At 68.8% G+C, this 40,641-nt stretch carries 35 protein-coding genes and 2 pseudogenes (1 of these 37 running past the window's edge); 10 read left to right on the top strand and 27 right to left on the bottom strand.

Annotated features, from left to right (window positions below; all coding sequences use genetic code 11):
* The 5 genes from ACFYPJ_RS24020 to ACFYPJ_RS24000 form a co-directional block, all read right to left on the bottom strand.
* On the bottom strand, positions 1 to 3,475 hold a 3,475-nt coding region (locus ACFYPJ_RS24020; RefSeq protein ID WP_389020664.1), incomplete at its 3' end, for an amino acid adenylation domain-containing protein.
* Positions 3,476 to 4,264: 789 nt separating this feature from the next.
* Entirely contained in the window at positions 4,265 to 5,485 is a 1,221-nt protein-coding gene (locus tag ACFYPJ_RS24015) for an ABC transporter permease (RefSeq protein ID WP_389020661.1), read from the bottom strand.
* Positions 5,482 to 6,243, bottom strand: a complete 762-nt coding sequence (locus ACFYPJ_RS24010) for an ABC transporter ATP-binding protein (RefSeq protein ID WP_389020695.1) — start codon at positions 6,241 to 6,243, stop codon at positions 5,482 to 5,484. The genes ACFYPJ_RS24015 and ACFYPJ_RS24010 overlap by 4 nt, the downstream gene beginning before the upstream one ends.
* Before the next feature lie 164 nt (positions 6,244 to 6,407).
* Positions 6,408 to 7,589: a hypothetical protein gene (locus ACFYPJ_RS24005; protein WP_389020658.1), complete on the bottom strand. Its 1,182-nt coding sequence runs from the start codon at positions 7,587 to 7,589 to the stop codon at positions 6,408 to 6,410.
* The gene (locus tag ACFYPJ_RS24000; RefSeq protein ID WP_389020656.1) at positions 7,573 to 8,277 is read right to left on the bottom strand and encodes a hypothetical protein; all 705 of its coding nucleotides are present in this window, start codon (positions 8,275 to 8,277) and stop codon (positions 7,573 to 7,575) included. The genes ACFYPJ_RS24005 and ACFYPJ_RS24000 overlap by 17 nt, the downstream gene beginning before the upstream one ends.
* Before the next feature lie 113 nt (positions 8,278 to 8,390).
* Between ACFYPJ_RS24000 and ACFYPJ_RS23995 the strand changes: the two genes are divergently transcribed.
* The 3 genes from ACFYPJ_RS23995 (at position 8,391) to ACFYPJ_RS23985 (ending at position 12,682) form a co-directional block, all read left to right on the top strand.
* Complete coding sequence (locus tag ACFYPJ_RS23995; protein ID WP_389020654.1) at positions 8,391 to 9,167, top strand: response regulator transcription factor; 777 nt, start codon at positions 8,391 to 8,393, stop codon at positions 9,165 to 9,167.
* Positions 9,157 to 11,028, top strand: a complete 1,872-nt coding sequence (locus tag ACFYPJ_RS23990) for a sensor histidine kinase (RefSeq protein ID WP_389020651.1) — start codon at positions 9,157 to 9,159, stop codon at positions 11,026 to 11,028. The genes ACFYPJ_RS23995 and ACFYPJ_RS23990 overlap by 11 nt, the downstream gene beginning before the upstream one ends.
* A gap of 376 nt (positions 11,029 to 11,404) precedes the next feature.
* The gene (locus tag ACFYPJ_RS23985) at positions 11,405 to 12,682 is read left to right on the top strand and encodes an IS701 family transposase (RefSeq protein WP_389020649.1); all 1,278 of its coding nucleotides are present in this window, start codon (positions 11,405 to 11,407) and stop codon (positions 12,680 to 12,682) included.
* 369 nt (positions 12,683 to 13,051) lie between these two features.
* Here the strand turns inward: ACFYPJ_RS23985 and ACFYPJ_RS23980 are convergent, their stop codons facing one another.
* A complete protein-coding gene (locus tag ACFYPJ_RS23980) occupies positions 13,052 to 14,323 on the bottom strand; it encodes an MFS transporter (protein ID WP_389020646.1) in 1,272 nt (423 codons plus the stop codon).
* 313 nt (positions 14,324 to 14,636) lie between these two features.
* Entirely contained in the window at positions 14,637 to 16,613 is a 1,977-nt protein-coding gene (locus ACFYPJ_RS23975) for a protein-arginine deiminase family protein (RefSeq protein WP_389020644.1), read from the bottom strand.
* A 382-nt stretch (positions 16,614 to 16,995) separates the two neighbouring features.
* On the opposite strand from ACFYPJ_RS23975, the gene ACFYPJ_RS23970 reads away from it, so the two are divergent.
* Positions 16,996 to 17,133, top strand: coding sequence for a hypothetical protein (locus tag ACFYPJ_RS23970; protein WP_389020641.1), 138 nt, complete (start codon positions 16,996 to 16,998; stop codon positions 17,131 to 17,133).
* A gap of 194 nt (positions 17,134 to 17,327) precedes the next feature.
* Here the strand turns inward: ACFYPJ_RS23970 and ACFYPJ_RS23965 are convergent, their stop codons facing one another.
* Both ACFYPJ_RS23965 and ACFYPJ_RS23960 read right to left on the bottom strand, forming a co-directional pair.
* Positions 17,328 to 17,648 carry a hypothetical protein gene (locus ACFYPJ_RS23965; protein ID WP_389020638.1) on the bottom strand — a complete coding sequence of 107 codons (321 nt, stop codon included), beginning with the start codon at positions 17,646 to 17,648 and terminating at the stop codon, positions 17,328 to 17,330.
* A 218-nt stretch (positions 17,649 to 17,866) separates the two neighbouring features.
* Positions 17,867 to 18,310 (bottom strand): TIGR03618 family F420-dependent PPOX class oxidoreductase, encoded by a 444-nt coding sequence (locus ACFYPJ_RS23960; protein ID WP_389020635.1) that lies wholly within the window; start codon positions 18,308 to 18,310, stop codon positions 17,867 to 17,869.
* Between the two features lie 269 nt (positions 18,311 to 18,579).
* Here ACFYPJ_RS23960 and ACFYPJ_RS23955 point away from each other — a divergent pair, with 269 nt between their 5' ends.
* Positions 18,580 to 19,113, top strand: a complete 534-nt coding sequence (locus tag ACFYPJ_RS23955) for a GNAT family N-acetyltransferase (protein WP_389020632.1) — start codon at positions 18,580 to 18,582, stop codon at positions 19,111 to 19,113.
* A 231-nt stretch (positions 19,114 to 19,344) separates the two neighbouring features.
* Here ACFYPJ_RS23955 and ACFYPJ_RS23950 read toward each other — a convergent pair whose 3' ends face one another.
* Together ACFYPJ_RS23950 and ACFYPJ_RS23945 are read right to left on the bottom strand one after the other, a co-directional pair.
* Positions 19,345 to 19,629 (bottom strand): hypothetical protein, encoded by a 285-nt coding sequence (locus ACFYPJ_RS23950; RefSeq protein ID WP_389020629.1) that lies wholly within the window; start codon positions 19,627 to 19,629, stop codon positions 19,345 to 19,347.
* A gap of 117 nt (positions 19,630 to 19,746) precedes the next feature.
* A complete protein-coding gene (locus tag ACFYPJ_RS23945) occupies positions 19,747 to 20,307 on the bottom strand; it encodes a TetR/AcrR family transcriptional regulator C-terminal domain-containing protein (protein ID WP_389020692.1) in 561 nt (186 codons plus the stop codon).
* A gap of 79 nt (positions 20,308 to 20,386) precedes the next feature.
* Between ACFYPJ_RS23945 and ACFYPJ_RS23940 the strand changes: the two genes are divergently transcribed.
* Positions 20,387 to 21,625 (top strand): FAD-dependent monooxygenase, encoded by a 1,239-nt coding sequence (locus ACFYPJ_RS23940; protein ID WP_389020626.1) that lies wholly within the window; start codon positions 20,387 to 20,389, stop codon positions 21,623 to 21,625.
* Between the two features lie 151 nt (positions 21,626 to 21,776).
* Here the strand turns inward: ACFYPJ_RS23940 and ACFYPJ_RS23935 are convergent, their stop codons facing one another.
* Positions 21,777 to 22,661 (bottom strand): MBL fold metallo-hydrolase, encoded by an 885-nt coding sequence (locus tag ACFYPJ_RS23935; protein ID WP_389020623.1) that lies wholly within the window; start codon positions 22,659 to 22,661, stop codon positions 21,777 to 21,779.
* A gap of 142 nt (positions 22,662 to 22,803) precedes the next feature.
* On the opposite strand from ACFYPJ_RS23935, the gene ACFYPJ_RS23930 reads away from it, so the two are divergent.
* Complete coding sequence (locus ACFYPJ_RS23930; protein ID WP_389020620.1) at positions 22,804 to 23,493, top strand: TetR/AcrR family transcriptional regulator; 690 nt, start codon at positions 22,804 to 22,806, stop codon at positions 23,491 to 23,493.
* Positions 23,494 to 24,057: 564 nt separating this feature from the next.
* Here ACFYPJ_RS23930 and ACFYPJ_RS23925 read toward each other — a convergent pair.
* From ACFYPJ_RS23925 to ACFYPJ_RS23900, 6 genes and pseudogenes are all read right to left on the bottom strand, one after another.
* Complete coding sequence (locus ACFYPJ_RS23925; RefSeq protein WP_389020618.1) at positions 24,058 to 24,678, bottom strand: class I SAM-dependent methyltransferase; 621 nt, start codon at positions 24,676 to 24,678, stop codon at positions 24,058 to 24,060.
* A gap of 95 nt (positions 24,679 to 24,773) precedes the next feature.
* Positions 24,774 to 25,442, bottom strand: a complete 669-nt coding sequence (locus ACFYPJ_RS23920) for a glyoxalase (RefSeq protein WP_389020615.1) — start codon at positions 25,440 to 25,442, stop codon at positions 24,774 to 24,776.
* A gap of 5 nt (positions 25,443 to 25,447) precedes the next feature.
* Positions 25,448 to 25,750 (bottom strand): annotated as a pseudogene (locus tag ACFYPJ_RS23915) (AraC family transcriptional regulator); the annotation flags it as partial.
* Between the two features lie 480 nt (positions 25,751 to 26,230).
* Positions 26,231 to 26,851 carry a dihydrofolate reductase family protein gene (locus ACFYPJ_RS23910; RefSeq protein WP_389020612.1) on the bottom strand — a complete coding sequence of 207 codons (621 nt, stop codon included), beginning with the start codon at positions 26,849 to 26,851 and terminating at the stop codon, positions 26,231 to 26,233.
* Positions 26,851 to 27,357, bottom strand: coding sequence for an SRPBCC family protein (locus ACFYPJ_RS23905; RefSeq protein ID WP_389020610.1), 507 nt, complete (start codon positions 27,355 to 27,357; stop codon positions 26,851 to 26,853). Before ACFYPJ_RS23905 ends, ACFYPJ_RS23910 begins: the two co-directional genes overlap by 1 nt.
* 3 nt (positions 27,358 to 27,360) lie before the next feature.
* On the bottom strand, positions 27,361 to 27,702 hold the full coding sequence (locus ACFYPJ_RS23900) for an ArsR/SmtB family transcription factor (RefSeq protein WP_389020607.1): 342 nt from the start codon (positions 27,700 to 27,702) through the stop codon (positions 27,361 to 27,363).
* Positions 27,703 to 28,007: 305 nt separating this feature from the next.
* Here ACFYPJ_RS23900 and ACFYPJ_RS23895 point away from each other — a divergent pair, with 305 nt between their 5' ends.
* Entirely contained in the window at positions 28,008 to 28,250 is a 243-nt protein-coding gene (locus ACFYPJ_RS23895) for a hypothetical protein (protein WP_389020605.1), read from the top strand.
* A gap of 79 nt (positions 28,251 to 28,329) precedes the next feature.
* On the opposite strand, the gene ACFYPJ_RS23890 is transcribed toward ACFYPJ_RS23895, so the two are convergent.
* Positions 28,330 to 28,872: a hypothetical protein gene (locus ACFYPJ_RS23890; protein WP_389020602.1), complete on the bottom strand. Its 543-nt coding sequence runs from the start codon at positions 28,870 to 28,872 to the stop codon at positions 28,330 to 28,332.
* Between the two features lie 256 nt (positions 28,873 to 29,128).
* Here ACFYPJ_RS23890 and ACFYPJ_RS23885 point away from each other — a divergent pair, with 256 nt between their 5' ends.
* On the top strand, positions 29,129 to 30,028 hold the full coding sequence (locus tag ACFYPJ_RS23885) for a hypothetical protein (RefSeq protein WP_389020600.1): 900 nt from the start codon (positions 29,129 to 29,131) through the stop codon (positions 30,026 to 30,028).
* Between the two features lie 217 nt (positions 30,029 to 30,245).
* On the opposite strand, the gene ACFYPJ_RS23880 is transcribed toward ACFYPJ_RS23885, so the two are convergent.
* The 8 genes and pseudogenes from ACFYPJ_RS23880 to ACFYPJ_RS23845 all read right to left on the bottom strand — a co-directional run bounded on the left by ACFYPJ_RS23880 (position 30,246) and on the right by ACFYPJ_RS23845 (position 38,978).
* Positions 30,246 to 31,097, bottom strand: a complete 852-nt coding sequence (locus ACFYPJ_RS23880; protein ID WP_389020597.1) for an IS5 family transposase — start codon at positions 31,095 to 31,097, stop codon at positions 30,246 to 30,248.
* 65 nt (positions 31,098 to 31,162) lie between these two features.
* Complete coding sequence (locus ACFYPJ_RS23875; RefSeq protein ID WP_389020595.1) at positions 31,163 to 31,582, bottom strand: RacP protein; 420 nt, start codon at positions 31,580 to 31,582, stop codon at positions 31,163 to 31,165.
* A 2-nt stretch (positions 31,583 to 31,584) separates the two neighbouring features.
* Positions 31,585 to 32,592: a DUF6192 family protein gene (locus tag ACFYPJ_RS23870; RefSeq protein WP_389020592.1), complete on the bottom strand. Its 1,008-nt coding sequence runs from the start codon at positions 32,590 to 32,592 to the stop codon at positions 31,585 to 31,587.
* Positions 32,593 to 33,107: 515 nt separating this feature from the next.
* Entirely contained in the window at positions 33,108 to 34,610 is a 1,503-nt protein-coding gene (locus ACFYPJ_RS23865; RefSeq protein ID WP_389020589.1) for a fibronectin type III domain-containing protein, read from the bottom strand.
* 1,235 nt (positions 34,611 to 35,845) lie between these two features.
* Complete coding sequence (locus ACFYPJ_RS23860) at positions 35,846 to 36,556, bottom strand: alpha/beta hydrolase (protein ID WP_389020586.1); 711 nt, start codon at positions 36,554 to 36,556, stop codon at positions 35,846 to 35,848.
* Positions 36,557 to 36,621: 65 nt separating this feature from the next.
* Positions 36,622 to 37,557 (bottom strand): SDR family NAD(P)-dependent oxidoreductase, encoded by a 936-nt coding sequence (locus ACFYPJ_RS23855; RefSeq protein WP_389020583.1) that lies wholly within the window; start codon positions 37,555 to 37,557, stop codon positions 36,622 to 36,624.
* Positions 37,558 to 38,466: 909 nt separating this feature from the next.
* Positions 38,467 to 38,604, bottom strand: a pseudogene (locus ACFYPJ_RS23850) (IS30 family transposase); the annotation flags it as partial.
* Between the two features lie 134 nt (positions 38,605 to 38,738).
* The gene (locus ACFYPJ_RS23845; protein WP_389020580.1) at positions 38,739 to 38,978 is read right to left on the bottom strand and encodes a hypothetical protein; all 240 of its coding nucleotides are present in this window, start codon (positions 38,976 to 38,978) and stop codon (positions 38,739 to 38,741) included.
* A 1,195-nt stretch (positions 38,979 to 40,173) separates the two neighbouring features.
* Between ACFYPJ_RS23845 and ACFYPJ_RS23840 the strand changes: the two genes are divergently transcribed.
* Positions 40,174 to 40,641, top strand: the start of a protein-coding gene (locus ACFYPJ_RS23840; protein WP_389020578.1) for an FAD-binding oxidoreductase. Its footprint extends 990 nt past the window's final position; the window shows 468 of its 1,458 coding nt (coding positions 1–468); its start codon is at positions 40,174 to 40,176; the stop codon falls past the right edge of the window.

The raw sequence follows: 40,641 nt of genomic DNA, 5'->3' as shown, positions 1-40,641 counted from the left end.
CGGACGCCCCGGCCATCGCCACGGCCAGCGCAGCGACCGTCGGCGCCGTGAACACCGTACGCACATCGGCGGCGAACCCCGCCTCCCGCAGCCGCCCGACCAGCGTCACGGCCAGCAGGGAGTGCCCGCCCAGCTCAAAGAAGTTGTCATGCCGGCCCACCCGGTCCACGCCCAGCACCTGCGACCAGACCCCAGCCAGCGCCTCCTCGACCGCCCCCTGCGCGGCGACGAACTCACCGGCCCGGGAGGCACTCGCATCCGGAGCCGGCAGAGCACGCCGGTCCAGCTTCCCGTTCACTGTCAACGGCACGGAAGCCAGCGCGACGAAAGCCGCCGGAACCATGTAATCGGGCAGACTCCGCGCCAGATGAACCCGCAGCCCCTCAACGGACACATCCGGTCCGGCCACATCCGGTCCGGCCACATCCGGTCCGGCCACATCCGGTCCGGCCACGTAATAGGCCACCAGCCGCTGATCCCCCGGCACATCCTCCCGAGGGACAACCACAGCCTCCCGGATACCCGGGTGGTCCAGCAACCGCGCCTCGATCTCCCCCAGTTCGATCCGGAACCCACGAACCTTCACCTGGAAGTCGTTACGCCCCAGATACTCCAGCGAACCGTCGGACCGCCAACGACCCAGGTCACCACTCCGGTAGAACCGCTCACCCTCCACGACCACGAAACGCTCAGCCGTCAGCTCGGGACGGTTCAGATAACCGCGGGCCACGCCCGCGCCACCGACGAACATCTCCCCGGCGACCCCGACCGGGGCGGGACGGCCCTGCGGGTCGAGGACGTGCACGCGCAGGTCCGGGATCGGCACACCGATCGGGCTACCCACGGAGTCGACGTCCTCCTCACTCACCGGCCGGTACGTCACATGCACGGTCGTCTCCGTGATCCCGTACATGTTCACCAACCGCGTCCCTGCACCAGGGTTCTGCTCGAACCACGGCCGCAGCGAAGCAGGCTCCAACGCCTCACCACCAAAGACCACCAACCGCAGCCGGTGACCCGCCTCCGACACCGACTGCGCCCGCACCAACGGCGCAAACGCCGACGGCGTCTGACTGAGAACCGTCACACCCTCGGCACACACCAACGCATACAGATCCTCCGGCGAACGCACCACGTCAGCCGGCACAACCACCAACCGGCCCCCGTGCAGCAGCGCACCCCACAACTCCCACACCGAGAAGTCGAACGCATACGAATGCGCCAGAGTCCAGACATCGTCGGCGCCGAAGCCGAACCACGCATCCGTCGCCGAGAACAACCGCGACACGTTCCGGTGCTCAACCATCACACCCTTCGGCACACCCGTCGAACCCGACGTATAGATCACATACGCCAAATGCTCCGGACGCAGCCCCACCCCCACCGGATCCGACTCCGGGCAACCAGCGAACACCCCATCCCCGGCATCCAGCTCAGCCAGGTCAAGAACCGGCAGTTCACCCGCGAGTTCCTCCATGACCGCGACCGCACCGGCCCCCGCCGTCACCACCGCCCGCGGAGCACTGTCGGACAGCATGTGAGCAAGCCGGTCCACCGGATACGCCGGGTCCAACGGCACATACGCGCCACCCGCCTTCAGCACACCCAGCAACGCCACCACGAGATCCAGCCCACGCTCGGCACACACACCGACCAGAACATCCGGACCCACTCCGGCCGAACGCAACGCATGTGCCAACCGGTTGGCACGGGCATTCAGCTCCGCATACGTCAGCGAACGACCCCCGTGCACCACCGCCACGGCATCCGGCGCGGCCGCGACCCGGTCCTGGAACAGGGCGGTCAGGGGGGTTGTCGGTGTCGGTCCGAGCGGGGTCCGCGGAGTGTTGAAGCCAGTGGTCAGGAGGTCATGCTCGGCCTGGGGCAGGATGTCGAGTTCCCCGGCCGGGGTCCGCGGGGCCTGTTCCAGGGTCTGGACTACCTTCTCGACGGCGCTCGCCAGCAGGGCTCCCACCCGGGCCGGGTCCACGGCGGCGCCGCCCCGGTCGTCGTCGGCGATCTGCGCCGTGACGGTGAATCCCTCTCCCAGGTCGTCGACCGAGATCACCACGGGGTAGTTGGTGCGCTCCCGGCTGTCGAGGAACTCCACCCCTCGCCAGACGTCCGCGGCGTCCCGGGACGACAGGGGGCGGCCGCTGTGGCGGTAGTTCAGCAGGCTGGTGAACAGCGGTGCCGACGGCGCGACGGCGCTCGCCTGCTGGGCCAGCGTCAGCGAAGCATGCTCATGCCGCAGCAGTTCGGTCAGCTGCCGGTGGGTCTCCTGGGCGTCCGTCTCGACGGACGCCCTGCCGATCGCGATCCGGACCGGAAGGGTGTTGATGAACAGGCCCAGACCGCGTTCGGCCCCGGCACCGCCGTGCATCCGCCCGAACAGCACGGTGCCGAACACCACGTCGTCCCGGCCCGTCACCCGCGCCAGGACCTGGGCCCAGGCCAGGTGGAACAGGCTCGCGGTCGACGTTCCCAGGCGACGCGCCTGGTTCCGCAGGGCCCGGGCGACCGGGTCGCTGATCCGGACCACGGCTTCGGTGACGTCGGTGCCGTCGCCCCGCACGTCCAGAAGTCCGAACGGCGCCGTCGGCTCGTCCACGTCGCGCAGCAGAGCGGAGAAGAAGCTCCGGTGCTCGGCTTCGCTGACTCCCAACAGCGCCTGTGCGACAACATTGCGGTAGGGAACCGGAGTTGGCAGCGCCACGTCGGTGGCGATGGCGGCGATCTCCTCCTGGAGCACGTCGAAGGTGGTGTGGTCGCCGGCCATGTGGTGCAGCAGCACCAGCATCAGCCAGCGCCCGTTCTCCTCGTCGTGGGCGACCACCCCCCGCAGCCAGGGCGCCCGGCGCAGGTCGAGCCGGAACCGGCTGGGATGGAACCGTTCCCTGAGCTGGTCGGCGGCGCTGACGTCGCCGGCATCGAGGCCGATCTCGTCGACGGGCAGTTCGACCCAGCGGTGGACGACCTGCACGGGCTGGGGCAGACCTTCCCACACCACGGAGGTCCGCAGGATGTCGTGGCGGTTCATGACCTGCTGCAAGGCACCGGTGAACTGGTCCAGCAGCCCTCGGTCGTCGAAGGCGATCAGGCTGGAGAGCAGGTAGGCGTCGCCGTCGCCGCCGAGCAGGTGATGGAAGAGGATTCCCTCCTGCAACGGCCCGAGCGGGTAGATGTCCTGGACGTTCGGCGTGCCGCCGGGTACGGCGGCCACCACCAGGTCGATCTGTTCCTGGGTGAGCGACACCAGCGGCAGCATCGGCGGGGTGATGACCGTCGCGGGGCTCCACCACTCCAGGCCACCGCGGTCGATCTGCTCCAGCAGTGCGTGTTTGTTGTCACGAACGGCCTGGACGAAGGCGGCATCGAGTGCGTTCTTGGGAGCGCGGATCGCGATGTTCTCCCCGTCCCTCCGAATCTTCACGGAACGGAGGCCGAACTGCACGTAGAGTTCCTCGATGCCCATGCTCTGATCTCCCGCAACTGATGAATTGCCGCTTGCCCAGGGCATGATTACCGACCGTGTGTCAAACGCCCCGACAGGTGCACACCCGGTCCGGGTGTGCAGCAGCAAGGAACGGCCCGATCACGGGGCTACACCGCAGACTTGCCCTGTCCGGAAAGGAGTCCCGGAGCCGGCGTGGTATCTCGCAGACGACCAGCAACGGACGCCCCGAGAGGGTCTGATCGGCGGCGAACACCTTGCCGCAGTATTGCAGAGCGCTACATATGTTTCAAAATCACCTAGGGTCACATGTTTCTCACAGATCTGTGGACTGACCTCCGGTCAACTTCCTTGTTGCAAAGGAGGTCGGCAGGCCGACCAAGTAACCGCTCCCGGAGCCAGCCTGAAACATGTGTTCCTGACGGAAGATCAAGACCCAGGCTACGCAACAGGGGGTGTGGTAGCGCAACTTGACACGCCGAAACACATACGGCGCGGCGATACGCCGGAGAGATCGACGCAATGAACGGTGGCATCTGCGCAGCGGGCATCTTCGATGTCTGGTCGGGCCTCGTAGCGGGGCAGCAGTCGGGCGACCTCCGGGAAGGACCGCGCGAGGGTGGCCCGGCACATACCGCACGGGGCCGCTTGCCCGACCACATCGGCGACGAACCCCGAAAGCTCACCCGGAGCCGTTCCACCTTCCCCGGCCTCATGCCGGGAGGACGCGCACCACCGGGCGAGATCACCCAACGCGACGAAGCACTGCGCACGGCCAGGTGTTCCCGCCCAGCGGACCGCGTCCTCGTGTCATGTCGTGGCGAGTGCCTCGGTCGGGGTGAGCCGTGCCGCACGGATCGAGGGGTATACGCCCGCCACCATCCCGATCACCACGGCACCGCCCACCCCCGCACCGAGCACCGTGAGCGGGATGACGGGCTGCCAGCCCTCGTAGAGGGCGAAACCGGCGGTGGCCAGTACCCCGATCACCGTGCCCGCGATCCCGCCGAGAAGTGACAGCACCACCGACTCGGTGAGGAACTGACCTCTGATCTGGCCCCGGTTCGCGCCGAGCGCGCGCCGCAGGCCGATCTCCTTGCGGCGTTCCAGCACCGAGATGTACATGGTGTTCGCCACACCGATCCCGCCCACGAGCAGGGCCACCCCCGCAAGGCCGAGGAACAGGGACGAGAAGGCGCTGTTCGTCGCCCGCTTCGCCGCCAGGGCGTCCGAAGGGCGGCTGACCTGTACCAGTCCCGGCAGTTGTGGGTACAAGGTGGCGGGCAGCACGGACGAGACCGCCTCGATGGCGTCCTCGCGTGCCTTGACGTAGACGACGGTGGGATGCCCGTCGAACGCGAGCGTCTTCTTCGCCGCCTCCCAGCCGACCAGCACCGAGCGGTCCAGGTCCGGCGCGAGCGGCAGCGGATCGAGGATGCCGATGACCGTGAACCACGTGGTTCCGATGACGATCTGCGGTGCCTGCCGGCCCGGTGCCAGGCTGGTCACACCGAGGCGGGACGCCGCCTCGTAGCCGAGGACCGCTGTCGGCAGCCGGTCGGCCGCGGCGTCGAGGAACTTCCCTGCCCGTACGTGGCCGTTCACCGCCGACAGCAGGCCGTTGCCGCTGGCCAGGACCGTGAGGCCCAGTCCGTCGTGGGGGTCGGTCCGGTCCGAACGGTGCACCAGCTGGTGGGTGTTGGCGACCTGGCCGGTCGCCGTGACCGGACCGATGCGAGCAGCCATCTTGTCGGCGGACGCGGGCAGCGCCACCGGAGGATCCTGGCCGGGCTGAGGGCTCGCACGGAGCATGTTCGTGCCGAGTGCGGACAACTGGTCGTTCAGCGCCCGCTGGCTGGACGCCGGAATGCCCGTCACCAGGACGAGGGTCGCGATGCCGATGGAGATGCCGAGCGCGGACAGCACGGCACGCAGTCTGCGGGTCCGGATGCCGAGCAGACCCAGCCGCAGCACGTCGGACGGGCTCTGCCGGGCCGGACGGGCGAGCCGCTCGGGGGAGGCCGCGCTCACCGGTGCTCCCTGGGGGCCGGGCCGGAGGCGCCGTCCGCGGCGAGGCCGGCCGCCGGCGCGGAGCCGGTGCCCTGGTACCGCGCCGGGCCCCGGCGCGGTCCGGTGTCTTTGACGATGCTCCCGTCGCGCATCTCCACCTGGCGTGGCAGCCGCGCCGCGATGTCCCCGTCGTGTGTGATCACAGCGATGGTGGTGCCCTCTTCGTTCAGTCGGACGAGCAGGTCGAGAACGGCCTGGCCGTTGGCGGAGTCCAGTGCGCCGGTCGGCTCGTCCGCGAGCACCAGGGCGGGTTCGTTGACCAGCGCGCGGGCGATCGCGACGCGCTGCCGTTCGCCACCGGACAACTGGTGCGGCAGATGCCCGACCCGGTGGCCGAGCCCGACCCGTTCCAGTGCGGCAACCGCGAGCGGGGTGCGCCGCCTGCGCGGCACCCCCGCGTACAGCAGGCTGGTGGCGACGTTCTCGACCGCGGTCAGCCCCTCCGTCAGGTGGAACTGCTGGAAGACGAAGCCGAGCCACCGCCCGCGCAGTGCGGACAGCCGCCGGTCGCTCAGGGACGCCGCGTCCTGCCCCGCGATCTCCACGGTGCCGCGGGTGGGCAGGTCGAGTGTGCCCATGATGTTCAGCAGCGTGGACTTGCCGGAGCCGGACGGGCCGACGATGGCAAGCAGTTCGCCCTCGTGGATGGTCAGGGACACGTCGTCGAGCGCCGTCACGCCGCCGGGGAACGCCTTGGTCGCGTTCGTGAGCCGCAGCACGACGGACGGCTCGGCGGGTACGGCGAGGATGCGCAGGGTGTCGTCGGCGGCGGGTGTGGGGAACGTGTCGTCGTCGGGCGCTGGGGCCGTCGTGGCGTGCGGCCCGGTGCCGGGCGCCACGACGTCGCGGTGCTTGCCCTCGCGGGGCGAGCGGTGGTGGGCTCTCACGACGCCGTCACCACCCGCTCGCCCTCCTTGATCCCCGTGCCCGAGACCTCGACCCGGCCCTTGGCGAACAGTCCCGTCTTCACGGCGACCAGTTGTCCGCCTGGGCGCTGGAGCGCGTAGCCGCCCTCCTGAAGCGCGAGGAGCGCGCCCACCGGCACGGCGAGGACGTTCTTGCGGGTCTCCGTCGTGAAGGTCACCCGCACGGGTGCCGCGTCCAGGTTCTTGACCGAGGCGCTGTCCTCCGGCACCACGGTGACCTGCAACGACGGCGAGGAGTCGCTGCCGGACGGGTCGGCTTGGGCATCTGGGCCGCCCTGCACAGCCGTGCCGACCGACGTCACTTTTCCGGGCACCTGCCGGGTGTCGGGCAGGGTGATGAGGACCTTGTCGCCCTTGTGGATCTGGGCCGCGTCGCCGGCGTCGGCCGTCACCGACACCGACTTGTGCCGGGAGGTCACCGACAGGACGTCCTCCGTCGCCGGGTCGCCGAGCTGAGCCTTGACCGCGCCCACGCGGACGGGGCCGGGCAGCACGATCGCCTGGCCGATTGACAGCGTCCGGGTCTGCTGCTGGCCCGTGTCGCGCTGCCAGCGCTTCAGCGCGTCGAGGAGGGAGGAGGTCAGGACGGTCGCAGGTGCCTTGGCCGGGCCGGCGGAAGGCTGCACGGTGCGCTGCTCGGGGCCGATGTCGTACCCGAGGGCCTTGAGGTTGTCCGCGAGGACGGTCACATCGGCGCCGCTCGCCTTGGCCTTGACGGCCGCCTTGTCCAGCGTGCGGAATACCGGGGTGTCGCCGTAGAAGACCATGACCGGCTGGTCGTCCTGCCAGTACAGGGGTTTTCCGCGGGTCACCGTCGATCCGCTCGCCGGCAGTCTGGTGATCAGGCCCTGGCCCGCGCCCTTGATCGTGACCGCCGTGCCGTAGCCGAGCGTGCCGGGCAGCGCCTTGCTGTCGGACAGGTCGGTGCGCTGGATGAGCGTGGTCTGGGCGGACGGCACTCCGGCGGGCTTGGTGTGGTTGGCGTCCCCGTGCCGCTTCAGCGCCGTTGCGCCCCAGGCTCCGCCCGCGACGACGGCGAGCACGGCGACAGCGACGGCGATCCGGCTGCCGGTCCGAGGCCCGCCCCGGCTGTCACCGTCGGCCGACGGGGGCGCGGCACCCCTACTTGCCCTTGCCACCGAAAGCCTCCAGGCGGCAGTCACGGTCGGCCTTGTCCGTCGGGATACCGCCGTCGTTGTTGTCGTCAAAGGTCCAGCCGTCAGGGTTCCCGTCGGATGTGAAGACCTGGTGGACCTTGTAGCCCTTCGCCCTCAGGCACTTGACGTAGGCACGGTAGTCGTCCGCGTAGTGCGGGTTGGTCTCGGGGCGCTCCTCGGCCGGCTGGAGCGGCATCTTGTACAGGCACGCGTGATACTGCGCCTTGTATTGGTCGGTGACCTTCTGCTCCTGCACCGGGGGCGCCTGGTCGCCGGGGTGCTCGACCCGCCCGGTGTACATCGGCACGCCGTGGGCCTGAAGGCACGCCCAGTACACGTTCCAGAGCTGGTCGATCTCCTCCTGGGAGCTGTCCAGGCGCACCTGCGGGCGCTTGGCCTCGATGGCGGCGTCGGAGGACTGCGCGGCGGAGGGGTCCTCCGCCTTCTTGCCGCCCGACGAGGCGGTCGGCAACGAGGCGACGCCGCTGTCCGACGATTTCTGTCCGCTGTCGGTGCTGCTGTCCCCGCCGCCGCAGGCCGTGAGGACAAGGCCCGCCGCCAGGAGGGCGGCGCTCAGGACGGCGGTCCGGGCGCGGCGCGTTGCCCGCGGGGCGAGCGCGGTGTCGGGGGCGCCGGCGGCGGGGCGCGGCCGGCCTGTCTGGTATTCCATGGCACCGGAGCGTTGCTGGTGCTTGTCACAAACTTGTCAGGATGCGGTAGTCCTGTTGTGGTCTCGTGCTCGGGGTGTTCGAGCGCGTCGTGGGGGTTTGTAAAAATCGCGGCATGTGCGCGCATGTTGTCGTCGCTGAGGACGACGCCAAGCAGGCCGAGCTGATCCGCCGCTACCTGGAACACGAGGGCCACTGCGTGTTCCTCGTCCCGGACGGCCGGGCTGCGCTCGAAGAGATCCGCCGTCGGCTGCCCGACCTGCTGGTGCTCGACGTGATGATGCCTGGGCTGGACGGGCTCGGGGTGTGCCGGACCATCCGGTCGGAGGCCGGCCTCGCCGGGCTCCCGGTGCTGATGGTGACCGCCCGGTCCACCGAGGACGATCTGCTCCTCGGTCTGGACCTGGGCGCGGACGACTACCTGACCAAACCGTTCAGTCCGCGTGAGCTGATGGCCCGCATCCGGGCGCTGCTGCGGCGCGGCGTGCGCGCCCGGGCGGCGCCCGGAGTTGCGGACGTGGCGGGCGCGGCAGGCGGGCCGCCGGGCGGCGACCTGCTGCGCGCGGGCGCGGTCGTCGTCGACCCGGCCCGGCATGAGGTGTGGGCGTATGGGACGAGGATCTCCTGCACACCGGGGGAGTTCCGGCTGCTGGAGGTGCTCGCGGGCCGGCCGGGGCAGGTGTTCACCCGGCCACAGATCCTGGAGCGGCTGCACGGCTTCGACCAGTACATCACCACACGGACGGTCGATGTGCACATCATGAACCTGCGGAAGAAGATCGAGGAGAACCCGCGCCGGCCGGTGTGTCTGGTGACCGTGTACGGGGTGGGTTACAAGCTTTCCGACGGCGGACGTCCGTCCCGGCCCGGGGGCGTGCGCCATGAGCCGTGAGGCATCGGCGGGGTCAGGTTTCGCCGTGCTGGTGCGGCGCAGCCTGCTCCTGCGGCTGCTTGCCGTGACGGCACTGGTGTCGGTGTGCTCGATCACGGCCACGACGTGGGTGGTCGTGCGGACGACGGCGGTAGCGATCCGTCAGGAGCAGGGCAAGGCCCTCGCCGACGACACGAAGACGTACGACGTGCTGGTCGGCTACGCGGCACGGCACCGGAACTGGGACGCGGTGGGACCCACCGTGGCCGAGCTGGGGCGGACGACCGGGCACCGGATCGTCCTGCGCGATGGCGAGCGGACGCTGGCGGACTCCGCACCGGTGTCCGGCCACCCGTACGTGCCCTCGCCCCAGCCGACCGCGGTCATCGACCCGCTGGCGGTCGATCCGCAGCTGCTGCCCGCCGTGGCGCGCGAGGGAGGGATCGACCCGCGTGTGGTCGGCCCGTACCGGGTGTCGGACGCGGAGAGCACACGGCTGCTGGGCTCGGCTCGGGTTGTCGTCGAGTGCTTGCGGACCGCGGGTGCCGCGGCGCGGATGGTGGTCGGCCCCAGCGGCCGGCCCGTGGTTCGCACACCGGAGGGAGTGCCCGTCGGTGACCGGTGCGGGGCGGCGGCGCTGAACAACCCGATGCCGTCGGAGCGGAAGGCACTCACGACCCTCGACGGTCTGGTCGGCAGTTGCCTGACGCGGCGGGGACTGAGCGGGGTGACCATGCGACTCGACGGGTCCTGGCAGCCGCTGCGCGCGCAATCCCGTATGCCCGCGCCTGACAAGGACGTGCGTGACTGCCTCACCAGCGGGCGTGCGGAGCAGCTGGAGCCGTACGTGGCGCCCGCCGCTCAGCTCTACGTCAGCAGCCCTGGCGACCAGACCGCCACCACCTTCCTCGACCTGTCGGCGCCCAACAAGCTGCGGATCGCGTGGGGCGCGGCGCTCGTACTGCTGGTGACCGTCGCGGTCACGGCCTTCGCGGGCATCCGGCTCATCCGGCCGTTGCGCAGGCTCACGCTGGCCGCACAGCGGATGGAGGCCGGGGACGTCTCGGCGCGGGTCGAGGTGACGGGCGGCGACGAGATCGCGCGGCTGTCGGCCGCGTTCAACGCGATGTCACGGCGGCGCGAGCAGCTGGAGTCGGCTCGCAAGGCGATGGTGAGCGATGTGTCGCATGAGCTGCGCACGCCGCTGACCAACATCCGCGGCTGGCTGGAGGCGGTCGAGGACGGTGTCGTCCCACCGGACGAGAAGCTGGTGGCCTCTGTGCTGGAGGAGGCGATGCTGCTCCAGCACGTCATCGACGACCTGCGGGACCTCTCGGCGGCCGACGCGGGGGAACTGCGGCTCGCCACCGAGCTGCTGAGTGTGGCCGACGTCCTCGCCCAGACGGCTCAGGGCCACGGTCCTGGGGCCGAGGCCGCAAAGGTGCGGCTCGTGGTGGCGGCGGACCCGGAACTGATGGTGCCGGCAGACCCGGTACGGCTGCGGCAGGCGGTCGGCAACCTCGTGTCGAACGCCATCCGCCACACCCCGCCCGGCGGCACCGTGCTCCTGAAGGCAGCCGGTGACCTGCCCGTCCCCGTCCAGGCCGGGAGGGCAGCCGCGGCCGTCACCGGGGCGGGCGTCCGGATCGAGGTTTCCGACACGGGCCCGGGGATCGCGCCCGAGGACCTGCGTTACGTCTTCGAGCGTTTCTGGCGGGCCGAGAAGTCCCGCTCGCGCCAGACCGGTGGCAGCGGGCTCGGCCTGTCGATCGTGCGCAAGCTGATCGAGGCGCACGGTGGCACGGTCGAGGCCCGCAGCACCCTGGGCGCCGGCTCGACCTTCATCCTGCGACTGCCGCTGACCCCGCCCCGACCACGGTGAAGGAGTTCCGCGCCGAGGAGAACGTGGACCTCGCCGGGGACACCATCGCCTACTGCCGTATCGGCAGGCGTGGGCCCTGGCCCGGTTCGTCCGGCACGGGTTGCCCGGTGTCGAGAACGTCAGGAACTGCGACGGCTCGTGGACCGAGTACGGCAGCCGCGTCGGCGTCCCGGTCGAACTCGGCGCCGGCACGCAGCCTGTCCGGGGCCCGGGGGCGCCTACCGGCCGCCTGCACATGTGTGGGGTGGGCGGACGGGCAGCGAACGACGGGAGCAACGGGGCGGCCGGCTCCCAGAGTTCATCAGAAACCAGACGCTCCGATAGTAGGACTCCGTTAGGTCTTTCGCGTGGTCCTGTTCAGCGGCATGGTGGATGGGTGGACGCACATGAAGTGGACCGTGTTCGGGTGAAGTTGGCGTTATTCGTGACTGATGTGTTCGCGTCGGTGCCGCGGAAGGACCAGCGGGCCAAAGGCGACTGCTATCTGCGGGGACTGATGACGGACGGTCGCCGCAAGTCCGTCCAGGCCATGGCCTCGCGGCTGCCGGACGGCAATGAACAGAACCTGCAGCAGTTCGTGAACCAGTCCACATGGGATCCGGTGCCAGTGCGCCGTCGGACCGCCGGGCGGCTGGTGCCGCGGATCGGCCCGGATGCCTGGGCGGTGGATGACGTGTCGTTTCCCAAGGACGGCAGGATGCCGGTCGGCGTCGCCCACCAGTACTGCGGCGCGCTGGGCAAGCAGGCGAACTGCCAGGTCGCGGTCAGCGTGCATGCAGTCTCCGACACGGCTTCGTGTCCGCTGAACTGGCGGCTGTTCATGCCCCGGGAGTGGACGGACGACGCCGTGCGGCGCCGGCGGACCGGCGTCCCCGAGGACGTCGGGCACCGGGAAAAGTGGCGGCTGGCGCTGGACACTCTGGACGAACTGGCCACATGGGGCCATGTGCCGCCGCTCGTGGTGGCGGATGCCGGCTACGGCCACAACGCCGACTTCCGGGGCGGGCTGGATGAGCGGGGCATCGGATACGTCGTCGCCGTCCGGTCGGATGTGACCGCCCACCCGCAGGACGCACAGCCCCTCACACCGCCCTGGTCCGGCAACGGCCGCAAGCCACAGCCCCGCTACCGGGACGAACCCGCCTCAGTGGCCGCCTGGGCCGCCCGCCGCGGACGGCAGGCGTTCACCGAGGTCACCTGGCGGGAAGGCTCACGTGGCCCGATGCGCTCGCACTTCCTTGCCATGCGGGTACGGCCGGCCGGCGTGCGCCCGCGCCACCTGGCCCAGGCCGCTGCCGTCACCCGCGACGGCCACTGGGACGGCGTCCTGCCCGAGGTAACACTGCTGGTCGAATGGCCCCGGCAGGCAGAGGCACCCACCGGCTACTGGCTCTCCAACCTGCCCGACGACACCCCGCTGGCCGAACTGGTCCGCCTGGCCAAGATCCACTGGCGCATCGAACACGACTACCGGGAACTCAAACACGGCCTGGGCCTGGACCACTTCGAAGGCCGCTCCTGGAACGGCTGGCACCACCACGTCACCCTGGTCACCGCCGCCCACGCCTTCCTCACCGAACAGCGGCTGGCCCCAAAAGCTCACACACCGGCCTCACCCTCTACCAGACCCTCGACGCCCTCCAAGACGTACTGAACTGCTGGACCGGCCTGTGCACAACATGCCACCAGCCCCTGCCCCGACCCCGGACCAGACACCACCCATCAAGATCCATACCAACCTAACGGAGTCCTACTAGATCAGCACCCGCGAACGGCATCATGCCGCACGAACATCAAGTCACGTGAGACAACCGCTGAGGAACCGGTGTCGGCACCCTGGAGTGGGCGGCCGGTGGCGGGACGGTGCGCGCGGAGATCCCGCCGTCGGCGAGCAGTCCGGGCACCGGCCCCTCCATCACTTCGACTCCGCGGGCCCCGAGCCAGCTCCGTCGCCGCTGGGAGCGACATGTCAACGAGCAACGCCCCCGCCGTCGAGCAGGGGCGTTGATCGAGATGGTCTGTTTCAGGATGCCTTTCGGCCGGCGGGCTTCTCGATCTCGGTGGTCACCCGTGCCCCTCGCAAGAGCGCCGGGAGCCACAGGAGACAGGCCAGCAGGGGGACCGCGGCGTAAGTGGCCATACCCACGCTGGAGCCCAACCCGTCCATGAGCGCGCCGAGGACGAGATAGCCGATGCCGATGAGCACCGACTCCACGAATGTGATCATCGACAGCAGGCTCGCCCGGTGGCGCGACGGCACTGCCTCGTTGAACACGTTGTCCACGATCACGGCGGTGATCTCGGGAATTCCGACCAGGACCAGGAACGCGGCGATGGTGACCCAGACAAGGCCGAGGCCGCTCAGGCCGAGCGCCACGGCGAGCGTCAGGAGAGACACCGGGACGATGACCCGATACCCGATGCGCCGGTCCGCGCGGTCCGACAGCAGTGGAGTGAGCCCGCCGGCGAAGAATCCCGCCGATATGACCACGCTGACCAATGCGGTGCCCGCTCCCTGATCGGAGAGGGTCTTCTGCGTAAAAATGATGTACGGCGTCAAAGTCGCATGCATCAATCCGGACACCACGACAAGCGTCACGAGCGCCGGCGTGGCGACCCGAAGCATCGCCCGCCAAGCTGTGGCGTCGCCGTGCTCCTCCTCGGCTCCGTCCTGCTCGTCCACCGCGTCCGTGCCGCGGATCTCGGGCACCCGTGACATCAGCACCACCACGGCCAGGACGAGGCACGCCGCCGAACCGACGTAGACGATTCCCCAGGAAATCTGCTGCAGTTGGCCGCCGAGGACGATGGCGGCTCCCGAGGTGACCGTCCCGAGCATGGTGTACCGGGACCTGATCCTGACGTACCCGGCCGTGGCACCGCGACGCACGAGCAGGTCGTACAGCAGGGCGGTGTCCGAACCGGACACACATGCCATGCCCACGCCCTGCCCGATGAACAACGTCAGGAACACCCAGTAGTTGGAGAACGACACCTGACCGAGCAGACATCCGGCTATCAGCACCTGGCCGATCACGATGCCGGCACGCCTGCCGATTCGGTCGGCGATGACTCCCGTCGGCAACTCCGCAAGTCCGCTGACCAGGTAGAGCAGTGTCTGAAGCAGGGCCACTTGCCCGGCGGAGAAGCCGCGCTGCTGAAGGAAGAGGACGAATACGCCGCGCTGGAACAGCGTGTTGGCGAGCACGGCGTATACGTAGAACGGGCGCGTGACGCTTCGTGCTGCATCGCCGACTGCAGCCGACCCACCAAGGGCCTCCGTGGTGCCGGTCATGCTGCGGGCTCCCCCTGGTGACTCCGGTGATCATCAGAGATTGTCTCACGTGGCACGTTTCGCGAGCTTCTTGCAGCAGGTCAGGGCGGCAGCCATGGCCAGGCCGCGGCGGCCGCCCACCGATCCGCACCTACGGCGACCGGCGGTCACCGCCTGCGAACCGGACCGGGACGCCGCGCGGTCCGCCGGCGGTCACCGCCCGCTCCGCGGGTCCGGGTGGCGCGCTCCGTCCGCGGTCACAGGCGGGCGGTCCCGGGGCGGGCGTGCTCGCCGCCCGGCCCCACCGAGCGGAGCCGGGCCGCTCCAGGACGGTTCAGCGGTCGCGCCACCAGCGGGCCCCGGGGCCGAAGACGTCCCGGAGGGTGTTGGTGGCGCAGTGGATCTCCCCCTCGCTGACATGCACACCGGTGAGGTCGTCCACGTAGCTCACCCGATAGCCGGTGCTGCGGAAGGCCGCGGTGATCGCCTCGGCGAAGACGTCCTTGCCGTCCACGACCGGGCCGTACGGCTTCGGGGCGACATAGCGGCCGCCGTTGAGCACGAGCCCGTTGGCGGTGCCGGGAATCTCGGCGACACCGTCCCGCATCGCCGCAAGCTGCTTCTGCTTGGCGTCCTTGGCCGGGCCGTCCTCCATGTCGCGGATCTCTGTCTCCAGCATTCCGTAATCAAGCGACCGAGCCGTGAAGAGGGCCGGGACACGGATGATCTCGGCGTCGGTCAGACCGGTCTTCGCCCTGAGCACATCGAGGTTGGCGTCGATCCGTTCGGCGGCCCGCTCGTTGGTGCCGGTGAACTGGGTGTCGGCGAGGAAGGCATCGACGGTGCGCTGGTCGATGCGCTCGTCGTACGGCCACTCCAGCTTGGGCAGGCCACCGTGCAGGAGTTCGCCGCCGTGGCCCTTCTTCTGGACATCGCGCAGGAGGGCGAGACCGGCACGCGGGTCCGCGACCACAGCCCGCCGACCGAGCCGGCTGCCGGGAACCGGGAGGAACTGCACGAACTCGTCGACGTGACCGATGGTCAGCCACGACGTGTCCAGGGAAATCGGGTCCTGCATGCCCTGCGCACGCAGGAAGGCGAGCATCTCCGGGGCGGGACCGGTCTTCCCCGGGACCAGGCCGTCCCCGCCGATCACGACACGGCCGTGCGGGTTGCCGGGGCTCGGCGGCACGGTTTCCAGGTTGCCCATCGAGTCGTAACTGCTGTTCTCGTCCATGTCGGGGACGTGGCTGATGTGGACGGCGGCCACGTCGTGTCCGGCCAACTCGGTGAAGGCGGTGCGGGCGGCGACGCGGCGCTCATCGTTGACCGAGGTGATGAGGACCCGCATACCGCGCGGGCGGCCGTCCGGACCGGGGATCGCGGTGTAGCCCGGCTCGAAGATGTCCTGGGCCCAGACGTCGCCCTTGGTGTCGAGGGCGCGCGAGGGAGACGTCACCCCGCCGTCGGACAGTGTGGCGTCCAGCTCCCTGACGAAGGTCTCGGACCTGGTGTCGCCCTCGGTCGCAGACCGCAGCACCTCCTGAACCGGGGCGGTGTTGAGCTGGGTGAGCACCGGGGCCTGACGCAGCCTCAGATCTGCCGACGCGCCGGCGCCGTCCGCGGTGACGGTGAGCGTGACGCCGGTACGGCCGTCCCAGTCAGCAGCGTCCCTGATCACGTCGAGGCCCTCGACCCCGAGTTCCACACCGTGCCGCAGCTCCTGCGCGGTCAGCCGGGTCCGGGGGCCGACCGCCTCCCAGCCGAGCGGTGCCGAGCCGCCGGGCCGGTGCACGAAGAGCCGGATCCGGTGGGCATCCTTGGCCGGAATCGTGATCCGTCCGCTCGCGGAGGCAGGGGCATCGGCCCAGGGACGCGTGCGGAACCGGGCGAGGTCGGCCTCGTCGCTTCTTCCGTTGACGATGTCGTCAGCGGCGTCGTTGCAGGCCCCGAGGTCACGGTCGGTCTTGTTCTGGTCCCGGCGGTGGGCGCGGACCGCCTCCGCCCACTCCGCCTCGGCCTTCTCCCGATCGGGCTCCTTCTCCAGCTCGGCCTGCTTCTTGTACAGCGCGTCGTCGTTGGCGGCCTCGCGGTCCACAGCCTCCTCGACCAGGGTGTGGGCCCGGTCCCGGCACGCGCCCGCGTCGTCGTCGATGTTGGGGAGGAAGAGCAGGTCCGGGCCGGCTTCGGCGGGTTGCTCCGCCCGGAGGTCGGCGCGCGGTGTGCCGACGGCCGTGGCGGGAAGGGCCAGGCTGAGAAGGCCGGCGCTCACGGCACCCGTCAACAGGATGCCTCGGGTGTGGTGTCTCATGGCGCGCATCCTCACAGGGCAGTGTGTGATTCCTGTCAGGATCCTGTCGGCGGGAGGCCAGCGCCGGGCGGCGGCCGCGGCGTCGACGGCGAACTCGGCCTGGACGACGTCGTCGGCGTCCAGGCCGTAGACGGTTCCCGGCGGCGCGGCGGCGAGCAGCTGGGCCGATGCGCTCCCGCTCCGCGAGTTCCGCCGGGCCGCGGATGTCGTCGGCCAGGTCCTCGTGCCGGGATGTCTGCCGCGCGTCGAACCGTGCGTCCTCAAGGGCCACCGTGACGGCGTCGGCGTCCGTCCCCTTCGCCCGGCGTCGAACGACAGCGGCGGCCGATGGGCGCGGGGTAGACCGGCTCCCGGGGCGCGGCGGCGCGCGGGGGCGGCGCGAGTGCGCCGGGACGTCCAGGGCGTGGTCTTCCTCGGCCTTGCATTCGGATGCGTGGCGCAGGCCGCCGCCGGAGCGCTTCTGCGGCGGCCCGCCGAACTGAGCCGCAGCACGGTAGGCGTCACCTACGGCATCGGCTGACCTGCGGCTTCGACCGGGCGAAGCACGACCGTTGGCACTGGGGCGGCGCGCTGTCTGTCACCAGCAGCGCGCACAGCAGGATCAGTGTCACCGGCTCCCGCGCTGCGCCGATCGCCTGAGCCGCCCAGCAGCCCGGCGGAGGGAAGCCCTGTCTGAACTGTGCGCCGGGCCCTGACGGAAGTCGCTCCAACCGGTCACAGACCGGCGACGTCCCCGATTCTGTTCAGCACGGAGTCGAGCCCGTCCACCACGGCGTTGTGCCGCTTCGCGCGCGCCGCCCGGTCCGCCGGCACCAGCCGCGCGGCGGCCTGCACGGCGTAGGCGTCCGGGTCGCCGAAAGCAGTCCGCGGGTGCTCTCCCGTCACCGCGCAGTGCCCCGTGACATCCTTGACCGCCTGGAGCACGACTGCCCGGTCCACGCCCGGCTGCACGGCCAGCCGTACCTGGAAACGCGCCATCCACTTTTCGCGGTCCTTCTCCATCGCCACGTCCGTCTTCTGGTCCTTCTCCGTCACGCGCTCTCCCGGGTGATCAGCAGCCGTCCGTCATGGAGTCAGACGCCATGACATCGAAGTGGGTTGCGGAGGCGAGAATCTGGTGAGCTGCGGGTGACTGCCGGCAGCCGCACCGGCTGAGCACTTCAGCTGGCGAGTGAGCAACCGGGCAAACCGGTCGTTCCCTCTCCGAGGTGAAGCTGTGTTGGCGGTGACGATCGCCACGACGGGTGTGCCGGTCAGGGAGCAGGGACAGGGCCGCCCGGACGGAACCGCTCCACCCCGACGATGTGCCGGACCTTGACCGGGCGCACGATCACCGCCACCCGCTGCTCCCCCGGCATGATCCACTCAAAGTCGCTGCCCAGATACTTGCGGGCCAGCCGGTCCATCCGGTCGTGTGCCTCCCGGCCCTCGATGAAGCGGGCCACCACACCACTGATCTGCACCCGGTCGAACGGGTCGGTGGCGTCCGCATGCGAGAGACAGACACGGGGGTCACGACGCAGATTTTCTTCCTTCACACGGCCCACCGAGGTGTTGAACGCAAGCTCCCCCTCCCCCTCCAGATCCACCCACATCGGGCTGACCTGCGGAGCGCCATCGGCGAACACGGTGCCGACGTACCAGATGTTGGGAGCCTGCAACCGGGCTCGGACGGCTGCATCGAAGGTCGCAGTCATCCAGGAAGGCTACCAACCACGACCGCTGGCACAGCAGTACGGGAAACCATGAAGGCCGCCAGGCGAAGCAGATGCCCGGTCAACCATCACGGAGGTGACAGGGCTCGTCGAAAACGGCTCTGACCGCAGTTCCGTGAACGATCTTGGTGCTACGGCAGGCTGCCACCGATTCGGCCTCACCTCGCGACCGCACCGACGAAGTGCCACGTCGCGTACCCGGGCGGGCGCCGGTTACCGATGAGGCCGTTGCCTTCGGCAGTATGAGCACCATGACTGAGATCCGTACACCCCGCCTCCTCCTCCGTCGCTGGCATGACGACGACCTCGCGCCGATGGCGGACATCAACGCGGACCCGCGGGTCACGCGCTGGATCGACGACGGCTCGGTGCGCGATCTGGAGCACACGGTGGAGGCCATCGAGCGGTGGGAGGAGGAGTGGGAGGAGGAAGGCTTCGGACTCTTTGCCGTCGAGCTGCTGGCCTCGGGGGAGCTGGCCGGCTTCACGGGTCTTTCGGTGCCCGAGTTCCTGCCGGAGGTACTGCCCGCCGTGGCGATCAGCTGGCGGCTCGGCTCACAGTTCTGGGGTCAGGGATACGCATCCGAAGCCGCCCATGCCACGCTGGAGTTTGCGCTCCAGGACCGCGGCCTCGACCGTGTCATCAGCATTAACCGAGTGGGTGACGACGCCTCCGAGAACGTCATCCGCAAACTCGGCATGGTGCCGGAGCGAGAGACGGTACACCCGGTGTACGGCTATCCGCTGCGCGTTCACACCATCGATCTCACCGAGTTCCAGGCGTGAACCAGCAGAGCCGTCGATCGTCACAAGACAGCCGGCCACTGTCCCTACTTCCCCGACCGCCTTGATCGCCACGGGGTGGACACCCAGGCAAGAGACGTTGCTTTCACGTCGCTGACCTGTGCTTTCACGAAACTGCGGACAGAGCCGTTTTCAAGACTCTGGCCGGAGTCTTGTGAATGGCCAGGCCGGCAGCTCGGGAACACCAGGGATCCAGCCCCACTGCGGAGGTCTCTACCCAGCAGCCACGACCTGGCCGGCCGTGACCTGAGGAGGGTTGGGAAGCAGCGACGCGAGGTTGTCCCGTACGAAGTCCGCCGCCCTCTTGACCGACTCGCCGGCCCCGGCCCGGTCTTCATAGATGCTGGTGGAGACCATCACTCCATCCCCGCCGTCAATCCAGTAGTAGGCCACAAAGCCGGGGACCTGGCGGAGGAGGGGGACGAATCCCTCGTCCACCCGGCGTCCCGCCTCGGCAGGATCCGTCACCCCTTCGTACCGCCGAACCACTGCGTACATGGCTGATCTCCTCGCGTATCCCAAGGCCACCTTGCTCCCAACGACATACCCCTCAGCGCGCATCTCCCGTTCGTGGCACACCCGGAAGACACTCGGATAGGTGCATGGGTCGACCCCCTACACCTCGATACGGTGCACCAGGCCGTTCAGGATGAGCCCGAGACCCGCCTCGAACGCCGACTCGTGATCGATCACCGGCACGTCGACCGGTAGATCCGCGCCGTCACCGGGGCCGGTGTCTGCCTGCTCTTCCAGGACGCTGCCGACCGTGAAGCGACCGGCGGCCAGCATCGCCATCTGCGCATCCCGCTCAGGGACGCCTGAAGCTACGAGGAAATCCATCTTGCGGTGGATCCGGTCGAGGTCGCCGGTGGGGGTGCTGCCCGCGTGGAGCCGTGCGCCGTCCCGGCGCATCAGCAGGGTGCGCCTGAAGCTGCGCGTGTTGTCCGTGAACCAGTCGCGCCAATCGTCGCCGGGCGTCGGCAGGGGTGCGGTCGCATGGGGTTCCATCGCGGCCTCCGCCATGGCGGCGAGTAGGTCCTTCTTGGTACGGAAGTACCAGTAGAGCGACGGCTGCTCCACGTTCAGTCGCTTCGCCAACCGTCTCGTGCTGACGGAGTCCAGCCCGACCTCGTCGAGCAGGCCGAGCGCCTCAGCGATGACGGCCTCGCGGTTCATCTTGGTCACGTTGACAATCTATCGCTGATAGATGACCCTGGGAAGAAATCTTTCACTGATAGATTTTGGAGGGATGGGCATGACGAAGGGATCGGGCAAGCAGCCCCTGCGGGTTCTCGTCGCCGGTGGTGGGATCACGGGGCAGGCCCTGGCCTTCTGGCTCACCCGGGGCGGCCACCGGGTGACCGTCGTCGAACGCTTTCCGGCGCTGCGGGCCACCGGGGCCCAGGTCGATCTGCGGGGGCAGGGCATCGAGGCCGTCAGGCGAATGGGGCTTCTCGACGCCGTCCGAGGCAAGCTCGTGGACGAGGCGGGCGTCGCCTTCATCGACGCACGCGGCAGGGCCAAGGCGACGATCATGGCCAACACTTCCGGGAAGGGCCGGCAGACCCTCACGTCCGAGTACGAGATCATGCGCGGGGACCTGGTGCGCATCCTGCACGATGCGACGAGGGACGACACCGAGTACGTCTTCGGCACAAGCGTGAACGGCTTCGAGCAGGACACCCACAAGGTCGTCACGCATTTCTCCGACGGGTCGTCCGGCGAATTCGACCTCCTGGTCGGTACGGACGGCCAGGGATCACGCATCCGGCGAGCGCTTCTCCCGGAAGGTCTCGACCCGTACTGGCGGATGGGCATCCACATGGCCTACTGGTTCGTTCCGCGCATCGCGTCCGACAGCAACATCCGGGACACCTACATGGTCCCGGGCGGCCGTCAGATCATGCGCCGCAGCCACAACCCGAACGAGACCCAGGTGTACTTCGTCATACGGGAAGAATCCGAGGAAGCCTCGGCGATCCACCGGGAACCCGTCGAGCGCCAGCAGGAGTTCTGGGCGAACAGGTTCCGCGACGCCGGATGGCAAACCGAACGCTTCATCGAGGGCATGAAGACCAGCCCGTTCTTCTACTCCCAGGAGATCGTCCAGGTCCGCACCGACACCTGGTCCAAGGGCCGCGTGGTCCTGGCCGGTGACGCCGCGCACTGCGCCTCCCCCTACAGCGGCATGGGCATCTCCGGCGGCCTGGTCGGCGCCCACGTCCTGGCCGGGGAGATCAACCGACACCCGGGCGACCTGCCGACCGCGCTGGCGGACTACGACCGCATGCTGCGTCCCTTCGTCAACGAGGTCCAGGGCGAAGTCAACCCGCGCCTGCTGCGTCTGGGCATGCCGATGACCCAGCGCGCGATCGATACCTTCCAAGCGACCACCGCGCTGGCCTGCTTCCTGCACATCCCCGAACTCGCCGCGCGCCTGTCGCAGGAGGACCGCGGCGGCAACTGGCAACTCCCTGAGCTTGTTCCGCTTTGACGGACACCGTCGGTGTGGTGGTCAGGCCGCGAGCTGTTCACACTGCGGGCTCAGCGTGTGCGCGAACCGCGTCCCGGCCCCTCAGGGCCAGGACGCGGCCGGGCAGACGCCGACGTGGAGGTGGGGTGGGTACGGATGTGCCGTGCGTGGTTCAGCGTGTGGGCCCGGCCTCGTAGAAAGTCCGAGCGGCAAAGCTGATCCATTCCGGCCGTTCCCAGGTGTTCCAGCGGGCGCGGGCGTCCTTGTCGATCGCCTCTGCCGCTTCGTCGGCCGAGGCGCCGGCTGCCCGCAGGCGACCGGCTTCCTCACGGACGTGGGCGAGGTAGTCGCGGACATCGCGGATCAGCGACACATCGGTCACCTCGCCATGGCCGGGGACGACGATCTCCGGGTTGAGGGCGGCGAGCTCATCGAGCACGGTGATCCAACGCCCGCCGTCGACGTCGGCGTCGTACGGCGGGAAGTACGGCGTGATCGGGAAGATACGGGTCTCGAACAGGTCCCCACCGAACAGCACGCGGCCGTCGATGAGCACGGCCTGGTCGGAGGCGGTGTGCGCCGGGCCGACGGTGCGCAGCACCGCTGTGTGGCCACCGAGATCGATGTCGGCCTGGCCGTCGTAGGTGAGGTCGGGGTCGACGAGTTCGGCACCTTCGAGTTCGGCCGCGATGTGCGGGCCCAGCCCCTTGAACATGTCGAGGTACGCGGAGCCCTTGCGGTGCAGCTCGTCGCGCTGTCCCCGGTTGTAGACGATCGTTGCGGCACCCTTGAAGGCCTGCGCGCCGAAGCCGTGCTCGGGGTGGAAGTGCGTGACGGTGAGATACAGGCGCCGGTCACCGGCCAGGCGTCGGGCCTGCTCCAGAACGTGTGCGCCATTGCGGGGGCCGATGCCGGTGTCGATGACCAGCGCGGCCTTCTCGCCCACGACGATGCCGACGTTCGGGACGAGTTCTACCCGCTGGTCGGGGATCACGAAGACGCCCTCGGACACCTCGACCGGCTCGCCGCTCACGACCGGTGCCGGCTCGCCGCTCATGTCAGGCGCCCCCTGTGCGGTCGGCTCGGTGCTCGCCGTACTCGATGAAGGTTCGGTGGCGCACATGGCCCCACTCCAATCTAATCATCGTTCAGATGTGCCCCGAGCATAACAGCAATCTGAGCAGTGTTAAGATCAGGGCATGGCCAAAGGGAACTACCACCACGGGGAACTGCGCAACGCACTGCTGGACGCGGCAGAGACACTGGTGTGCGAGCGCGGCGCCGAGGGCTGGTCACTGCGAGAGGCCTCAGCCCGGGTCGGAGTCAGCCCGAGCGCCGCCTACCACCACTTCACCTCACGCGACGCACTGGTCCACGCACTGTCCGGAAGGGTGCTCGCCCGGCTCGGGGAACGCCTGAGCGGCGCCGCCGGGCAGCAGCCCGACCCCGGTTCCGACCACCAGCAGCGCCTGGTTGCCATTGGGCGCAGCTACGTTCGATGGGCCCTGGAGGAACCGGCGGTGGCCCGCCTGGCCTTCGGCGCCGGAGCCACCGACTCCGAGACCGCGATCTCACCCCACCCCCATGACGTGCTCGATGCAGAACTCGACCGGCTGGTGGATGCCGGCTGCCTGGCCGTCTCGGCACGCCCCGGGGCCGAGTTCGTCGTCTGGGCGGCCGTACACGGACTCGCCACCCTGCTTGCCGACGGGCTCATCAGCCTCGACGACACAAAGGCCGTCGACCGGGAGGCAGAGCGCGTCGTCCGAGCCGTCCTCAGCGGCCTGACGCAGGAAACTGAAGCGTCCCCGAAGTGGCCGACCGCACGCTCCGCCCACACAGAGCGTCTGGCCAAACGGCAGACCGGGAGCTCCTCCGGTACGCCGTAGGGGCACGGTGATGGCCTGTCAGGCTTGCGCAAGGATCTTCGCCGGAGGATCTGCCGCAACACGGCTGGACCGGCTGCCGAAGGCAGCGCAGAGATGCAGGCGGCAAGTCACCTCCGGGCACGGAGCGATGCGCGGACGATCTGCGCCGCATCATCGAGGCACTCGCAGGACCGGAGCAGCCTGTGGCGGCACTGTGGCCGGAACGGTCCCTCGGCTGACGAAGAAGAGGCAGGTGGGGCGCCCAGGCATGGCCGTGCGTCCGACGTCGCGCAGTCTCTGCTCGAAGCCGCCGGCAGGAAGGCCCGTTGACACAGTCGATGGCCACCAGCGTCGGCGGGCCACTCGCACGGTCGTACGGGTCCGTGCTCGGTGCCAGGGGCCAAGGCGAACCGCAGCGTCGAGACGGGAGGTGGCGGCACCTGGAGCAGGACACAGGCCCCGGGCGGTCGGCGCGCGCCCCAGGGGCGGGGAGGGTCAGGTGGCGAAGCCGCCGTCGGCGGTGATGGTGGCTCCACGTCATGCTCTTCGGCCGCCCCTGGAACCCGGCCAAGGAGAGCCAGGGCATCAGCGGCGTCGAGCCCAGAACAGCGCGTGCCCGCCCTCGCCCTCGGGTACGAACTCCTCCCGCTCGACCGTCAGCCCGACCTGAGTGATCCATGTCCGGTTCGTGGCAGCGTCCGCATGACTCCACCACATGGCAGCCCCGCCACCCAGCCAGTCCTCGTCAACACCCGTCCAGGCCCGACAACCGGTGGTGCCCACGAACCAACCGCCAGGTCGCAGCCATCCGGCGACCTTCCGCAGCAACGGAAGCTGTTCGTCGAGCGGGATGTGGATCAGCGCGTAAAAAGAGACGACCGTGTCGAAGGAGGCCGGCGCGAAGTCCACGGCCGTAGCATCGGCGCGGATGAACTCGGCCTGCGGCACGAGCTCCCGGGCCCGGCGGATCTGCACATCACTGATGTCGACGCCGGTGACATGGTGACCTTCGGCCGTCAACGCGCGAGTGACGGGAACCCCGCTTCCGCACCCGAGATCCAGCACCGTGCCTCCGGCCGGGATACGACCAGACAGTTCGCTGATCCACGACTGGTACTTCGTCTCGGCGCCATAAGCCTGGTCATAGTGGAGGGAGAGCGCGTCGTACCCCCGCCGGACCAGCTCTTTGGGATCCTCAATGTCCACGCCGGCGCACGTTAGCCGCCCGCCATGAGAGGTCGCGAACTGTTTTCCCCAGTTGCTCAGCAGGGTAGGTCGGGGCGGGAGTTCGGGGCCGGGAGTCAGGACAGGGCAGACTCCGTGGACGACGCGGAGGTGAGCGACGTGGCCGCCTCCCAGGCGAATCCGTCCGGGTCGGTGAGGGGGACGGCGGTACTGCCGAGGACGATGCGGTGCGAGCCGGTGCCGTCGGCGGCGACGCCGAGGTCCTTGGCCAGGCTGCGGCGCTTGTACAGCGCCAGCTTGACGGGGCTGGACTCGTCGGAGGTGAACTCGGTGTACTTGCCGCCGAAGCTCCTGGCCACGGTCAGGCCCCGGCCGACGTAGAACTGCTTGGTGGCTTTCACGTCCTCGACGCCGAGCAGGAGGACGATCTCGTCGATCTCGCGGGTGGCCGGGCCCATGTCCTTCTTCGCCGAGGTCGCGACCTTCCAGATCGTCCCGTCGGGCGCCTGGACGACGCCGCCGTAGCCCCACAGCGACTTCGCGGCGGGCTTCAGCACCGTGGCGCCGGCGTCCACGGCGGCGTCGAGGAAGCTGTCGACGGTGGCAGGCCGGGACACCGTGAGCGCCAGGGTGAAGCCGCGGAATCCGGTGGAGGGCGCCTCGGACGCCCGCAGGCGTATGTGCGTGTTCACTCCGAAGGCGGTGTAGAAGCGGTGGGCGGCCTCGGGGTCGGCCACCTCAAGGGTGACGGATGCGATGGACGTGGTGGATGCGGTGGTTGCCATGGTCATCACGCTAGGGGCTGCTCGGCGGCCGGGGCTTCTCCATTCCTGACCGGTCTTGCCACCGGCTTCGCCACACACGCCGGCCTCCCCTCCACCGTCACCGCAGGCCCCGCATCACTGGCCGTGGTTGTGGTATCGGCACGGCCTTCCGCCGCGTCCGCCGCGCGGCGGACGCGGCGGAAGGCCCCGGGCAGCATGCCGAGCAACTCTGTGAAGCGAGTGGTGACCGTGCCCGGCGACGCGCAGCCGACCGCGAAGCAGACCTCGGTGACGCTGAGGTCGCCACGCCGCAACAGCGCCGTCGCGCGTACCTCGTCCGCCGGCTCTCCCGCGACGGACAGCCCCTCATCACCGACGACCTGCGCGCCGTGATCACCAGCCGCAGCCACGGCCTGCCGCTCCACCTCGACCTGCCGGTGATGCGTTTTCCGGAGATCCGCCGCACCCCGAACGTACCCCCACGCCCGGCGACTTCGACCACGACTTCCCGGCCCTGATCTCCCGGACCCTGGCCGACCTGCCCCCGGACGAGCGTCACGTCCTGCGTTCGGTCAGCCTCCTGGACGCCCGACCTCCCCCGGGCCACCCGGACCGCCGGCCTCGCCCGCGAGGCACCGGCGATGCGGCCGATCGAGCGCCCCTTCATCCGGGACAACCCTTTCGGGCTCTGGCCGTACCACCTGCACACAGTGATCCGCTCCACCCTCCACGGCGCCGACGACCACACCGACGACCGCTGGCGTGTGCGCGGTAGGTGCTCGGGGCGCTGAGGTGGAGTGGTGGTGCGGCTACCGTGGGTGCACGGCGTAGGTCAGGTGCGTCACCCGCGACGACGGCTCCGAACGGACCGGCTCCAGCGCGACCCTGGACGCGTCCACGCCCTCGAACAGGCGGATTCCGGAGCCGAACAGCACGGGTGCCAGCGCGATCGAGAACTCGTCGACCAGGCCCGCGTTCACGTACTCCAGGATCGTCGCGCCGCCGCCCGAGATGCGGACGTCGCGGTCGCCGGCAGCCTCGCGGGCCTGGTCGAGCGCGGTCTCGATGCCGTCGTTGACGAAGTGGAACGTGGTCCCGCCCGGCCTCTCCCAGGGGTCACGCTTGGTGTGTGTCACGACGAAGACCGGCGTGTGGAACGGCGCCTCCTGCGGCCACATCTCCTCGCCGGCGTCGAACATGCGCTTACCCATCACGCTCGCCCCGGTGCGCAGGAACGTCTCCCGCGCGATGTCGTTGTCGCGCCCTTCCTCGCCGCCCACGCCGAGCTTCAGGTTCTCCCGGAAGAACCGCAGGGGGAAGATCCACCGCTGCAGTTCCATCCACTGCCGCCCCATCAAGTCCTCGGAGGACTCGGGCGCGATGAACCCGTCCAGCGACATCGACACGCTGAAGAACACTTTCCCGGCCATCAGCCCTCCGCCCCCTTCCGAAAGACCTCGGCGACGTATGCAGCCAGGTGGCTCAGGGTCTGCCGGCCGCCCTCGATCGCGTGGTACTTCTCGACCGCCTCGTCGCGCAGTTCCTTGGTAGGAAACACCGTCTGCATCACGATCCGGGTCACCGCGCCGTCCGGTGCGAAGGTCAGGACCGATGCAAAGGCGTTCGGGTCGTCGCGGTACTCACCGTGCAGCAGTTCGATCCGCTCCGGCGGGGCGATCCGCTGCCAGCGGATCCACTCGGAGTAGTCGGTCCCGTCCGGCCCGTGCAGCACGAAGTCCCACTCCCCGCCCTCGCGGAACTCGAAGGACCGCGTGGTGGTGGTGAACCCCTCCGGACCCCACCACCGCGACAGGTGCCGGACCTCAGTGAACGCCTCGAACACCAGCTCCCGCGGGGCGTCGATGACCCGGGAGATCACGATCTCCCGGTCTGCCGTCGCCGGCTCCGCCCGCGTTTCTTGCCTTGCCCTTACCATCGGTCATTCCTCCGGACGTGTCTGCTTGAGGTCCTGCACGTAGGTGTCCAGCCGGTCGAAACTCTCGTTCCAGAACCGCTCGAATCCGCCGGCCCACTCGTGGACCGGCCGCAGCCCGCGGGCGTCCAGGCCGTAGAGGCGCTGCTTGCCCGCCTCGCGGACCCGCACCAGCCCCACCTCCCGGAGCACCCGCAGGTGCTTGGACGCCCGCGGCTGACTCATCCCCAGCTCCTGGGCCAGGTCGGTCACCGGCCGCTCACCCGCCCGCAGCAGCGCCAGGATGTCCCGGCGCTGCGGCTCGGCGATCGCGTTGAACGCGTCCGACGTCGTCGCTGCTCGTGCCATGGCAGCCATCGTATGCCCATATCGGAATGCGTCAACCGGCGGGGAGTCGGACGATTCTTGCCAGATGGCGATTGCAGGCCCCCCGGCCCCGCCCCAACCAGGGACGTGCGGCGAACCGACCGTCAGGGCGCTTGGGCAACCAGCCGCGGTCGGCGCCCTTGGTCATCTTCGCCCGCAGCGGCTCCAGTCCGCCGCGCACCGACGCGTCCAGGCCCAGCCGCTCGCCGACTGCGCCGGCGCAGGACCCAGGGTCGCCGCCGTGCCCGCCGCCGTTCCACGCAGGCTCACCGGATGACCTGCGTGAGGTGGGCACGTACCTGGTCCGCCGCGTCCAGGTGCGCCTCGCGCCCTCTTCGCTCAGGGCGACCTGGCGATCGAAGTCCCCGCCGTTCCAGCGCACCTCCTGGGTGCGGCCGTCGGGCAGGGTGCGCCTCAGCCCGCTCAGCGCCACCACACTTCAGCCTGCGGGTGGTGGCACGGCCGCCTTCAAGGTGACGCCGAAGGCGTTCTCGGACTTCGTCGAGGCAGCGGCCCGCGGCTCGCTCTGACGCATACAGCGGCACAAAACAGGGAGGCGCCCGGTCGGGAACTCCGGCCGGGCGCCTCCCTTGCTTCCCCTGGCGGGAGCTAGTCCACCGAGGCGATCGCCGTCTCGCGGGCGGCCGTCTCCGTGCCGTCGGCGAGGGTGGCGGTCACGCGGTAGTACGTGGTCGTGCCCTTGGGCAGGGTGGTGTCCACGTACGACCAGCTGGTGCTGTCACCGCGCGTCTGGACGTCAACCTTGTCGAAGACGTGGGTCGACCGGTTCCAGCGGTAGACGGCGAAGCTGGTCACCTTGCTGCCGCCCGCGCCCGTGTCGCTGCCCAGCCACCAGCGGACCGAGCCGTACACGTCGCCGTTGAGGTGGCCGAGCGGGTTGTCGCCCACGGCCGGGGCGGCGTCGGCGTCGGGGCGCAGGTCGAGCTCGGTGACATCCTGGGCGGAGGCGCCGGTCTCGGGGGTGAGCTGGTTGCCGTACTGGTCGACGGCTACGACGCTGTAGCGGACCTGCTCGCCGTCGGCGACCGTACGGTCGAGGTGGTGGGTCTCCGTGAACTCCTCGGGCCTGAGGGTCCAGGCGTCGATGAGCGGCTTGTAGACCCACTCGCCGTCGACGAGGGTGCCCCGCATGATGCGGTAGTGGTGGAGACCGGGGTCGTCACTGGCGTCCCAGCTCAGTGCCTGTTTCCGATCCCCGAGTTGATTTGGTACAGAGTTAAGCCAAGGGGGAAGCCGTCGGGGAGGACACGATCGCGGAACTCCCATCGCGTTCCGGTGGACATCCAGTACGGCCAACTACGGGGCCTCTGCGGTCGGTTTGAACCTTCCACGCAGGCAGGACGTTGTGATCTCGGACAGCGACAGCTACCGAGAGAGGGGCCATGCCATGGCCAGCGCGAACTTTCTACAGCTCACGGAAGATAAATCCGTCAAGTGGCACGCCTTCCGAGGTATCGATCTGGCGGCACTTGAAAGTACCCTGAAATCGGGCCTGCCACGCTCGTATCAGCACCAGGGAGAATGGAATCTAAGTCTCTCGGGTTCTCCCGGAGAGAGTTTCAGAAGAGGCCGAGAAAGCACTTCATTTCTGTTCTATACGATGAACCCCTCGTGTCTGGCTGTGGCTGTGCGCACATACAGCGTGCGGCATGAGCCTATAGGAGGATTCCAGGACGAGTATCATTCGACGACGCTGATCGACCCATCCCGGATTGTTGCTGTGACTGCTCATGCCGGAACACTCAGTTCTCCCCTATCCGATCTGACTTCCCATATCGAGCCGATGCGCCCTCACCGGTGTCTCGATTACCTGCAACGCAACCTGGAGTGGACTGCCAGGGTGTGCGGCCAAGACGCCGCCGACTGGCTCACGCAGCGTCTGCAACCCTACCGGCAGAAGACAGAGGCCGGGCTTGCCCTGGACCGCTCCGAGACGGCGGATATGCAAAGGGCCGTTCTCGGTACATACGCATCTTATCTACGGGACAGAATTGACCGAGAGCCGAGCCTCGGCGATGCCGTCAACGACGTAATGCAGCGGTCAGGTAATTCTGTCGCCCTCCTGTCTTGGGACGCGCAGGCATTGTCAGATCTGAAAACAAGAAGCGTTCAGGTCGCTGACGCTATTCGGGTAAGCCGGGCTGCGAATGAGTACACTTTCCCAGTGACCATCAAAAGAGAGACTGAAGAATTCTCCCGCGTCCAGTCTCTGCAACGGCAACCATATCGCAGCCATTCTTATAATCTGAGTCTAGGTCAGTCTTCCCGGCCTCCCGGCCGCAAGTGACCGTATGGCGAACGGAGGCTCCTTGCCAGCCTGCCACTTGGAACCGTGCGTTTGCCCGGCTCAGGATTCGAACGGTACTGGTTCGGGTGTTTGCCACAGGCGCTGGGAGCGCGAAGTCGCTGACAGGCTTCGGCCGAGGTAGGAGAGTGGTGTTCACGGCCGAGATCCGGGCCAGGCGACCTTTTGGTGGCACTGCTGACCGTCGGGGCTGGAGCGATCAGTCGCGTTGAGCCTCTCGGGAGGTCGGCTGTCCGCTCCTGCGGGAGCTTCGGCGGGTGATACGCCTGGTCATAAGGGTGATCGCGGCCCATGTGATGAGCGATTCCGAGTGCTGGATGAGCCGTTCATAGTCGCGTGCGTGTCTGCGGGCGTGCATGATCCAGGCGATCGACCGCTCAACGACCCAGCGTCGGGGCAGAATGACGAAGCCGGAGGTGTCCTTCGGTCGGGCGACGGTCTTGATGGTCAGGTTAAGGTGCCTCTTTGCCCAGGTCACGAGCTTGCCCGCGTAGGCTCGGTCGGCCCAGACGATGGTGATTTCGGGGTGCATGAGGCGGAGCCGGAAGAGGACTTCCTTGGCCGCGGTGGAGTCGTGCAGATCGGCCGGGGTGACCATCACCATCAGGGGGAGGCCGCGGGTGTCGACCACGAGATGCCGTTTGCGGCCATTGATTTTCTTTCCTGGGTCGTAGCCTCGGGACTCTTTCCCGACGGTCGATGCCGCTTTGACTGACTGCGAGTCGATGATCGTGGCGACCGCCCGGGGTCCTTTGCCCATTTCGCGGCGGATCCGCTGGGCCAGGGCGTCACGGAGCTGGCCGATGACACCGCAGGCCGCCCAGCGGGCCATGAACCCCCAGACCGTCCGCCAGGGCGGGAAATCCGCAGGCAGGGCCCTCCATTTGCAACCTGTGTCGACGACGTATCGGATCGCGTCGACGATCTCGCGTCGGGGGTGCTTCTCCGGCCGGCCGCCGCGGGCCGTGTCGCAGGCCGGAAGCGGCAGCAGCGGTTCGATCAGCATCCATTCGTCGTCCGTCGTGTCCGAGGGATAGCGGCGGTGACGCACTTCTCCTCCCCTCTCCGACCTGCGGCGGGGTCGACTGGCTTTGCCGGTCGGCCCCGCGGGAAGGGTCAGGCGCTGGCGATGAGGTCGAGGGTGGATTCGATGGAGTTGAGCTGGGCGACGATGTGCTTGACCCACTTGTCGTTCGGGTGGGCCGCGGCATGCGGGGCGACGGTGCCGGTGATGAACCGTCGGAACTGGGTCAACTTCTCCCCGACCACCGCCCGTTCGTATGCCTCCAGCGCCGCCCGTTCAGCACCGAGTTGGTAGCCGTCCTGCCTGGTCCAGATCAGTGGCGGCCAGCCCTTGGACGCCGCTTCGTCCCGCAGGGCCGCCAGTCCTGATCTGACCTGGCTGTCCGATAACCCGCTGGCCCTGATCAGCTGGTGCATCAGCAGGCCGGCGGGCCTGGCCTCGAACAGGACGAACCGGATGGTGTCCGCGTGCCGTCGGGCGGCATCTCCCCGTCGCCGTGAGGCGCGGGGCACGACTACTCGCCTCGCAGCATGCGGGCCAGTTCGCCGTCCATGTCGACCTTGCCGGTGTCGACGGCGGTCTCGATCCAGTCGAGCGTCGCCCGCACCTTGGCCACGTTCTCGTGGACGATCGTGCGTTCGTCCTCGCCCAGGGTGCGATCGCGCAGGCCGGGGACGGTGCGGCCGGCCGCGGCGACGAACGAGTGGCAGGCGGTGACCAGGTCCAGGAACTCCACCGTCCGGTCGATATGGCGGACTGCCGGCGCGATGGGGCTGGTGTCCTCGAAGTGTTCACGGGCTTGCCGGCCCCGCTCGACCTGGGCGTGATTGACCTGGTGGCGGGCGGTGTCGTCACTCATCGCCTTGAACGCGACCTCGGGCCGACGCAGCAGACCGGTGGTCACCTGGGTGGCGACGTGCTCGTCCCGGGTGAACTCCTCCACCACCCGGACCTTGTCCTGGTCGGAGACCTTGGCCGCCACCGTCGGACGCTTGAGGAAGTCGGTGGTCACCACCGCGGCGACGTCTTCGTCCCGTGCCAGATGGTGGATCGCACTAATCTTCTCCTGGGGCGAAGCCGGACGCTCGACCTGGCGGCCCACCTTGCGGTTGGCCTCGTCCACGGTCCACCGCTTCCCGCCCGCGGGGGGTTTGGCGAGGGTCGCGAACCGCTCGGCCTCGTTCTCGATCTGCCCCAGGATCCGGTGGACCCTGAACGACACGCCGGTCTGCCGCTTGTCCTTCGGCCACCGTGATGCCGTCCACCTGGCGTTTTCCACCGTCCTGTAGGCCAGTCCGATGTCCTCGGCGAGACGGTGCAGCGTCTCTCGGACCGTGAACAACTCCTGGCCCAGGGCGGCCTGGTGGCCGCCCCGCTCACGCATCGGCTCGATCTCCAGCGCTCGGTCCCCGATCGTGAACGAGCCCCGCGTCTGCTGTTCGACCACTTCCCGCAGCTCGGCCACGATCTGCTCGTAGCGCTGCTGGCTGACGTTTCCGACCTTGTCGATCTCCTCCGGCATGGTGTGCACCACCCATGCGGGCCGGGGCACGGAATTGGAGCCCGTGACGTGGACACGACCCGCTCATCACCGAGAGTCAGTCCACAAATCCACTGATCACAACGAATGACCGTAAGTGAGCGGGCTCTGAACGAAGTTGGGCTCTGGATGCGTTCGCGATGCGGTCACTGTGCCCGTTCGCCGAACGTTTCCTTCCGGCGCCGCCAGGCCCTCACCACACACCGGCGCGAGCAGTAGACCGCGTTCGAGCGCCGATCGACGCCGGCCACCCACCTGGTCCCGCACTCGGGACACTCTGCCTCGTCGACGCCGCCCTGCACGGCCGCCAGGCGCTTGCGCAACCGGCGTTCCGTACGCCACTGCCTGGCACGACACACCCTCGAGCAGAACACCGCATCGGGCCGGGACCCCGGCCTCAGCCGTTCGCCACAAGCCCGACAGTTCCTCTCCCCGGCCCGCCCGGTGCCCTTGGACACCACGCCAGCGTAGGACCCAAGGCTACTCAGAACCGGGGATCAGAAACAGCTACTCAGCGAGACGCCGTTCTCCTGGGCGGTGGCGGTCATGCCCGTCACCGGGGGCGGCGGGGTGCTGTTCCCTGCGACGGCGACCGGCATCTCGACGGAGGGGGTGCCTCCGTTCCCCGCGTCGTCCACGGCCACGACCGAGTAGTAGTACGTGGCGCCCGGCGGCGGGGCCGCCTCCGTGAAGGAGGTGCCCTGGATGCCCTTGGCGACCTCCACGACCGTGCGCCCGCTCTCCGTGCGCGGCTTGTCGTAGCGCACGACCGTGTACCCGACGAAGTCCTCGCTGGTGGCCTCCGACTTGTCCCAGGTCAGCGTGACCCCGCGCTCGTCCTCGACCGCCGTCGCGTTGTACGCGGTGTTCACGGGACCCGTCTTGTCCCGCGTGTAGAGCTCCGCCGTGCCGGAAGCCGCCGACTCGTTGCCGTGTGTGTCGACCGCCGTGACGACGTAGTGGTAGGTGTCCCCGGTCTGCGGCAGCGGCTGCTCGTACCGGGCGCCGCTGAGCGGCTTGTCGCCGTTCAGCCGGTTCGCCGCGGTGAGCGCGACCGGCCTGCCGGTGGTGGAGCGGTACACGTTGTACCCGGCGAGGTCCGCCTCGGTGTTCCCGTACCAGGAGAGGCTGGCCTTCTCGGAGTAGCCGGGCTTCCAGGCGTCCGCGACCCCCTTCGGTGCCGCGGGAGCGCTCTTGTCGACGGTGGTGACGGATTTGTCCGCCGTACCCGCGGACTCGTTGCCCGCCTTGTCGTAGGCGCGGACCTCGTAGTAGTAGACCGCGCCGTTCTTCGGCAGCGTGGTGTCCGTGTACGAGGCGGAGGTCGTCGTGGCCAGCGGCTTGGTGCCGTACGAGGTGCCCTGGAGGCGGCGGTACACGCGGTAGCCCGCGAGGTCCGCCTCCTTGTTGGCCGTCCAGCTGAATTCGGCCCGGTACGAGGAGTCGTACGTGAGGGAGGTGCCGGTGGGCACGAGGGGCTTGACCGTGTCGACGGTGGCGGACGTGCGGGGCAGGTAGTCCGCCTTGACGTTCGCGGTACCCGTCCAGTTGACGAAGTCGAAGCGGAGGGTGTGCGTCCCGGACGGGATGGTGATGTTGACGGTCTTCGTCTGGGTCGTCGAGACGTTCTTCCAGATGTCGGCCTTGCGCGTGCCGTCGAGGTAGACGCGCAGGCCGTCGCGGGTCGCGACGGGGATCGAGAACGGGCCGCCGGAGCCGAAGTCCCGGGTGACGGTCCAGCGCACGCCGAAGTAGTCGCTGGGCAGCCCGGCGGCGGGGGCGCCGGTGCCCCAGTTCTGATCGATCTTCGAATCGCAGTCGGTCTTCTTCGGCGTACCGGAGAAGGTCGTGTTCGCGTAGAACTGCCTTTTGAAGACGGGCGACTTACAGGTCACGGTCGCCGTGGCGGCACCGGCGGCGGACGTGCACGTGAGCAGGGCTCCGGTCGTCGCGAGGACGGTGGTCGCGGCGAGGGCGGACGCACGAGTGGCTCGGGTCATGCCTTCCTTCGTTCTGGGTCGGGGGGGGGGGGGCCCCCGCGTGCCCCCCCCCCCCCCCCCCCCCGGGGGGGGGGGCGGGGGGGGGGGGGGGGGGGGGCGGCCGCGGGGGGGGGGGGGCGCCGCCGCCCCCGGGGGGGGGGGGGGGGGGGGGGCCCCGCGGCCCCCCCCCCCCCGACCCAGACCTTCGGGAAGGGCGGGGGGTTGTGCGGGGTTCGGGTGTGGCGTCCCTCACATAGGGCGTGGGGTGGGTGTCGTGTTCGCACGGGTACGCCACGGGCCGCCGTACCAGGGCTGGGTGAGGCCGGCGACCCGCCGCCGGACGGGGACCGTCATCCTGTGCGGGGCTGGGACCCCGTCCACTCCTGCCGGGACGCACGGGGAGAGTGCGCGTGTCACGGGCGCGTACGCCCTGCGATGCCTGTCGGTTTCGCTCGCCCCCGCCGCCGCCCGCGCCCTCCTCGTCAGCCCGTGAGGGAAGCTCCCCGGCCCGTGAAGGAGGGGATCCGCCCGTGGGAACGCTGGTGCTGCGGCCTCGTTCCGGCGTACGCCGGGATGCCGAGTCGACTGCCCCGCCGACACACGCGGGGAATCACAGGTGTGAGATGAATTTCCGCACACTTCGCCGTGAAATACCTCCCGGGAGAAACCACTTGCGGGCGGAAATTACTGAAAAAGCCCGGGAGCGGCCGGCCTCGCTTCCGTCCGACGCACCCGTAGGCACCACGACGCAGCGGCTGACGCTGCTCACGGGCGCCCAGGCGCTGGTCGTCTCCGAAGGCGCGGTGGCCGGCGTCGTTCCGGACCGGGGCCGCGCCTCGGTGAGCGTGCAGGTGAGAGGAGTCGGGGGCGACACGTATGTGCCGCCCCGGACGCCGCGCGGCTGATCGCCGCAACCGGCCGCCTCGACCGCAGCCTCTTCGACGTCACCGAGCTGATCCGCCGGAGTACCGGCGGCCGGCCGGTGACGGCGTCCCGGTGATCTGCACCTGGACCGGCGCCCACCCTGAGGCCCGGCAGAAGCTGCACGCCGCCACCGGCAGTTGGTCCGGACCGAACTCGACACTGTCGAGGGCAAGGCGCTCACCGTCCGTCGGGACGGCGCTTCGGATCTCTGGGACTCCCTGCTCGCCTCCTCCCATGCGGGCGACCGGGCAGCCTCGGGGATACGGACCGTCAGCCCAACCACCACAAACCTAACGCCCGTCGTACCGGGGCTGCGGGGTGTGTCCAGATTCTTACGCTGTCACGTCGTGCGCGATCCGCGCCAAGATGTCGGCCAGCTCGCCGGGCATGGAAAGCAGCGGAGAGTGACCGCTGGGCAGGTGATATGTCGTGCCGGTCCGCTCGGCGAACGGCTTCTGGTACTCAGGGGGCAGGCTCCGGTCGTCGTCGCATAGGACGTAACTGGAGGGAGTACTGCTCCATGCGGTCCGGGTCACCGGCTCGGCGAAGGAGAGTGCGCTCTGGGGCAGCAGTCGTGCCAGAGCGGCTTCCAGCTTCTCCTCGGACACGTCGTTGTAGAGGGCCGTCGCCGGGTCCTCCCTGACCGGGATGGTGCCCTCCACCGTGGCGAGGTCCGGCTGATCACCGCCGAAACACGTCATCAGGCTTTCTCCCGCATCCAGGGCGAAGGCGGAGATGTACACGATGTGGGACACGTTGGCGGCTCCCTCGGCGCCCTGAGTGACGGGAGCTCCACCGTAGGAGTGCCCGACAACCACCAGAGGTGTCCCGATGGCGTCGATCTTCTCGCGGACCACCCGAGCGTCATCGAACAGACCGGGAAGCTTTCCCTCGGACCCTTCGGGCACGACGCTGGGCAGGTCAACGGTGTGACTGGTGAAGCCTCGCTCCGTGAGGGCAGCCTGCAGCTCGCTCCAGCACCACGATCCATGCCACGCACCGTGGACGAGAAGGAACTGCGGGGCGGGAGTGCGGTCGTTCATCTCATACCTTTCAACTTGACGTACGGACACCCGGTCTGTGCCGCATCGTCGGCTGGGATCCGGGATCAGTTCGTCAGAGGCGACGCGTAGTCCCAGAGCCGGTCGGCGGCTGCAGGGTCGACCGACCACTTGGCGACGCCGGCCATCGGCTCGGGACCGCCGTCGACGACCTCCGCTTGCTGGTTGTCCTCGAAGTACTGTCCGGTCACACCATCGACGAGCGGCGACGCGGCCAGCAGCACCGTGGTGGCAGCGCCCTGGGCCGGGGTCTTGTAGTAGTCGGGCGTGAGGAGGTTGCCGTCCTCGTCCATGGCGCCGAGAGCCTGCATGGTCGCCCGGTCGATGTGACGCGTCAGGTTGGTGTGGATCCATCCCGGCGCGCAGGCGTTGGCGGTGATGCCGTACTCGGCCCAGCGGCGGCTGATACCGACGGCGAGCAGCACGTCGGCGGTCTTCGACTGCGCGTAGGCCAGGAACGGGTCGTAGGGCCGCCTGTCGAACTGCGGGTCGTCGAAATCGAACCCGGCTCGCAGCTGGGCACCGGAGCTGAGCACGACGACGCGAGGCTTCTCTGCCACCTGGAGCGCGGTACGCAGACCGGCGGCGAGAGCGAAGTGGCCGAGGTAGTTGGTGGCGAGTTGCAGCTCCCAGCCCTGTGCGGTGATCTCCCGCGTCGGGAGCATCATCACGCCCGCGTTGGCGACGAGGGCGTCGACCGGGCCGCTCCAGTCGGCGCAGAAGGCGCGGACGGAGGCCAGGTCGGAAAGGTCGAGTGCGACGGCCTGCGTCCCGGGCAGTTCATCGACCAGCGGCTGAGCGATGGCGGGGTTGCGAGTGGCGATGGTCACCTGCGCGCCCGCCCCGGCGAGCGCACGTACCGTCTCGGCACCGAGACCGGAGGCCCCTCCGGTGACGATCATCCTGCGCCCGCTCAGGTCGAGTCCGTCGATCACCTCCGCAGCGGTGGCGCGCATTCCGAACGGAGTGGTTATCGGCTTCATACCTGTGCTGTGCCTTCACAAGGGAGGGAATTTGGGTGACCGACGCGTTCCTCGTTCGCCGCGTCCGCGAGAGTAACCATACATGCTGTTCATACATGTGGTTCACCGCGCCTTCCTGCCTTTTCGTCGTCACCTCCTTAACCAGTGATTGCGTCTGGCTCGGTCTCTGGCGAGTGGGATTGCTCACCGCCGTCCTTCATGTGACATGCACACGCGCCGCTACAGCCAGGCGCACCCCTGCTTCTTGGAATGGGAAAGCAATGAAGAGGCTGCCGCTCACTGCGGCGGTGTACCTGCCGACCGCCTCGGCGGAGCCCCAGACCACCTCCACCGCCACGCCCCGGCCTGCACGGCTCCGTCCCTGAAGGCCCCAGCCGGCAACAAGACGCTTGGTCTGGGCGACTGTCTCGGCCCAGACGGGCCGGTGACAGAGGTGGTGGGTGGCCTGCGGGCAGCGTGCGCAGTCACACATACCTGCCAGGGGCTTGGCGGCGTCCGGGGTGTTGGCCGGCTTCAGGCACAGGGCCTTGCCAGGGTCGGCGAACCAGCAGTAGTTCGCACTCAACTCATTCCGAAACGATCAGTTCGCGCCCGCTGAGACGTCCACGGACGCATCATGGATCTTCGGCAGCTGACTCGCCCGTGGTGAGGGGAGCGGGAGCAAGTGTCAAAAAACTGTGGATCAGTAGCCGTTCACGCTGTTTCGCGGTTCAGGTGGGTGAGCCCTTCGATGGAGTCCGGGCGGACCTGCGGGGCGGGGTCCGGGGTCGGTGTGGTGGCGGGCAACAGCACCTGGGCCACCGGGTGTTCCGGGGCGTAGAGCCCGGTGCCGGGACCCAGCGCACCAACTCAGTGTGGACTGTGCCGGTGTTCGGTGACGAGTCCAATGAACCCGGCTACGACAATGACAGCAGGCCGCTTGCTGATCACGACGTCGGGTGTGACGTGACCGCCGGCATTCTGTCGGGAGCGTGCTCGCGGAACACGCACAGCACGCCAGATGCGCGGGCGGACGACCAGTTCGCGCTTGAGTGCCCCGCACCCCTGGCACGATGAACTCCTCCTTTGCGGGACCAAGCGACCTAAAGCGACTGATGGCCCGTCAAACCGGAGCAGCAGCACCTCGTTGTCCTGAATCCGCAACGAGATCGGCTCGCACCAGTGCCGTCCGGACCGGTCCATCAGTCCTGGGTGATCTCGTGGTCGGCCAACTCCTGGAGGAGATAGTTCGCTTCCTCACCGGCACCGCCGTCCTCATCCTCGTCGTACCCGTGGTCGCCCCGGGGATCGTCCCCCTCGGGATACGCTAGGAAGCGGCGCCACACCGGGCCGGCGGGAAGCCGACCGTCGAGTTCGAACGGATCACCCGGGGAACGCGAGCCCGGACCGATCAGGCAGCCGGGCAGCACAAGCAACGTCACTGCGCTTGCGATGGGTTGACGCCCAGTCGCAGTTCTCACGGGCCCCGGAACGAGAGCCTGCATGACGTGCCGGGACGGTGGTCCGGGCCGCTTGTGACGGGAAGCGTCAGTGTGGCGGCGTCCGACACCGGTGGGCACAGAACGATGAAGTCGCGCAGGTGGACCAACCCCCCCTCACCGTAAGCCAGTTCACTGTGCACCTATTACCGCGTGCGACACTCATTGTTAACCTAATCAACCCCTGTTGTTCATCTACAGCCGCCAGCCTCCAGACATGGCCCAAATTCGTATTGCACTCGGCCAGGTCAGCACAACCGTCGGAGACCTGGCTGGCAACGCGGACCTCATCCTCAAGGCGTGCGGCGTGCCGCCGAGCGAGGCGCGCGCGTCGTCGCTCTGCCTGAAACGGCGTCACCCGACTGCCCGGTCGAGGATCTGGCCCTGCGTGGGTCTTTCGTCGAAGCGTCCTGAGCCTGTTGTGGAGCGTGCCCGTCGCTTCGCCGATGCGGGCCTCGGGGACATCATCGTGGCCGTCGGTTATCCGGACGGGCCTTCTGAAAAGGCATCAGGAACGGTCTCCCCGGACGGAGCTCCAGTGAACGCAGCGGGGCACTGTGCGCCGCTGCGAAACGGTCGCTCGGCATGTCAAGCACCACGTGCCCAGTCACGGCGTCTTCGACGAACAACCGGAATTTCGTTCCCGGCAACGGTTGACTGTCGTACTGACATGGAATAGATATCGCCCTCGCGTTCTGCGAGGACCTGTAGCAGGACGGCGGGCCGATCCCTGCTGCTGACACAGATGCCGGAGCACTCATCGGCGCCATGTTGTTGGGCGTCACAGGTTTCGGACTCGGCTGGATCAACAGCGCCGCGGACTTCTCCTACCACCTCCGCACGGCAATTCCCCGCGTCGGGCAGCCGTCCGGGAGATCGGAAAACGGTCCGAACAAATGGCTTCGGCGTAGTCGCTTCCGAGCACGGCGGGCAGGCCGTGAGCGTCCCGCGACCGAACACTCGGCCCGCGGTCCTGTGTAAAAGGTGGACTTAACCTCACTATGGCGCGCACCCCACACCGAACAATTACACCCCGTCAACTGACGTGGGACAACTTGTGATCGCGGTAGGGGATGCCTGAAAACGGGGATCATAACTATGGTGAATTCGACAGGTGAGAGCGTTGAATAAAATTGACATGGCCGCAGCGGATAAAATCTCGACAAGGGAACTGTGGCAGAAACTCTGGGAAGCCGGCCGGGTGCTGAAGGTCGACCATGACATCCATCCGGGTGACATCGGCGGCCACCGTCCGCGTGAGGTAGTGGCCACTGTGTCGGTGGACTCTGTCGAACAGGTCCAGGACGTGGTGCGTGCCGCGACGCAGATCGGTGCGAGGTTGTACCCGCTGAGCACCGGAGCCAACTGGGGTATGGGTTCCCGGTTTCCAGTGGTCGAAGGATGCACCGTGCTCGATCTGAGCGCGATGGCCCGCATCCGCGAACTGGACCTGGAACACGGGTACGCAGTGATCGAACCGGGCGTGACGCAGGCTCAACTCGCAAAAGCCCTGGAGGGTTCCGAGTGGGTACTCAACGTCACTTCCTCCTGCGCGGACACCAGCATTGTGGGCAACGCCCTCGAACGCGGAGACGGCATCATCCGC

Origin of the sequence: Streptomyces sp. NPDC006012, assembly GCF_042871185.1 — a bacterium.
GTDB lineage: Bacteria > Actinomycetota > Actinomycetes > Streptomycetales > Streptomycetaceae > Streptomyces.
This window is presented reverse-complemented; position numbering and strand designations above follow the sequence as displayed.

Excerpts from the sequence above, each read along its gene's own strand:
- ACFYPJ_RS23955 (WP_389020632.1), top strand. The coding sequence starts at position 18,580 with ATGACTGAGATCCGTACACCCCGCCTCCTCCTCCGTCGCTGGCATGAC.
- ACFYPJ_RS23870 (WP_389020592.1), bottom strand. The coding sequence starts at position 32,592 with ATGCCGGAGGAGATCGACAAGGTCGGAAACGTCAGCCAGCAGCGCTAC.
- ACFYPJ_RS23885 (WP_389020600.1), top strand. The coding sequence starts at position 29,129 with ATGGCCAGCGCGAACTTTCTACAGCTCACGGAAGATAAATCCGTCAAG.
- ACFYPJ_RS23910 (WP_389020612.1), bottom strand. The coding sequence starts at position 26,851 with ATGGCCGGGAAAGTGTTCTTCAGCGTGTCGATGTCGCTGGACGGGTTC.
- ACFYPJ_RS23975 (WP_389020644.1), bottom strand. The coding sequence starts at position 16,613 with ATGAGACACCACACCCGAGGCATCCTGTTGACGGGTGCCGTGAGCGCC.
- ACFYPJ_RS23900 (WP_389020607.1), bottom strand. The coding sequence starts at position 27,702 with ATGGCACGAGCAGCGACGACGTCGGACGCGTTCAACGCGATCGCCGAG.
- ACFYPJ_RS23940 (WP_389020626.1), top strand. The coding sequence starts at position 20,387 with ATGACGAAGGGATCGGGCAAGCAGCCCCTGCGGGTTCTCGTCGCCGGT.
- ACFYPJ_RS23905 (WP_389020610.1), bottom strand. The coding sequence starts at position 27,357 with ATGGTAAGGGCAAGGCAAGAAACGCGGGCGGAGCCGGCGACGGCAGAC.
- ACFYPJ_RS23950 (WP_389020629.1), bottom strand. The coding sequence starts at position 19,629 with ATGTACGCAGTGGTTCGGCGGTACGAAGGGGTGACGGATCCTGCCGAG.
- ACFYPJ_RS23855 (WP_389020583.1), bottom strand. The coding sequence starts at position 37,557 with ATGAAGCCGATAACCACTCCGTTCGGAATGCGCGCCACCGCTGCGGAG.
- ACFYPJ_RS23980 (WP_389020646.1), bottom strand. The coding sequence starts at position 14,323 with ATGACCGGCACCACGGAGGCCCTTGGTGGGTCGGCTGCAGTCGGCGAT.
- ACFYPJ_RS23935 (WP_389020623.1), bottom strand. The coding sequence starts at position 22,661 with ATGAGCGGCGAGCCGGCACCGGTCGTGAGCGGCGAGCCGGTCGAGGTG.
- ACFYPJ_RS23930 (WP_389020620.1), top strand. The coding sequence starts at position 22,804 with ATGGCCAAAGGGAACTACCACCACGGGGAACTGCGCAACGCACTGCTG.
- ACFYPJ_RS23920 (WP_389020615.1), bottom strand. The coding sequence starts at position 25,442 with ATGGCAACCACCGCATCCACCACGTCCATCGCATCCGTCACCCTTGAG.
- ACFYPJ_RS23960 (WP_389020635.1), bottom strand. The coding sequence starts at position 18,310 with ATGACTGCGACCTTCGATGCAGCCGTCCGAGCCCGGTTGCAGGCTCCC.
- ACFYPJ_RS23995 (WP_389020654.1), top strand. The coding sequence starts at position 8,391 with ATGTGCGCGCATGTTGTCGTCGCTGAGGACGACGCCAAGCAGGCCGAG.
- ACFYPJ_RS23990 (WP_389020651.1), top strand. The coding sequence starts at position 9,157 with ATGAGCCGTGAGGCATCGGCGGGGTCAGGTTTCGCCGTGCTGGTGCGG.
- ACFYPJ_RS23890 (WP_389020602.1), bottom strand. The coding sequence starts at position 28,872 with ATGCGGGGCACCCTCGTCGACGGCGAGTGGGTCTACAAGCCGCTCATC.
- ACFYPJ_RS23945 (WP_389020692.1), bottom strand. The coding sequence starts at position 20,307 with ATGAACCGCGAGGCCGTCATCGCTGAGGCGCTCGGCCTGCTCGACGAG.
- ACFYPJ_RS23860 (WP_389020586.1), bottom strand. The coding sequence starts at position 36,556 with ATGAACGACCGCACTCCCGCCCCGCAGTTCCTTCTCGTCCACGGTGCG.
- ACFYPJ_RS24000 (WP_389020656.1), bottom strand. The coding sequence starts at position 8,277 with ATGGAATACCAGACAGGCCGGCCGCGCCCCGCCGCCGGCGCCCCCGAC.
- ACFYPJ_RS23865 (WP_389020589.1), bottom strand. The coding sequence starts at position 34,610 with ATGACCCGAGCCACTCGTGCGTCCGCCCTCGCCGCGACCACCGTCCTC.